The organism is Pseudoalteromonas obscura (genome assembly GCF_030135505.1).
Classification (GTDB): domain Bacteria; phylum Pseudomonadota; class Gammaproteobacteria; order Enterobacterales; family Alteromonadaceae; genus Pseudoalteromonas; species Pseudoalteromonas obscura.
The window spans coordinates 708,464-765,145 of the sequence record NZ_JASJUT010000003.1; the positions used below are offsets into that span (position 1 = coordinate 708,464).

Annotated in this window: 55 protein-coding genes (1 of these 55 running past the window's edge); 13 read left to right on the plus strand and 42 right to left on the minus strand. The window is 41.7% G+C overall.

Annotated features, from left to right (window positions below; translation table 11 throughout):
* A protein-coding gene (locus QNM18_RS11130; RefSeq protein ID WP_284137241.1) for a PKD domain-containing protein crosses the window boundary here: on the minus strand, window positions 1-277 show its 5' end (the start). The gene continues 1,355 nt to the left of window position 1, outside the view; only the first 277 of its 1,632 coding nucleotides appear in the window; it begins with the start codon at window positions 275-277; its stop codon lies off the left edge, out of view.
* Between the two features lie 291 nt (window positions 278-568).
* Here QNM18_RS11130 and QNM18_RS11135 point away from each other — a divergent pair, with 291 nt between their 5' ends.
* Window positions 569-760, plus strand: a complete 192-nt coding sequence (locus QNM18_RS11135) for a hypothetical protein (protein WP_284137242.1) — start codon at window positions 569-571, stop codon at window positions 758-760.
* A gap of 19 nt (window positions 761-779) precedes the next feature.
* Here QNM18_RS11135 and QNM18_RS11140 read toward each other — a convergent pair whose 3' ends face one another.
* Window positions 780-2,348, minus strand: coding sequence for a HEAT repeat domain-containing protein (locus tag QNM18_RS11140; RefSeq protein ID WP_284137243.1), 1,569 nt, complete (start codon window positions 2,346-2,348; stop codon window positions 780-782).
* A 45-nt stretch (window positions 2,349-2,393) separates the two neighbouring features.
* Complete coding sequence (locus tag QNM18_RS11145) at window positions 2,394-3,365, minus strand: hypothetical protein (protein WP_284137244.1); 972 nt, start codon at window positions 3,363-3,365, stop codon at window positions 2,394-2,396.
* A 422-nt stretch (window positions 3,366-3,787) separates the two neighbouring features.
* On the opposite strand from QNM18_RS11145, the gene QNM18_RS11150 reads away from it, so the two are divergent.
* Window positions 3,788-4,045, plus strand: coding sequence for a hypothetical protein (locus QNM18_RS11150; protein WP_211010608.1), 258 nt, complete (start codon window positions 3,788-3,790; stop codon window positions 4,043-4,045).
* A gap of 99 nt (window positions 4,046-4,144) precedes the next feature.
* On the opposite strand, the gene QNM18_RS11155 is transcribed toward QNM18_RS11150, so the two are convergent.
* From QNM18_RS11155 to QNM18_RS11165, 3 genes are all read right to left on the minus strand, one after another.
* Window positions 4,145-4,750, minus strand: coding sequence for a GNAT family N-acetyltransferase (locus QNM18_RS11155; RefSeq protein WP_284137245.1), 606 nt, complete (start codon window positions 4,748-4,750; stop codon window positions 4,145-4,147).
* A gap of 83 nt (window positions 4,751-4,833) precedes the next feature.
* On the minus strand, window positions 4,834-6,378 hold the full coding sequence (locus tag QNM18_RS11160; protein WP_211010606.1) for a sigma-54-dependent transcriptional regulator: 1,545 nt from the start codon (window positions 6,376-6,378) through the stop codon (window positions 4,834-4,836).
* A complete protein-coding gene (locus QNM18_RS11165) occupies window positions 6,378-8,819 on the minus strand; it encodes a response regulator (RefSeq protein WP_284137246.1) in 2,442 nt (813 codons plus the stop codon). Before QNM18_RS11165 ends, QNM18_RS11160 begins: the two co-directional genes overlap by 1 nt.
* Before the next feature lie 220 nt (window positions 8,820-9,039).
* Between QNM18_RS11165 and lnt the strand changes: the two genes are divergently transcribed.
* Window positions 9,040-10,650 carry an apolipoprotein N-acyltransferase gene (gene lnt / locus QNM18_RS11170; protein ID WP_284137247.1) on the plus strand — a complete coding sequence of 537 codons (1,611 nt, stop codon included), beginning with the start codon at window positions 9,040-9,042 and terminating at the stop codon, window positions 10,648-10,650.
* A 72-nt stretch (window positions 10,651-10,722) separates the two neighbouring features.
* Here the strand turns inward: lnt and QNM18_RS11175 are convergent, their stop codons facing one another.
* From QNM18_RS11175 to QNM18_RS11200, 6 genes are all read right to left on the minus strand, one after another.
* Complete coding sequence (locus QNM18_RS11175; protein ID WP_023401972.1) at window positions 10,723-11,091, minus strand: hypothetical protein; 369 nt, start codon at window positions 11,089-11,091, stop codon at window positions 10,723-10,725.
* Window positions 11,092-11,410: 319 nt separating this feature from the next.
* Window positions 11,411-12,586 carry an ABC transporter permease gene (locus tag QNM18_RS11180; protein ID WP_284137248.1) on the minus strand — a complete coding sequence of 392 codons (1,176 nt, stop codon included), beginning with the start codon at window positions 12,584-12,586 and terminating at the stop codon, window positions 11,411-11,413.
* 4 nt (window positions 12,587-12,590) lie between these two features.
* Window positions 12,591-13,268, minus strand: a complete 678-nt coding sequence (locus QNM18_RS11185) for an ABC transporter ATP-binding protein (protein ID WP_284137249.1) — start codon at window positions 13,266-13,268, stop codon at window positions 12,591-12,593.
* The gene (locus tag QNM18_RS11190) at window positions 13,261-15,144 is read right to left on the minus strand and encodes an efflux RND transporter periplasmic adaptor subunit (RefSeq protein WP_284137250.1); all 1,884 of its coding nucleotides are present in this window, start codon (window positions 15,142-15,144) and stop codon (window positions 13,261-13,263) included. The genes QNM18_RS11185 and QNM18_RS11190 overlap by 8 nt, the downstream gene beginning before the upstream one ends.
* Window positions 15,137-16,711, minus strand: coding sequence for a TolC family protein (locus QNM18_RS11195; RefSeq protein WP_284137251.1), 1,575 nt, complete (start codon window positions 16,709-16,711; stop codon window positions 15,137-15,139). The genes QNM18_RS11190 and QNM18_RS11195 overlap by 8 nt, the downstream gene beginning before the upstream one ends.
* Before the next feature lie 612 nt (window positions 16,712-17,323).
* Complete coding sequence (locus QNM18_RS11200; RefSeq protein WP_284137252.1) at window positions 17,324-17,830, minus strand: hypothetical protein; 507 nt, start codon at window positions 17,828-17,830, stop codon at window positions 17,324-17,326.
* 904 nt (window positions 17,831-18,734) lie between these two features.
* On the opposite strand from QNM18_RS11200, the gene QNM18_RS11205 reads away from it, so the two are divergent.
* Both QNM18_RS11205 and QNM18_RS11210 read left to right on the plus strand, forming a co-directional pair.
* Entirely contained in the window at window positions 18,735-19,109 is a 375-nt protein-coding gene (locus tag QNM18_RS11205; RefSeq protein ID WP_284137253.1) for a hypothetical protein, read from the plus strand.
* A 90-nt stretch (window positions 19,110-19,199) separates the two neighbouring features.
* Window positions 19,200-21,194, plus strand: a complete 1,995-nt coding sequence (locus tag QNM18_RS11210) for a TonB-dependent receptor plug domain-containing protein (protein ID WP_284137254.1) — start codon at window positions 19,200-19,202, stop codon at window positions 21,192-21,194.
* Between the two features lie 153 nt (window positions 21,195-21,347).
* Here the strand turns inward: QNM18_RS11210 and QNM18_RS11215 are convergent, their stop codons facing one another.
* Window positions 21,348-21,836, minus strand: coding sequence for a DUF1579 domain-containing protein (locus tag QNM18_RS11215; protein WP_211010593.1), 489 nt, complete (start codon window positions 21,834-21,836; stop codon window positions 21,348-21,350).
* Window positions 21,837-22,205: 369 nt separating this feature from the next.
* Here QNM18_RS11215 and QNM18_RS11220 point away from each other — a divergent pair, with 369 nt between their 5' ends.
* Window positions 22,206-24,377: a M3 family metallopeptidase gene (locus tag QNM18_RS11220; RefSeq protein WP_211010591.1), complete on the plus strand. Its 2,172-nt coding sequence runs from the start codon at window positions 22,206-22,208 to the stop codon at window positions 24,375-24,377.
* A gap of 130 nt (window positions 24,378-24,507) precedes the next feature.
* On the opposite strand, the gene QNM18_RS11225 is transcribed toward QNM18_RS11220, so the two are convergent.
* From QNM18_RS11225 to QNM18_RS11290, 14 genes are all read right to left on the minus strand, one after another.
* A complete protein-coding gene (locus tag QNM18_RS11225) occupies window positions 24,508-24,897 on the minus strand; it encodes a hypothetical protein (protein WP_284137255.1) in 390 nt (129 codons plus the stop codon).
* 167 nt (window positions 24,898-25,064) lie between these two features.
* Entirely contained in the window at window positions 25,065-25,349 is a 285-nt protein-coding gene (locus tag QNM18_RS11230) for a hypothetical protein (RefSeq protein WP_284137256.1), read from the minus strand.
* Window positions 25,350-25,499: 150 nt separating this feature from the next.
* Window positions 25,500-25,958, minus strand: coding sequence for an RDD family protein (locus tag QNM18_RS11235; RefSeq protein WP_284137257.1), 459 nt, complete (start codon window positions 25,956-25,958; stop codon window positions 25,500-25,502).
* A 133-nt stretch (window positions 25,959-26,091) separates the two neighbouring features.
* Entirely contained in the window at window positions 26,092-26,328 is a 237-nt protein-coding gene (locus tag QNM18_RS11240; RefSeq protein ID WP_211010583.1) for a hypothetical protein, read from the minus strand.
* Window positions 26,329-26,376: 48 nt separating this feature from the next.
* Entirely contained in the window at window positions 26,377-26,742 is a 366-nt protein-coding gene (locus QNM18_RS11245) for a Fis family transcriptional regulator (RefSeq protein ID WP_284137258.1), read from the minus strand.
* A 94-nt stretch (window positions 26,743-26,836) separates the two neighbouring features.
* Entirely contained in the window at window positions 26,837-27,193 is a 357-nt protein-coding gene (locus QNM18_RS11250) for a nuclear transport factor 2 family protein (protein WP_211010580.1), read from the minus strand.
* Between the two features lie 43 nt (window positions 27,194-27,236).
* Window positions 27,237-27,983: a hypothetical protein gene (locus QNM18_RS11255; protein WP_284137259.1), complete on the minus strand. Its 747-nt coding sequence runs from the start codon at window positions 27,981-27,983 to the stop codon at window positions 27,237-27,239.
* Window positions 27,984-28,292: 309 nt separating this feature from the next.
* On the minus strand, window positions 28,293-28,766 hold the full coding sequence (locus QNM18_RS11260; protein WP_211010577.1) for a GNAT family N-acetyltransferase: 474 nt from the start codon (window positions 28,764-28,766) through the stop codon (window positions 28,293-28,295).
* A 42-nt stretch (window positions 28,767-28,808) separates the two neighbouring features.
* Window positions 28,809-29,324, minus strand: a complete 516-nt coding sequence (locus tag QNM18_RS11265) for a hypothetical protein (protein WP_211010576.1) — start codon at window positions 29,322-29,324, stop codon at window positions 28,809-28,811.
* Window positions 29,305-29,670, minus strand: a complete 366-nt coding sequence (locus tag QNM18_RS11270) for a c-type cytochrome (RefSeq protein WP_284137260.1) — start codon at window positions 29,668-29,670, stop codon at window positions 29,305-29,307. The genes QNM18_RS11265 and QNM18_RS11270 overlap by 20 nt, the downstream gene beginning before the upstream one ends.
* A 32-nt stretch (window positions 29,671-29,702) precedes the next feature.
* Window positions 29,703-30,965, minus strand: a complete 1,263-nt coding sequence (locus QNM18_RS11275; protein ID WP_284137261.1) for an EAL and HDOD domain-containing protein — start codon at window positions 30,963-30,965, stop codon at window positions 29,703-29,705.
* A gap of 13 nt (window positions 30,966-30,978) precedes the next feature.
* Window positions 30,979-32,172, minus strand: coding sequence for an HD-GYP domain-containing protein (locus QNM18_RS11280; RefSeq protein ID WP_211010570.1), 1,194 nt, complete (start codon window positions 32,170-32,172; stop codon window positions 30,979-30,981).
* 271 nt (window positions 32,173-32,443) lie between these two features.
* Complete coding sequence (locus QNM18_RS11285) at window positions 32,444-32,581, minus strand: hypothetical protein (protein ID WP_211010569.1); 138 nt, start codon at window positions 32,579-32,581, stop codon at window positions 32,444-32,446.
* Window positions 32,582-32,756: 175 nt separating this feature from the next.
* Window positions 32,757-34,022: a serine hydrolase domain-containing protein gene (locus QNM18_RS11290; RefSeq protein ID WP_247687354.1), complete on the minus strand. Its 1,266-nt coding sequence runs from the start codon at window positions 34,020-34,022 to the stop codon at window positions 32,757-32,759.
* A 191-nt stretch (window positions 34,023-34,213) separates the two neighbouring features.
* On the opposite strand from QNM18_RS11290, the gene QNM18_RS11295 reads away from it, so the two are divergent.
* Both QNM18_RS11295 and QNM18_RS11300 read left to right on the plus strand, forming a co-directional pair.
* A complete protein-coding gene (locus tag QNM18_RS11295; RefSeq protein WP_284137262.1) occupies window positions 34,214-35,893 on the plus strand; it encodes a histidine kinase in 1,680 nt (559 codons plus the stop codon).
* An 11-nt stretch (window positions 35,894-35,904) separates the two neighbouring features.
* The gene (locus tag QNM18_RS11300) at window positions 35,905-36,618 is read left to right on the plus strand and encodes a LytR/AlgR family response regulator transcription factor (protein ID WP_211010565.1); all 714 of its coding nucleotides are present in this window, start codon (window positions 35,905-35,907) and stop codon (window positions 36,616-36,618) included.
* A 103-nt stretch (window positions 36,619-36,721) separates the two neighbouring features.
* Here the strand turns inward: QNM18_RS11300 and QNM18_RS11305 are convergent, their stop codons facing one another.
* The 5 genes from QNM18_RS11305 to QNM18_RS11325 all read right to left on the minus strand — a co-directional run bounded on the left by QNM18_RS11305 (window position 36,722) and on the right by QNM18_RS11325 (window position 41,056).
* Window positions 36,722-38,482, minus strand: coding sequence for an ATP-binding protein (locus QNM18_RS11305; protein WP_284137263.1), 1,761 nt, complete (start codon window positions 38,480-38,482; stop codon window positions 36,722-36,724).
* A 616-nt stretch (window positions 38,483-39,098) separates the two neighbouring features.
* Entirely contained in the window at window positions 39,099-39,734 is a 636-nt protein-coding gene (locus QNM18_RS11310) for a L,D-transpeptidase family protein (RefSeq protein WP_284137264.1), read from the minus strand.
* Between the two features lie 143 nt (window positions 39,735-39,877).
* Window positions 39,878-40,138, minus strand: coding sequence for a hypothetical protein (locus QNM18_RS11315; RefSeq protein ID WP_211010560.1), 261 nt, complete (start codon window positions 40,136-40,138; stop codon window positions 39,878-39,880).
* A gap of 51 nt (window positions 40,139-40,189) precedes the next feature.
* Complete coding sequence (locus QNM18_RS11320; protein ID WP_284137265.1) at window positions 40,190-40,456, minus strand: VOC family protein; 267 nt, start codon at window positions 40,454-40,456, stop codon at window positions 40,190-40,192.
* A 264-nt stretch (window positions 40,457-40,720) separates the two neighbouring features.
* Window positions 40,721-41,056: a hypothetical protein gene (locus QNM18_RS11325; protein WP_211010556.1), complete on the minus strand. Its 336-nt coding sequence runs from the start codon at window positions 41,054-41,056 to the stop codon at window positions 40,721-40,723.
* Window positions 41,057-41,537: 481 nt separating this feature from the next.
* On the opposite strand from QNM18_RS11325, the gene QNM18_RS11330 reads away from it, so the two are divergent.
* Window positions 41,538-43,550 (plus strand): protein-disulfide reductase DsbD family protein, encoded by a 2,013-nt coding sequence (locus tag QNM18_RS11330; RefSeq protein ID WP_284137266.1) that lies wholly within the window; start codon window positions 41,538-41,540, stop codon window positions 43,548-43,550.
* On the plus strand, window positions 43,534-44,142 hold the full coding sequence (locus QNM18_RS11335) for a redoxin domain-containing protein (RefSeq protein WP_284137267.1): 609 nt from the start codon (window positions 43,534-43,536) through the stop codon (window positions 44,140-44,142). Before QNM18_RS11330 ends, QNM18_RS11335 begins: the two co-directional genes overlap by 17 nt.
* Window positions 44,143-44,263: 121 nt before the next feature.
* On the opposite strand, the gene QNM18_RS11340 is transcribed toward QNM18_RS11335, so the two are convergent.
* From QNM18_RS11340 to QNM18_RS11370, 7 genes are all read right to left on the minus strand, one after another.
* Entirely contained in the window at window positions 44,264-44,488 is a 225-nt protein-coding gene (locus QNM18_RS11340) for a hypothetical protein (protein WP_284137268.1), read from the minus strand.
* A 2-nt stretch (window positions 44,489-44,490) separates the two neighbouring features.
* Window positions 44,491-45,558 (minus strand): hypothetical protein, encoded by a 1,068-nt coding sequence (locus tag QNM18_RS11345; RefSeq protein ID WP_284137269.1) that lies wholly within the window; start codon window positions 45,556-45,558, stop codon window positions 44,491-44,493.
* Between the two features lie 287 nt (window positions 45,559-45,845).
* Window positions 45,846-46,625: a hypothetical protein gene (locus QNM18_RS11350; protein ID WP_211010550.1), complete on the minus strand. Its 780-nt coding sequence runs from the start codon at window positions 46,623-46,625 to the stop codon at window positions 45,846-45,848.
* Between the two features lie 336 nt (window positions 46,626-46,961).
* Window positions 46,962-48,176 (minus strand): hypothetical protein, encoded by a 1,215-nt coding sequence (locus QNM18_RS11355; protein WP_284137270.1) that lies wholly within the window; start codon window positions 48,174-48,176, stop codon window positions 46,962-46,964.
* A 516-nt stretch (window positions 48,177-48,692) separates the two neighbouring features.
* Window positions 48,693-49,595, minus strand: coding sequence for a hypothetical protein (locus tag QNM18_RS11360; RefSeq protein ID WP_211010547.1), 903 nt, complete (start codon window positions 49,593-49,595; stop codon window positions 48,693-48,695).
* A gap of 786 nt (window positions 49,596-50,381) precedes the next feature.
* On the minus strand, window positions 50,382-51,092 hold the full coding sequence (locus QNM18_RS11365; protein WP_284137271.1) for a cupin domain-containing protein: 711 nt from the start codon (window positions 51,090-51,092) through the stop codon (window positions 50,382-50,384).
* A gap of 514 nt (window positions 51,093-51,606) precedes the next feature.
* A complete protein-coding gene (locus tag QNM18_RS11370; RefSeq protein WP_284137272.1) occupies window positions 51,607-52,326 on the minus strand; it encodes an SDR family oxidoreductase in 720 nt (239 codons plus the stop codon).
* Window positions 52,327-52,620: 294 nt separating this feature from the next.
* Between QNM18_RS11370 and QNM18_RS11375 the strand changes: the two genes are divergently transcribed.
* Complete coding sequence (locus QNM18_RS11375) at window positions 52,621-53,520, plus strand: LysR family transcriptional regulator (RefSeq protein WP_284137273.1); 900 nt, start codon at window positions 52,621-52,623, stop codon at window positions 53,518-53,520.
* Between the two features lie 99 nt (window positions 53,521-53,619).
* On the opposite strand, the gene QNM18_RS11380 is transcribed toward QNM18_RS11375, so the two are convergent.
* Complete coding sequence (locus QNM18_RS11380) at window positions 53,620-54,246, minus strand: hypothetical protein (protein WP_284137274.1); 627 nt, start codon at window positions 54,244-54,246, stop codon at window positions 53,620-53,622.
* A gap of 174 nt (window positions 54,247-54,420) precedes the next feature.
* On the opposite strand from QNM18_RS11380, the gene QNM18_RS11385 reads away from it, so the two are divergent.
* Window positions 54,421-54,972 carry a TetR/AcrR family transcriptional regulator gene (locus QNM18_RS11385; protein ID WP_284137275.1) on the plus strand — a complete coding sequence of 184 codons (552 nt, stop codon included), beginning with the start codon at window positions 54,421-54,423 and terminating at the stop codon, window positions 54,970-54,972.
* A gap of 200 nt (window positions 54,973-55,172) precedes the next feature.
* Window positions 55,173-56,069 (plus strand): hypothetical protein, encoded by an 897-nt coding sequence (locus QNM18_RS11390; RefSeq protein WP_211010539.1) that lies wholly within the window; start codon window positions 55,173-55,175, stop codon window positions 56,067-56,069.
* Window positions 56,070-56,341: 272 nt separating this feature from the next.
* Here QNM18_RS11390 and QNM18_RS11395 read toward each other — a convergent pair whose 3' ends face one another.
* Window positions 56,342-56,569, minus strand: a complete 228-nt coding sequence (locus QNM18_RS11395; protein WP_284137276.1) for a hypothetical protein — start codon at window positions 56,567-56,569, stop codon at window positions 56,342-56,344.
* Window positions 56,570-56,595: 26 nt separating this feature from the next.
* Window positions 56,596-56,682: integrase core domain-containing protein (locus tag QNM18_RS11400; protein WP_284136834.1), on the minus strand; the 87-nt coding region annotated here is incomplete at its 5' end.

Below are 56,682 nucleotides of genomic sequence, written 5' to 3' on the forward strand. Positions count from 1 at the left end.
CTTTAAGATCACTCACTTCTAGGTAAGCGCCTTTTGGTAAAGCAAACTTGGTAAAATTGATTTTAATAAAGTTGGCGTTTGGATGGTGGATGATGTGTTCAAATTCATTACTGTCTGCGCGAGACATACTGTGCAAACCTAAATTAGCTTGATAAGACACAGCATGCGCTATATCTGTTTTTTGCACAGCGCTTTCAGGTGAGCTGGCCTGCACGTTTGAAGCGAGTACAAGTGCGCATACAGGGAGTATGGTTTTGATTACTTTACATGATGTCATAAATTTAAAATCCTTTAATTGTAATTATTGTGCTTTTTTAATAAAAGACTTTTGAAATTTATGTTATATCAAAGTTAAATTCAAGCGTATTCTTTAAGCATTTTGCAAAAATCATGTCACTGACGCCCCCTATCTTGGATCGATGCAATAAAACACGATCCATACACATGGCATCACTATCACCTTGAATGTCATAAAGCAGCCAAATTATTATTGCGCGATCTCGCCCATAAACTGACTTTAGTTTTGGGAGTGATAACAAGTAAATACTAACTTCTAAGGAAAATACTTATGAAAATCAAACTGAACAAAAATCTAAATGACGACAAACTTGCATTGTCGCAGCGGCGACCAAAGAGCTCAAAGCATATCCTAATTACTGTAATTACGCAGGTGACACACAGCGTATGTGCACTGAATTATAACCTCAAACTAAATAGTGAGCCTCTTTGTAACCAAAATAGAGACCCACATGTAAATTAGCTAAACGGCGTAAAAACAACTACATATTCACAATTGAATTAAGACGCTTTTTTACTACCGGATTTGATTGTGATTGATAAAGGTGTTCAAGCCTATCTAAATTATGCGTCGACAGCTTGTAGTTTGCCTGTTGGTATACTCGAGAAAATGCATCAATTGCACCTACTTGTGGTGATGCAACTAAACTCGATACGACTTGATCTTGGTAGTCTGCCATCCGCGCCAAAGATTTGATTGCGCTTTTTCTCACTTGCATATCTGAATGTTGTAAATATACTGGCAATTTTGCAATTAACTGCGGGTTTTTGCTATTTGCCATTGCCAAAACTGCCGTTGACAATTGTTGTGGATTTGCTAACTGATCGGTCAAATAATTCGCGACTTGTCGTGATTGATCAGGAGAGAATTTACTCATAGTACCGATACTTAACAATGCCATATCAGATAAAGCTGGCGTTGATGATTGCTCTACAACATGCCGTAAACTGGCGAAACCAACCTCTGACGCATTTTCAAAACGCCCCAACGCCATCACTAGTTTTTGCTGTACTTGCTGGCTTAAATCACTATCAATTAACAGATCTGACAACATCTGCTCTGCTTGCATTGTCTGTGCTTTTTGTAGTGCATAAATGAACGCAGACGTTGCTCCCTCATGTTCTTGAAAAAGCCTTTTAAGCGCACTTTGATCAAAGTTTTCTAGCATAAATAAGCCAATTTCTTTTGCTAACATGGGATCTAAATTAGTTCTAAGTGACTGGATATGCTCTAAAAAGTTTTCGTTGGTCACTATTACCACCTCCTGCACCTGAGCTGTTGGTGGCAAAACATGTTGGTTGTGAGAAGCTAACCAATCTGTTGGTTCAAAGGGTGTATGTTTAATCGGTTTCACCGTAACAGATTGCACCACTTGGTATTGCTGACCATCGCGTCGCCAAATTTGTTTGTTGCTATAATCCAGTGCCAGTATACTCTCCGGTTTATCGCCATCTAATGTGATCAGCCACTGCTCTAGCTCTTCGTTATCAGCACTTTTTTTCTGCTCTGTAATTGAGCGTTCTATCATATTTTGACGCTGCACATACTGAAATGTTTTTACACCCAGCGCATCCTCAAATGTCAAAGGCTTGTCTAAAGAATAACTCATTAAATCCAACACTTTTGACAGCACGGATAACGGATGCTGGCTGCTCAGGCCCAACATATCTAACTCAGAAAACTGATGATTCTTATACTTCACCAAAAATGGCAACTGTTCAGGCATTGCCTGTACTTTATTGTCTGCAACAAACTGAATATTGCTGAGCATCGCAGCCGACTTGGTTGATGCCGAAGCATGGGGTTGGAAATTCATTTGCCAGCTGAATTCCGAGAAAGTCATCGCACTGCCCTGATCTGTCAGCACTGCCGAGTGTATATCTACCTGATACGCAAAAAAGTATGCATTTGCTGATATTTTGTCGCGCTGATTTGCTGTGGCGGTTGTCTGCTGCTGGGCGCTGACCTCTTTTTTATCTCCAGAGACATTAAGAAAGATGAATCCGACCAACAAAACAGCAACAACGCACATTAAAGTTATTTTTTTCATGGAATCTTCTCAAAAAGTGGTGGCAAAGCCACCACCTATAGCATTTTATAGATTTTCCCAAACTGGGCTTGCGTATTCGTATAGCACGGTTTCACGTGTATAAAGTGGATCCCACTTCATCACGTCGACATTGAATTGCAACAAACCCCACAGCTTTTTGCAGTAAGCTTGGATTTTGCCATCACCACCAGTCAACTTAGTGCTGATCTTCAGCTCCAAGAAGCCCTGCTCTACAACTTGCTCATCTTGAACAACACGGCGTATACCCGCCTCTACGTAGCCTTTTCCTTTTACTTTCAACAGGTTTAATTTACCTTTAACACCCGCTTCCGAGATACCATGGCCAAATGAACCATAGGCTGAGCTAGACACCAAGCCACCAACATAAGGTTCAACTGAGGCATACACATAATCAGGGCGTCTTACACCATCCACCTCAAACGGCTCTTCATTGCCATGACCTCCAATCACACCACCTACTGTAAATTCAGCACCTGCTTCTACACCTACACCAAATTTAACGCCCACTTTTAGCAGTCCTAAAGGATCAAGCGGCAATTCAACTTTTGGCTTAATTGGCTCAGGAATAAGATCAAAGTAGTACTCAACTGGGTAAGTGATTGACGCATTCAATAGATCATCACAATTTGGTTTAAAACTCGCGACTGTGTCATCTCCAACTGTGAAATTGAAGCTCATCCCTTGCGTACAGTCGAGCTTGCTTGGATTGAATGAAAACTCAAGCTCACCAATAGACATTTTGAAATTGCGATTATGTAATTTCACCCAGTTGCCAGCCTGATACACCCCTTGTGTTGCGCCATTGCTCACCTGATCTACATACATCCAACCTTGCTGATCGCGATACTGGTGTGACTGCCCAATCACATTATTTTTTTGAATTGAGCGAACATTTCGCTCTACATAGCCCGGATCTTTATATAAATAGGCATTGGCAGCAGGTGACAATGTGATAGCAGAGATAACGCCTAACAATGCAGCGTATTTAAATTTCATGGTTATCCTCATATATTTTTTTAGGTTTAAATTGTCTATATGTTGCGCAACACAAATAAGGTAACACACAATTTTTACACTTTGCTTTCATTTTTACCTTTTTTAGATAAAAAAATATTTGAATTCTATTACTTTTAGTCAGAATAATGCGCATTCCCACCATGACTAATACCAAAAAAAGGATAATTAATGACGCTCACTATTGTTAAATTTAAATTAAATTTATTTATTAAAAGCGCTATAGATAGAAGGTTAATTTTTATTGCTATTGGTATAGCTGCCACAGCGGGAAAATCGGACTAAGCTTTGCATTCATTTAACTCATGAAAAAAGTAAACTAATTAAATGAACATTTATAAAATTCATTTGAATTATTAGAACAGAAGAAATACTGTATATTTTTCAAACAAAAGGAGTTAAACATGCGATCTAAATTAACATTAGCCCTAACCACTGCGCTTGCAACTGCATCGCTTTTCACATCTCTAGCAACAACAGCATACAGTGAAGTTAGGTATAGCAATGCCTATACTTATGTAAGCCAAAGTGAAGCACGCCGTTTATTTATCAATGATTTTAAGAGCCAGTATCCTGGTGTAAGAATTACTTATACGCATTGCTATTACCCAACTGGCGCAGGTATGCCAGTATTTATTTGCAATGGCAAAGGTAGATTATAAAAGCAGAAACAAAAATACGCTGACCGAAAATCATGCAGTTTTTCGGTTTCAAAACTTGCTCATCTATGAGTTCGTCGTTAAGAACAAAGCACAGTTATATCAGCGTTCATCATTTTCGAAGTGGTAAACCATGGTCGTTGAGCCAGAAAAGCCAAGCAACCATTTTAGGTAAGGATAATGCTCGGTTTGCGTCGCAACAAACCCTTTAGATTCATATAGCTTTTTCGCTCTCGTGTTACCGTCTATTACGTCGAGACGCACCGATTGATAGCCATTATTTTTTGCATGTTCAATGATCGCATCCAAAAGTCGGGAACCGTAGCCACCGCCCCTAAACTGCTCGTCTACAGCAATTCCGTCCATAAGCAGCTCATTTTTTTTGACCTGCCTCTCAAGGAGGCTGAATATTAGTGCGGCTCTCACTCCTTTGATAACCCCTAAAAGCTCAATTAGCCCAGCAAAGCTCAGCCCACCTGTCAACGAGCCTTCGTTAGTATGAAACCCGGCAATTCCCGCAATTCTATCATTCACCTTAACAACGTACGAAAAAGAAGGTACGAAGCTTTTAGATAAAACGAGTACTCTGCTCTGTTGGCAATTAATTGCTTTAGCAAACTTTGCACCAAACGCCACTTCGTACAATTCGGCCACTTTACCAACATGTGACGGTTCCCATCCTCGCTCTACCTTACTGTGGTCCATCATATCCTCTATCGCTGTTGCTTGGCTATTTTCATTGTTCAGCCTTTGCTATCAATATATTTGTACCCATAAAAGGGCGTAAACTATCATGTTTCAGGGTGATTCGAAAGGCAATAGTAACTCCAACGTCTTTGTCCCTGTTTGCTTATTTTTCCTTCTTTATGTAGTTTTCTTAACAAATATGATGCGCGGTCATGGTTCACATCTATCAACTTTTGGCATTCCATGTTGGTGATTTGGTCATGTGAATTTAAATACGCTAAAATCACGTCTTCGTCTTTTCTACGCGTAACAAACGACGGCGTATGCTCCAAAGTTTTGCCGCTTTGTTGCAAATTCACCTCAGCGTCTTGAAACTGCATAATTTGTAGTTGAGCTGGCGTAATGATTTGTTGGTTACTGCGAATAAGTGCAAACTCAATCAGGTTTTTAAGCTCTCGAACATTGCCTGGAAAATGGTGTGCAGTAAGTATCTGCATTGCCTCGTCATTGATGGAAACAGGTGCTTGGCCCATTTCCTGTGAGAACAATTGAATAAAATGTGTAACTAGCAAAGCAATGTCTTCTTGACGGTCACGCAGTGCAGGTACATTGACAACATAACTCGCTAGGCGAAAGTATAAATCCTGTCGAAACTGTTGTTGCGATACCTTTTGATGAATATTGACATTGGTTGCGCAGACCACCCTCACATCGACTTTTTTAGATTGGTTTCCTCCAACGGGGGTCACAACCCCGTCTTCAAGCACCCTCAACAATTTAGCTTGCAACTCCAAGGGCATATCGCCAATTTCATCGAGAAACAGAGTGCCACCATCAGCTTCGACAAAATGCCCTTTTCTATCACTCACAGCCCCAGTAAAAGCGCCTTTAACATTGCCAAAAAACGTCGCATCCGCAAGCTCCCTTGGTATTGCTGAGCAATTTACTGCTATAAATGGCTTTTTTGATCTTGGACCACCAAAATGTATGGCCCTTGCAACCAACTCTTTACCCGATCCCGACTCACCCAGTACTAACACACTGGTTTTGTCTATTTGTTGCAATCGGTTTATGTCATCGTGCAATGCCAACATCGCAGGACTTCGGCCAATGAGGTTTGAACCGTCCCACTTTTGTGCTTCATGGCGAACCAAGGTATTCACTTTTGCATCTGCTTTTTTTCGCTCTGCGCTTTCTGTTTTTAGCTCTTGTGCCAGCTTTTCCAAAGCTTGGTTTTGCTTGGCAAGCTCATCTATTTGTCGCTGTAGCGTCAAGTGTGTGGAGATCCGAGCAACTAGCTCAACCTCACACAGTGGCTTACGGATATAATCTACAGCCCCCACAGAAAAGCAGTCTACTACTTTTTCTTCATCGTCATGGGCGGTAATGAATATCACTGGGATCTGCGCACTTTTTTCGTCAGCTTTAATTCGCTTGCATATTTGTAAACCGTCCATACCCGGCATCACCACATCTAATAATATTAAATCTGGTAGTTGCTTATTAATGGTATCAAAAGCCTGCACACCACTGGTTGCAACTATAATCTCATAGTCTCTAGATAAACTCATACCAACCGCAGTTATATTGGTTGGGTTATCATCAATTATCAGTATTCTTTGGCGTCTATCGTGTTTGTTATCGTGCACTATTCTTTTACCTCTTGCTTAATTTTCAACGCCAGTTGCAAAGCAAGTTTAAAGTCAAACTCAGTTAACGCTTTGTCTAATTCTGCGGTTAATTTGGGGGAGATTGTGGCCAGTTCATGTTTGATATTGTCGAACTCAAAAGTGGCATCAAATTGCTGCATTTCTAGCTTATTTATTAAATTAGTCAGTGTGATTGTTGATGGCTTGATTGATGTAACTTCAGGTACAACCACTTTCTCATTAAGCTGAATATATGTCTCTATGTCTATTATCAAGTGCTTTAAGCTAGATTTGATGTCGCTTAAGTGGGTACCCAGCTCTTGCTCGTTAATGCTTGATAATTCAGCCTCTAATTGCACAATTTGTCGCTCAGTTTGAGTTGCCGCTATCGTACCAAGCGACCCCCTAAGCCCATGTAATTTACTTGCTATAACAGCCTTGCTGTCATCCGTATCTAAACGATTAATCAAATCTGGCTGAGAACGTAAAAAGCTATTCAGTACCCTAATATAACTCTGCATATTGCCACCAGCTTGACGAAGCCCCTTTTGAATATTCAGGTGTTTAAATGAAGCGCTAGCTATTTCTGTGCAGACTGTTTGCATTTCATCTTCACTTTCCAACAACCACTGCGCGAGTGTCTCATATAGGGTGTTTGGCTCTATGGGCTTGGTCAAATGCGCATTCAAACCCGCACTGATGGATTTTTGTCTGTCACTTTCATAGGCATGAGCTGTCATGGCAATAATAGGTAAGTCTTTAAGGTTCAGTTGATTGCGAATTTTATCTGTGGTTTGTAATCCATCCATATCTGGCATTTGAATATCCATCAACACCAAATCAACACTGCGGCTTTCAAGATAAACTAACGCATCGCGACCTCTTGATACCACCGATGCAGCAACATGCCACATATCAAGTAATTCACGTAATACTTGTTGATTAACAGGATTGTCCTCAACGATCAGGATCTGGGCTCCCTTAAAGCCTTTAAAACAATCTGATACTTCAGCGGTAACGCCGTCTTCAATCGGTGAGTTATATGGTTCAAAAGCCAGTTCAAAACTAAAAGTACTGCCTTTATTCGGTTCGCTTTTCAGTATGATTTCTCCCCCCATGGAACGCACCAAATCTTGGCTTATAGTTAAACCAAGCCCCGTTCCTCCATATTGACGGGTAGTCGACAAGTCTGCCTGAGTAAAAGCTTCAAACAACTGGGCTTGATTTTGTGGCGCAATGCCAATGCCGGTATCACTTACCTTAAACTCATGGTTTACCTGCGCGTCCACTCGCTGTTGGGTCACTTCTAAAATAACTTGTCCAGTTTCGGTGAACTTAAAAGCATTTGAAAGTAAATTTGTCAGTACTTGTTCAAGGCGTAGGGCGTCCCCCATAAAGTGTGCTTGCTGGTATTGAGGCTGGATCACGTCAAATCGAATGGGCTTTTGAAGTTGCTGTGGCTGAAACATCTGTGCCACTTTGCTAACCAGTTCAGGTAGATTAAAAGGCACCTTTTCTAGCGGCATTTTACCTGCCGCTATTTTCGAATGGTCTAACACATCGTTAATTATCCCAAGCAAGCTGTTGGACGCCGTCCCGATCCGCTCAAATAAATGTTGATGAGGATGAGCATCCGATTGTTTTGACATTTGCGCAAGCTCTGCACTGCCGATGATAGCATTTAGAGGCGTTCGCATTTCGTGACTCATCATCGCCAAAAAATCACTTTTTGACCTATCTGCCGCTTCTGCTTGCTCTTTAGCTTGGATCAAGTTTTGTTCTGCTTTTTTACGCTCAGCAATTTCTTTTTGTAGTGCATGACGAAGGCGAAACTCATTCAGCAGCCGCCGAGAAACAATCACTGATGTGTACAAAATATTCACTGTCAGGATCAAAGTGAACAGCGCCATGGTGTAGTAAATCCAGCCACCAATAATGATAAATTTAATAAATACGGCCAGAGTCGTTGGCAAGCAATACGACAATACCGTTCTAAAACTGGTGCTAAATGTTACCCCGACAATTCCGCTTATCCCGATCACGGCGCTACAAGATAAAACATTGTATAGAGGTGGTTGGTATGGGATCAGTGTCAGAATACCTATACCAGTTAAACACCCAAGTACCAACACGCCAACAAAGTATCGACTTTCCAACCCGCGTACAACGTCATCTTCGTCCAAATCCGGTTTAATTAAATATAGGCTGCTAATACGAAACAGTGACAAAGAAATAATTACAATTAATAGAGTAACTAAGCCTTCAGGCGCATCAGCATCAATTGCAGCCAAAAGCATTAATACGTTTGCCAACATCCCCATTAGTATATTCGTTGGCGCTTTAACGGCTGTTTCACGACAACAATCTACCCATAATTCAGGCTCCTGCTGCCTGATCTTTAGTAGTCGCCGCATTTCATCTAAAAACTGTTGAACAACCATAAACTCCCCAACCAAAAAGGAATTAATTATTACTTACCATAATTACTTTATTATAAGTTATACGTAAATTTTCGCAAATTACGCATAAACAAGATATATAGGTAAAAATACGCATAGATTTATATAATCACGCATAGAGCATATGAAATTCAAAGACTTATATGTGGCTTACTACTTGCTCATAGGTAATACAGGAATGTTTTAACTTTTAATTCAGTATATGTTCGCTTTGCAATTTTTCCCATCTTCAGTATGTCGCACGCGCCTCGTCAAAAGCCAAGTGTATTTGTTGGCTGGCTCATCCGGCTGTATCAGTGCGCTCTCTTTCGCTCCATACGACCTGTCTTATTTAGCTTTTTATGGCCCGGTAATTTGCTTCTGGCTTTGGGAGCGAGTTTCAATCACAAAGGCTTTTATAACTGGCTGTTTATATACCGTAACTTTGCTGTCCACTGCCGGAACTTGGTTATATTTGTCGCCTAACCAACTCGCTGATATGCCAATGCCCTTGGCTGTTCTTTTCACGGTTTTAATTATTGCTGTTGTAAGCTTGTGTATGGGCGCTGCGGGCGCAATATATGTATTGCTCAGGGCGCGCTCTTTGCTTTCCCGAGCGTGTTTGCTTTTTCCAAGCCTATGGTGGCTTGCAGAGTGGTCACGAGAATGGTTTCTCAGCGGTTACCCATGGTTCAACATTGGCTATTCACAGCTTGATATGCCTTTGATTGGCTGGGCAAGCGTATTTGGAGTCAATGGCGTAGCTTATTTGGTAGCAATGAGTGCAGCGCTGATAAAGGTTGCGCTGTTTTATACACGCTATAGACTCATCGCAATGAGCATAACTATCATTGCTTGGACATCAGGCATGTTCTTACAGACCATTTCTTGGACTAAAGAGATTGGCAACCCAATCCAAATTGCGCTTGTGCAACCAAACCAGATTTACAGCGCCTTATCGAACAAGGACAAGTGGCAACGCGCAGTTGAGTTAAATCGGCAGCTGCTAAGTAAACACCAACTCGTTGTTTGGCCGGAAACCGAATTTTCAATGCATGCAGTAACACCGCAACCTTCGCATACAACTGAGTTAAATAAACATATATGGCAAACAGTCTCATTTAGTCTAAATAATACAATTTTACCTTTTGCCACTAGCACTGCCCAATACAGTGATTTTATCGCACAGCTTGAAACCATCACAGCTTCCCAAGACAAGTCTATTTTAATGGGAATGAACTTTCGCGATCACCTAAATAACCTCACATATAATAGTGTTCTGGCGATCAATGCCACCGACAAAGCGATTTACGATAAACGTCATTTGGTGCCCTTTGGTGAAACCATTCCACTGCGCCAATCTCTCGCACCGCTTTGGCAATTGCTGAATGTCCATGAGGACACCTTCAACCCCTCGCGCACACCCACCCCACTATTGCCAGCCTCTGAGTATTTGGCCGGGGTGTCTATTTGCTACGAAGCCGCCTTTGGTTCCGAAGTCGCAGAGGCGTTGCCTGGGGCTCATTTCCTGATAACGCTTACCAATGATGGTATGTTCGATGGAACTGCTCAGCCCGAACAGCACCTTCAGATCGCTCGAATGCGTGCAATAGAAACTGGTCGCTGGGTAGCACGCGCTGCAAGAACGGGTATCACCGCCTTTATTGCACCCAATGCGGTGGTGACAAAGCGAACATCGCAACAAAAGTTTGCGACACTAAGTGCAACCATACAACCTCTTCAAGGCATTACGCCATTTGTTTACTGGCGCAATACCCCCTTTTTACTCTTCACTCTCACCATCATTGGATGGTTTGCTTTTAATCGGCGCTAACAAATTAAAAAGCCCAGAGTAGTGTCTACTCTGGGCTTTTTTAACGCTTATATGCTCGGTTTAAACCAACCTTTACTTGGTGTGCCAACCGTTTTTATCAAAGCTCGTAAAGGTGTAAGTCGCGCCACACTTTACTAGAGGAATACTTCTAGTCCATGTAGGGACCCCATCACAGTTGCTGCCACTTTTTTTGATTTTCAATGCGCACTTGCTGCCTTTACAGGTAAAGTTTACCCCCTTGCCAAACTCAACCTTTCCTTTTGAATAAGGAACAAATAACACTTCATCTGCACCATCAAAAGCACACACATAACCATCAGGGCCGCCGCCATCGTAAACAAGGTTCTGTACTCTAATGCTACATGTTTTACTTCCTGCAAATGCAGAAGCTGACGCAAACATTGCGATTCCTATGCTTACTAATCCTAATTTTGATTTCATTATTTATCTCCACTTGGCCCAACTGGCCGTTTATAGACTACGGTCATGGAATGTGCTGCTCTCTAAACTATCAGCAAGGACCAATAGCCCAATTACTTTCATTCAGAGAAATACTCCATGTGATGAACCGGGTTTTATCACGCCGGTTTCATACTCTATTAAGAGCAATCAGTAGGCCAAAAAAAGATAAGTTTTATATTTCAAATAGTTAGAATTAAAACAGAATTACATATACGTAATTTTATCGAGAAGCCCGCATAGAATTCAAAGTTAATCCACATAGGCACTTATAAGAACGCATAAATACTCTATATGATATTTAGTCGCACTGTAAGGCGTCGATTGGGTCCAACTTGGCGGCGTGATTTGCCGGAATAAAACCAAAACATATCCCGGTTAATATAGAGACACATGAACCCAATACAATTGGGTAAATGGGCATCAGATACACCCAATGATAGAACGATGCCACTGCATAACTCGCCCCAACTCCTATCAAAACGCCCATTACTCCGCCAATAACACACAGGCAAATTGATTCAATTAAAAACTGGCTACGAATATCCTGTTGTTTCGCCCCCATCGCTCGACGGATCCCAATCTCTTGTTTTCGTTCCGTGACTGACATCAGCATGATGTTCATGATCCCCACCCCCCCTAATAACAGAGAAATACCTGCGATCATTGCCAGCATAATATCCAACAGCTCTGTTTGTTCGCGCATTTGCTCAAGTAATTGCTTGGCTGTTACCGTGTTGACGTGAACGCGGTCATTTAAGATGTAAAAATGTTGATGGATCTGCCGCTCACAAACTTCAATATCAAAATTTTCCCCTACCTTTATCAGCGCATGATGAAAACTAACTTGTTTGTCGCGTTTTTTAATATAATCCAGCGTTGTGAAAATGCTGGTGTTAATTGAGAGGTTAAGTGTGCTTATATCTGGTGATTCAGTTAAAGCACCAATTACAGTAAAGTGGTGTTGCCCTACCTTAATGCGTTGACCGATCAGCGCGTTTGTCGTTGCGCTAAGCCCCAACAATTCCGGAACATGCGCGCCTATCACGACATAAGGCTTTGCACCATCAAAATGAGAAAGCTGCCTGCCCGCTGCTAGCTTGGCTTTTGTCAGGGTAAAAAACTCAGAACTCACACTTGCCAAAGTTCCGTTCATCCCTCTATCCAATGTCACGCCTTGTGTGCTCAATGGCGCATTTAACTCAACGCAGCTCAATCTTTGATGTAACTCTGCCGTATTTCGGGTAGATCTGAAGGTCAACTGTTGTGTACTGATATCGTAAAGACTCAAAGTGATCAAATTTGAGCCCAAGCTTCTAAATTGTCGCAGCGCTTCGTTTGATACCATTTGCCCAATAGCAACCATAGATATCACCGCGCCAATACCAATACTGATCCCTATCAGCGCCAGCAGTGTTCGCTGTTTAGTAGCAATTAAACTGCGCCACGCTTCTCTAACGTAGGCTTTTAATATCATCGTTTTAAACCCTTGGTTCAGTCGACAGCTTACCACTTTGCATATATAGAGTTCGGTGGCACTGCGCTGCAACTCGCGGATCATGAGTGATGATCACCAAAGTTATCCGCTCTTCTCGATTTAAGGTCAAAAACAGTTCCATGATCTCTTGAGCGACTTGTGGATCCAATGCACCGGTTGGTTCATCAGCTAAGATTAAACTAGGCTCTCCCACCAATGCTCTTGCAATAGCCACCCTTTGACGCTGCCCTCCAGAGAGCGCATTTGGTTTATGTTCGGCTCGCTCCGCTAAGCCTACTTTTGCCAGCATAGCCAAACTGCGCCTTTTTTGTTCCTGTTCTGAGATACCTCTATATAACAAGGGAATCGCTACATTTTCCCAGGCACAGAGCCGTGGCATTAAATGAAATGACTGAAATACAAAGCCTATTGATTCATTACGCACTTGAGAAAGCTCATTATCAGGCATATGTGTAATCGAGCGACCATTAATCTCAAACTCTCCTGAGTCAGGATGATCTAACAACCCAGCAATATTCATTAACGTTGTCTTGCCACTACCAGAGCGACCCATAACGGCGAGCATTTCTCCCTTTGCAACAGACAATGACAAGTTGTTCAAAATAGGTAATTGCGTGTGACCACTACAAAACGATTTACTAATGTTAGTCAGTTTAAGCATTCGTACTTTCTCCATGCCCAATCACTATTTTGTCGGCCGCACTTAACCCCGAAGAAACTTCTAGCCCTTGAGGTAGACTAGAACGTATCTCAATGTACTTGCGGATCACTTGTCCCTGCTCAGTTTGAACCCACACAAACTTTTTATTGCCTTCGAGTTGCACTGCTGAGAAAGGAATTACCAGCGCCTCTGGGTTAGAATAAATGAGAACACGGGTATCAACAGACATGCCTATGCGGATCATATTGCGCTGTCGCTTTGTTAGTTGCTTCACTTGGATCTGAATATTAAAAACCCGACTGCGACTCCCTTTATGTGCACTGGCCCGCGCATCCACGTAGTGAATTACGCCTGACAATGACAAATCGTTGAGTGCCTCAATACGTACATCAACACTCTGTCCCGGCTTGATTTTCAACAGATCTACCTCATTCACTTGGCTATCTATTGATACCCCACTCATGTCGGCAATCATCACCAACGGCTCGTTTTTAGCAACTTGAGCCCCAGAGTATATGCCCCCTTTAGAAGGCTGTTTTTCTTGCTTTGAAGTCGCGGGTAGGATTATGCCCTGCACGGGGCTGTGGATATTTGCCTGATCTACTTGCAGTGCCAAGCTTTGCATTTTCTGCTCTGCGTTTTGCAAACTAAGTTGCGCTATTTTCAGTTGTACATCGCTAGCAACTGACCGCTGCGCAATCAGCGACTCTTGAGCCATGGCTAAGGTAACTTCTGCTTCAGACACAGTGCGCCAATCCGAGTCCAACTCAGTTCTGGCAACAATGCCTTTTTGAAACAACGAGCTGGTGGAAGCATGACGCTCTTTAGCCAATTGCAGCGCTTTGTTCGCCCTAACGACAGCTCTTTTGGCGTTTTTAACTTCTATACTATTCGACCAATTTTTTAATCTTTCTAACTCTTTCAAACTTTGAAAATAGGCGGCAGTGGCATCTCTATGAGCTAACTGAATCGAGCTCTGATCTAACTCCAATAAAAGCTGCCCCTGATGCACGGTATCACCATATTGAAAGTTGACATGCTCGATTGCTGCATCTAACGGCGCGTTCACCTTAACCCAGCTCAGAGGCTGTAAATTGCCAGACAAATGTAAAAAGTCTTCTACCCGCTCAACTTGAGGTGAAATCAGCTGACTTTGTAGTCGTTGTTGCATACCTCCTCCATACCATGTTTCAGGTGCTGTATTGAAAGAATGGGCAAAAAATAGATAGAGAAAACCAGATAGAAAAATCATGACCGCAGTAGTAACAGCACGCTTCTTTGTAATGCGCCAGCTACGGTAACTGCTTTGTAGCCGGTGATTGTCCTGACATACTTTTGCGTAAGCTGTTTGTAAGCCTTGAAATTGGCTTTTCAGTTGCACTTTTTTTACTTGCACTTTGTCTACTTGCAATGTTTGCTCGACAACCCAACCAGCCATACAAGTCAGCTTTTGCAACAGTTGCAGGTCTGGCGCTGTAAATTCCATTGGAGCATCTCCTTGGCTGGCCATTTTGTTGAGTGCTAATACAAAGCCTAGTGGTTCATTACTCGAATTGTTCATAATTGCTGATATGCTGCTTTGCACACGTAACTTAAGTTTTTCGTCAAGCTCCTTTATAAAATCAGTGCTCAAGAGTGCCTCTTGCAATGTGGAAATAGAGTTTACGAGGCAGCTATCAGTCGTGATGCGAATATCTACAACCCGCGCTTCATTTTCCAATACCCCCACAAATTGGCTTGCCCCTTGGTCCAATAAAAACACAATAGCGTGTTCTGCAGTGAGCTGCTCAGCCACTGTTTGGCTTAATTTCAAACTCATACTATTCATTGGTGACAAAGACTTGCGTGTTACTTCTATTACTTGAACCCTATTCATGACCGCTCCCCCCAGCTTGATGCCAGCCGGCCGTTAAGCGATACGCATCCATATTGTTGACCGATATACCTGATTCTGGCTCTAGTTTGATCTGCCACGCTGTCAAAGTAGTACCCAATTGCGCTTGTAACACAGTTAACAGGTTGAGGTAGCTTATCTGCGCGGAAATAAACTGATTTTCGGCATCCACTAACTGTGTTTCGAAGCTCACTACATGAAAGTTTGAAGACAACCCCGCCGCCAGTTTTTCTTGCTCGAGAGATAACTGTTCTCGGGTGAGCGTTAGATAACTTTTTGCAAGCTGCAACGCTTCCCAGCCAGTTTCAATATTTCGTTTGCTATTTAGCAGCTCAAGGCGAATTTTATTTTCGAGTTCATAGAGCGTGTTTTGCGACTGATACAAGGAGATTTGAGCATTGTATAAAGACTGCCTTTTACTCTTATCACCTATTGGAATATTAACCTGTAAACCAATGCTATAGTCCCCTTGGTTAAGATGACCTTGGTACGCTAACGAGTCATTAAAGTGTCCTTCACTGCCCATTAATTGATACGACAAATTAAGGCTTAAGTCCCAGTTTTGCTCATCTTCCGCCACGGATAAGTTGAGATTGTTAGAGCGCACACTGAGCTGAGCTTGCAAATAGTCAGGGCGGTTTTTGAGCCCTGTTGTCACCAAGCGAGCCAAGTTTAAATTAGGTGCTGACACTGCAAGCGGCTCGGTTAGATTTAAATGTGTGTGTTCTTCCATACGCAGTGTTTGCAACAGCAGTAAACGTGCTTGGTCAAGCTCATTTTCAGCTCGCTTTAATGCTAACTTTTGGTTTGCCAATGCCGCTCTGCTTTGAACATACTCTGAATGGGATAAACGACCAGCTTCAACCAACGCACTATTTGTCTGTACTTGATGTTGCGCCCTTTGAAATGAGTGCTGGCTAATTTTCATCGCGTGCAAAGCTAATTGATAGCTGCGATATTGCACAACAACTTGACCAATCACCTCAGTTAAAAACTGCTGCATATTAAGTTGTTGACTGAGTTCTTGCCACTTGGCCTGCCTTACCGATGCCCCTGCGACTTTAGAGCCGGCTCCTCGCAACAAAGGTTGTTTATAGGCCAAAGTCAACGTAGAACCATACTGAGGTTCAAACCCCTCATAGTGGCTTTTTTGCTGCACAGCATTTAACTCTAACTGCCCACCTAACTTGTTTTTTAGTCGGATAGATCCGCCAACAGACGTTTGCATGTTTTGCTCATGCTGCGCCAAGGTCGATGAGTATACTGAGTTACTTTGCTCACCCACGGTGAGCAAATATTGGGGCTCAAACTCTTGCTCTGCGGTCTCCAATGCAACTTTATCTGAGATACGAGACAAGTATTGGTTTTGCACACTGATATTGTGCGTCAGCGCCCTATCTATTGCTTGCTTGAGTGTTAAGTTGACTTCTTTGGCTATAGCTGTGGACGCCCCAAGCAAATTTGCAGCGACAAGCAAAAGTACAAAGACATTGCGACTAGAGCACAAATAAATAGCAGGGTTGTAAAAGTAAATTAAATTGAACTGCAAAATGAAAACGCATAACGATGTAATTGGATGACTTATCAATCAGCAATAAATAAACCACACTCAGGGCATTTTTTGATAGCATTGATACAATTAACGCCATCCGGTAGTACAAAGCAAAATCACGCTGTAGATAAATGATTTTATTCACTAATTTCACATGTCGCTGGCAAATTAGCGCTGTCCACCAAGTTGGTGCCTACTTGGATTACTTATCTCGCTATACATAACAATACGAAACCTATCCGTAAAAGTTACTTATATGACCGCATAGTGAATGGCACGCTATGCGTCCCTCAATATCAGTAAGGTAGAACAAAAAATTAGTTAGGTACCTCATACTTTATTTATATCAACCACTCTCCCTTGCAACACAAAGAAGAACAAACTGAGTCAGTTTTGCGAGATAACAAGATAGGGGGAGTAGTTCGCTGAGGCGCGCCAAATATGAACTTTCCTGCGGTTAAGTAATTAGCCCAAAGAGAAGTTCATCTTGATTTAAATCCAATTCAACTTATCACAGACCCTAAAGCCAAGTTTTAATCAACTAACTGCGAAGCACACAGTGATAAGTCATGTGCTTCTAGGTGGGTTATTAGTCACACGTTATCTAGGCTAGACCACATGCATAAAGTTCACGTCAAAGCGACCATCCGGATCTTCTACTCGGATCATCTCGCTAAACCGTGCTTTTTGATAGTTGTCATTTTCCTCTAAAAGCACTTCTAACAGTGGTTTTACGCGCTCACTACATAGGGCTATGGCTAGGGCTTCATGGGAAAGTTTAAATTGCAGGTCTAAGCTTTCATCAGAGTTTTCTGTGGCCTCACTCTCAGACCAACCATCAAAAATATCTCTCAAATTAGAGATTTCAGGGTGCCTGCCTTCATAATCAGATAAAATAATAAACTCTTGATTGTCATATTCAGCATGACATGTGAACTCGCAGCTCTCCTTTTGATACAAGTTCCAATACATATCGCTATGCCAAAATGCCACTGATAATGTCATATGGGAAAATGCGGGTTGCTGTATATAGAATTTTAGCTCTTTTTCTCTTTGCTCAATCAGTTTTACTAACACGTTTTCATATACATAGGAGAGCTCTTCAGCACTGACCATTTGATTTAACTCCTTTAATCGATAAATTCAGTGCCATTATTACGCCAGTTCACTTAACTGGGACAAAACACCTGTTCAATATTCAAACAGATAGATATCTATCAACTTTTCATTACTGCCTGAGCTTCCACGCCCAATGGCGTTAAGAGCTGAACAGAGCACTTTTTGATAAGTGCAACTTGGGCGCTTAGTTAAAAATAATGACTGCACTAAGTAGCGCGGAGCCTAGTGAAGCTAGTATGCATGATTTGAGTGGCCTCAGATTATTTTCAACGTCGAGTGGTTCACTTTCCAATACACTTAAAGCGCGCGAATAACCCCCAAGGTGAAAAACTAGGATTAAGCATAATGTTGCAATGAATTGAACATATATAGAGTGAATGTATCCGCCAAAATCACCAGGATTCACAATAGAAATAACTAACGCCATGACTGTTGAAAACAACACATTGACCCACAAAGCGTTGTCTTCAAAAAATTTGCCCAGTTTTAATTCATGATATTGTATCGCGCACTCCTCAAGGCGCCCCATGCATTGCAAGCAGCGATAGTGACTTTTTTTGGCTTTATCTTCTCTGTAAGCAACCTGTTCACAACAGTGAATATTTGTACACTTGTAAAAGCGCATTTTGACTAGACCTCTAGCACGTTTATAAATGTAGGATCGAATTCTAACTTGTCTGATAATCCAATGCCTAGACCCAAAGAGAGAAACTCGCTGAATTAACGGTAATGATTGTTACACCCACTTCCTCCAATCCCATTATGTATAAGCACAGTTAAAAGTAGAAGTACACAATAATTACTCTGTTCACCTTAATGACAAGGTATAAAGAGCCAGATGACTATTCACTTATTCGTGAAAATATCATAAAGTATGCACGAATTATTTTATGAGAATTATATGCTTAAGCCCATATCACAGGTATTCATTATCATCGCGATGTTAATTGCCTTCGTTGGACAAGCTATGGCGTATAATTTTACTATGTCTTTTGAGCAAGCCTCAACGTCACTTGACCTAGCACAAGCATCGCAGACTTTGGCAGATCACTCTGGAAAAACAGGCGCTTCTGAAACAGACGACTGTTGTGAAGTTGAATGTTGCGAAAATGATTGTGTCTGTCCGGGAAATGCCTGTGTCTCATTGATGTATTTAAGCACAGACATGCAATCAGCCCAAGTTGTCAAACACAGTGAACTTGTTATCAATATAGATATCGGCCGACCTATTCCAATGACCGACTCCCTGTTTCGTCCCCCCATTTTTGCCTCTTAAGGGTCAGTGCACCCTAAATTCAACCATTTTGTCAAAACGTATCAAGAGTGCGCTATTTGCGCTCAGTTTTTTGCATTCTTTGAGGTAAAAATGCTTAACAAATATTCAAAACTCGCTATTTCAGCGATATTGCTACCGTCTGTTTCTTATGCCGGCGAGCACCATCATGGTGAACATGGCCACGGCGAACACCATCATGAACACAAAAACAGTCAAGTTGAAAAAATCCAAGTCACTGCATCTCGACTTGGTCGTATTGTTACAGAGTCTGCAACTCGCACAGAAGTGATCAATGCAGAAGAAGTGCAAGAAAAAGCACTCATGAGACCGGGGAATATATCTATGTTGGTTGCTGAAACCGGCGGTGTCAGAGTTCAAAACACCTCTCCAGCTTTGGGCAGTGCAAACATCAGATTGCAAGGGCTGTATGGTCGCTATACCCAACTCCTCAGTGACGGCCTGCCTCTCTATGGCGGTCAAACTGCATCTATTGGTTTACTGCAGATCCCACCAACCGATCTTGCCAACGTTGAAATAATAAAAGGCTCGGCTTCTTCACTATATGGCGGTTCGGCACTCGGGGGGGTCATCAACCTTATTTCTCGCACACCGTCTGACGAATTTGAAGGAGAAGTGCTACTCAATGCAACATCAAAAGATGGTCAAGATATTACCGCCTATGTTGCATCTCCATTGACGGATACCGTTAGTGCATCAGTCACTGCCGGCGGCCACCACCAAGCGGCAAAAGACCTCGATAATGATGGCTGGATAGATATGGCAGCTTACGACAGAGCAACAATACGACCACGCATGTACTGGTCTAGTGAGAACGGCGCTAACCTGTATGCCACCTTTGGTGCTATGACGGAAGAGCGCATGGCAGGTACCTTAGCCGGCGCTACCATGCCCGACGGCAACCCCTATATTCAAGCACAAGATACCGTGAGACTAGATAGCGGGTTTATTTTTGAACAGCCATTAGGAGATGTTTTGAACCTGAATGTTCGGGGTTCTGCAATGCATCAAGAGCATGAGCACCAGTACGGCGAAGTATTTGAAGAAGATACCCACGAAAGCTATTTAATCGAGTCGAGCATTTCTGGTTACAACGATGATACCGCTTGGCTAGTGGGCATCGCACATCAAACTGACAAGTATGAATCAGTTGAGTACCCCGATTTTAACTACACATTCGACGTACCCGGGTTATTTTCACAACTAGACTATGATGTTGCTGACAACGTGGCATTATCACTCAGTGCCCGTGCTGATTGGCATAGCGAATACGGTTCGCAATTCAGCCCTCGAATCTCCATGCTATACAACCCAAACAATTGGACAATACGAGGTTCATATGGACAAGGGTATTTTGCGCCAACACCATTTATTGAGGATATAGACGACACCGGACTATCTCGCCTTGCAGCTCTTACCGATTTAGAAGAAGAGCAAGCGTCCACCGCATCACTCGACATCAGCTACGCATTTGACAGCATTGAAACCAGTGTGACCTTATTTGCATCTGACGTAGACAACGTTACTGAGCTTCAAATTATCGACAATGTGACAACTAATATGGATAAAACCGTACGTATTGTAAATGCGTCTGGCCAGAGTGAAATTCGCGGTGCCGAGCTATTACTTCGCTATCGATGGCATGACATCAAATTCACGGCCAGCTACTTGTACACTGATGCCAGCAAAGACAGCAGCTCAGGCTTTGGTCGCGATCAACTTGCTTTAACCCCTAGGCATTCAGCTGGTGCTGTGATTATGTGGGAGGAACATGGCAGCCATTTAGTCGGCTTTGAAGCATACTACACTGGCACACAAAAACTAGATAATAACCCCTACTTGGATAACAGTGATCCATACTGGCATTTAGGTCTACTTGGTCAAATTACCTTGAGTCATGTGAGTTGGTTTGTGAATGCCGAAAACTTGCTTAATGTGCGCCAAACTAAAGAGCACTCGATGTTATTACCTAACCAAGCACCGAGCGGACGTTGGACTACGGATATCTGGTCACGCAATGATGGGTTTACCGTCAATGCGGGAGTAAGAATCCAATTTGGTGGTTAATGCGCTAACCTAACCGATTAAGCTCAGTACCAATGCAAATAGTTTGTCGAATTGCATTGGTACACTGCAACGTTTAGTTCTGACTGAGCAAGCCTCCAATGACTCTTATCTAATCTAAACCCAACATCTGTAAAAGCAGAATTCGTAAAGAGTTTACTCTACCCGGCTAAACTCCATCTGCCAGTTCACTTCCCAGGTTTCACCATTGTCTTTGGAAAATGCTTGCTGCCATGTCGGTTTTTCGGGCGTTGTCGAATCCCAAATAAACCTGACTTTTACCGCCAGGCCATTGTAAGTTTCGTCGGCGAAAAAGTGTCCGATACCATCTACAAATCGTCCAACTACAGGTGTATCCATTGTCATTGGATTGCGCCCATCTAGCCACCAAATAGACCACTCCTTTGATTTGCCATTGTACGAGCGTATCGCTTTTGCTCTGATAGATTCACTGGGCATATGCAAAAGGTTGTCTTCTACATTGCCAAGCCCGCCCAACGTTTTTACGGTTGATGATTTTCCCTCAAACTCTATCCATTCATCTGAACCATTTAAAATGTCTTTTAAACGGCGGTGCTTAACCTGCCAATCACCAATGATGAAGTCAAAATCCTTTGGTTCATTGGGGTCTAGTTCCTGAAGCATATCTTTTCCTTTGGATTATTTTTGGTTTGGAAACACCCTACCACAACAACTGTATATTAATACAGTTAAAATTCGTATATCAACAAAAATAGTGCTGTTACAGTGGTATAACATCTAAGCTTATTCGTGAACAAAGCCAGCAAAAACGCAGCAATTCACCTCATTTTCCGCTCAGCGTTGCTAGATTATTTCCCTGTCAAGTTGGCTGCAATGAGAATTGTTTAGGCATAAATTGTACCCAATAAGTAATATTTCAGTTCAACTGTTAAATTTATGCGATAAATGCCAACAATGTAGTATTGTTATACTGTATCATTTGATAACAACAAAAAAATATTAAGATTCACTACCTTTACTAGGGGAAATCCAGTGTTAAGAAAAACCCATTTGGCTTTGGCCATTTCGGCTGCAATGTTATTGAACGGTTGTTCAGATGCACCTGAAAAACAAACAACCCAAGTAGAAGCAACTGACAAAGCGTCAGCAAAAGCGACTTCAACAAACGACATTTCGCAAAATCCATTCTTCCAAGAGTGGAATACTCCATTTGGTGCACCACCGCTTGGCGATATTAAAACAGCGCACTTCTTACCAGCATTTAAACAAGCAATTGTTGAACATAAAAAAGAAATTGATGCTATTACTGAGAATGAGCGCCCAGCTGACTTTGACAACACCATTGCGGCAATGGAGCTTGCGGGCTCTACACTGACAAAAGTAGCCCAGGTATTTGGTAACCTGGCAAATACTGAGTCAAACGACGAAATGCAGTCATTGCAACGCGAAATTTCACCTATGCTAACACGTCATCGCAGTGAAATTCGTATGAATGAAGCATTGTTCAAGCGCGTAGCAGCGGTATATGACAATCGAAAATCAGCGCTACTGAATGCAGAGCAAACACGTCTACTTGAGCGCGTTTACAATAGCTTTGTGCGTTCAGGTGCCAAGCTAACAGGTGAACAGCGTGCTGAATTTGCGAAAATCAATGAACGTATCTCTGCACTTACGACTGAGTTCGGCCAAAACGCACTGAATGATTCTCGTGCATTTACCATGGTTTTAGAAGAGTCTGATCTTGCCGGATTACCACAAACACAGCGCGATGCTGCTGCAGCTGCCGCAGCTGCTCGAGACTTACCGGGTAAATATGTCATTACCTTGAACCGTTCTAGTGTTCAGCCTTTCCTTGAGTTTTCAGACCGCCGCGATCTACGCGAAAAAGCCTTCAAAGGCTGGGCAAATCGTGGTGACAACGACAATGAGTTTGATAACAAAGCCATTATTGCTGAAATTGTCGAGCTACGTGCAAAACGCGCTCAGCTGCTTGGTTACAAACACCACTCTGAATATGTATTAACCAATTCAATGGCAAGCAAACCTGAAACGGCAATGGATCTATTGCTAAAAGTGTGGGAGCCAGCGGTTGCTAAAGCAGAACAAGAGCGCGAATGGATCCAAGAGTTGATGGCTGCTGAGGGCGTCACTCACAAGCTTGAGCCATGGGATTGGCGTTATTATGCTGAAAAAGTACGCAAAGCCAAATTTGATCTAGACCAGGGTCAAATCGCTGAGTACTTCGAGTTAAACAACATGATCGAAGCGCAATTCTATACTGCTGAGCGTCTATTCGGCCTTAAGTTTGTTGAGCGTACAGACATTCCTGTATACAACCCTGTGGTGCGTGTATGGGAAGTTCAAGATAAGTCAGGTAAAGCTATTGGCTTGTTCTACGGCGATTACTATGCACGTTCAACTAAACGTTCAGGTGCGTGGATGAGTTCTTTCCGTTCACAGCAAAAACTTGCTGGCGACGTTAAACCGCTGATCTTAAACAACATGAACTTGAACAAGCCTGCTGAAGGTGAGCCAACATTAATGAGCTACTCTGATGCAGTTACCTTGTTCCATGAGTTTGGTCACGCATTGCACGGTTTACTATCTAACGTAACTTACCCGACACTGGCTGGTACAAGTGTACCTCGTGACTGGGTTGAATTCCCAGCACAGTTGTTCGAGCACTTCATTGCGCAGCCTGAAATGCTGAAAAAGTTTGCTCTACATTACAAGACTAATGAGCCAATGCCAGCTGAGTTACTTGAACGTATCAAACAAGCAGGTACATTTAACCAAGGTTTTGCAACGGTAGAATTTACCGCCTCTGCACTTGTAGATATGGCCTACCACCAGCTGACTGATGTGAAAGACCTAGACGTTCGCGCTTTTGAAAATAAAGTCCTTGGTGACTATGGCAAACCTGAAGAAATTATCATGCGTCACCGCAGCACGCACTTTGGTCACATCTTCGCAGGTGGATATTCTTCAGCTTATTATGCGTATATGTGGTCTGAAATCTTAGATGCGGACGGCTTTGACGCATTCCTAGAGAAAAAAGATATCTTCGATAAAGAAACCGCTGAACGCCTATATCAATTTATCTATAGCCGTGGTGATACTCTAGATTACTTTGAGGCATATCAAGGCTTTAGAGGAAGAAAACCAACTACTGATGCACTATTACGCAACAGAGGCTTAGACTAAATCCCCAACCAAAAAGCCGAAGTCATCGTACTTCGGCTTTGTTTATACAGCTTATACTCTCTGAATAAGCAAATATAACTTCTACATCATTTCAATTGGTTAATATACTTTGAGAGCACAACGGGCAGCATCAACGACGCATCTCCTTAAGTTCCATAAACAGCCTAAGACAGCCATTAGCAAATGATCCCACAGTAAAAGAGACTAATAGAATATAAGGCCCCACGCCATTCCGAGTGGTTGCATATAAGTGTGTCAACTTGTTATACCCAGTAGCCAAACACTGTGAATTCTCCGATACTGAAAAGATGTTGTCATTACATCCCCATATTGATAAAAAGCCGTAGCTCAAACATAAGCCAAGTGCTGCTAACCCCATGTGAGACAGCGCATTATATCTTTTTAAAAAATAAAGCATAAATGAGGCTGCGATAACGATGCTCGGTATATAAAGCGCTAAGTTAAAAAGCGCAATTTGAAGCACAAAAACAGCAGAAAGTAGCAGCTTTAATAATGACATGTATAAACCCTATAGCAATATACCGCAAAGATTTACTAAGGTAACTCTTTCAGTCAAGATGAAGGGAATGTGAAATTAAAATTAGCCTTACTCTTTAATCGTTAAAGTAAGTTCAGTTTAAACTCGTACCAGTATATCTTTAAATATGCATAAAACTAAATAAGCTTTTACATTCTATTTAGTAGTTGCAAATAGCCGATTGCAACGAGTGCAGCTAGAAAAGACAGCCGTTTACACCAAATTAGTCCAAAATATACTTTTTTTCTGCGTTCACTTACCAGCATTGCCAAAGGTGAGCTATCTGTTAATGCCCGTCTCACCTCTGTTAACTCAGGGGGCAATATACTGTGCGCATTTTCAGACGGCAAATCTTCTGCGGTCCTCTTCACAAACTCAACTTCGTAGGCAGCTAAAAGCCCCCAAATTATCAATGTAATAATTGCATAAATCATCCAGTCCGCTCCTATTTACTGAATATTTGGTTAAAGTTTATTGTCGGCGTCAGCACAGTCTAAAAACATCTTACCGCCCAAATTATTATTCACGCTTTTAGCAAGTGTGCGAGACCACATAGCACAAAAACTAATTTATCACCGTGGTTACTAGATTTCATTATTTGGCTTTCGAATAACCACAGTGCCAGCTAATTTGTCATGCCACCCCTGTTTTTTAGGGTCCCAAGCCACCCAAAAAAAGCCCAAACCGAACGGTAACAAAGAGACATAATAGGCTATATACCTGATAATTGACTGTCGAACAGATAGCGCGCGGCCAGTCTTTGCATCCACTATTTTTGCCTTGTAGACCATTTTCCCGGGCGTAGTCGATTTGTATAGCCAGAATAAGATAATTGCCGCAATAGGCAAAACATAGTTAATCAGCAACTCCGCTGGTCCTAGTATGATCTCCCTTGAGGTCCAGTAATCACCGCCATAAATTGAATATATGAGTGGGATAGTGATAAGCAGCAACATTATGCTATCAATAATACTGGCACCAAACCTTGCCCAAAAACCTAGATAGTTTTGAGACATACTTTCACTTTTAATTTCTGAAGTCACAATACTTATATTTTCCTTTAAAGTTATTTTTAATGAACAATAATATATTTAATCAAGTTTGTGAATGTAATAAACACACACTTTGGTAAAGTTGATTTTTCGCTGTTCAAGCAAACAAGATTTTTATATATTTTCAGCTCAGATTTTTAATTTTTAGCGCAGTGTATACTGCGAGGGTAATATCAACGGCTGCACCAATAACTCCAACAATAAACGCTTGAAATGCTATCTCAGGATCTTGGAGTAAAGGAAAAACCGCATGACCTTTAAAGTGAGCGGCAGCCCCAAGCGACAAAATAAGATAAAAAGGGAAACCAATTGCGCCTATAATTGAGAGCCTTTTCTGATATTTTTCTTTTTCACTAGACATAACTTCTCCAACTTATTGTATATTCATTAAAATACTTAACGGTTATGGTTACACATGGTGTGCATTTTGTAACCCTTCCAGTCTCCGTTTCCAATTGCCGTCGTGTTCAGTATGACAAGCTTCCTCAGTATCAAATACAATGCGTTTTTTCACACCTTTTGCTTTAATACCAAACGAAAAAAGCTTAGCTTCAATCGAGGCTTTTAGTTGATCGCCTTTATCATCGGCAAGGGTTTGTACTAGGTTTTCACGAGTATCAAATACACACACGATAGATAAGCTCTCTGGAAAAGACTGAAAATTGACTGCGTGGGTAAGCCATTCAAATCCTTTATAGCGCTTAAGTGCATCGTCACAAGCCTCGGTTAAAGCTAAAACAATATTTTTTCCTAGTTTTTTATCTGACTTTCTCATGCTGCTCTCGGTGTTTGTTCCCAACTTAAACAGGAGGGTATATACATAGATCTGTATTCCCGCTCCGCTTTGTAGTATCTGGCAGGCTTGGCATCTATTGGGGAATAGGCAAGTTATTTGCTTTAAGAAAGCTCAACTTATCCCAATACCCCCGTTGAAAAGTAATTAACTCATTTTCAAACTGAAAGAAACCACAGCCACGAAGCCCAATGGGATCTTTCCACTCTAAAATAACCCATTGACCATCTTGGAATATATTTTCCACGATACAGAACATATCTGCCGTGGCAAACTCACTTGCAAACATCTGCTTAATGGCGTCTTTACCGACGATAGGATCATTTGCAACTTGGTGATTTACTGCGTTGTCACAATAAAATTCGGCAATTGCATCGGCATCACCGCGATTAAATGTCGCAACCCAGTTTTCAACAATTTGTTTTAACTCCATCAAAACACTCCTATTGACTATGGTTTATAAAAGTACTATTAATTTACTTTAACAAGGGATCTGTGCATTTAGGGTAGGCTTTGTAAATACCACTCGACATCACGGCGACTTTTTCTAAATTTTTGCTATTGTTTGCACCTCCAAGGAGCATTACCGAAAATGGCGGTAATATTTTCACAACATTAGGACATTCATCTTTATATGTCACCGCCACAGCGCTGGCTAATACTGTATTTCTATTTAACCATACTTTGGTTTTCAGTCCATTATCGTTAACTTCTGCAACGCTTTTACCAAACTTCCAATCTAGATATTCAATCACTTTTGTAGTTGGTGCTGAGCCTATAAACCGAACTTGGTCATGGCGCATTTCTATCTTTTTGGCAACATAGGCATGGCTAAAATAATCAACTTGCTGAGCACTTGATTTTTTCCAAGCGAAGTCTGTTAAAACAGACGAACCAGCCTCTTGAACATGGCATTTGATTTTACCCAACAAAATTACATCTTGAGTGCCTAAGTTTACCATTTGGCCTGCGACTGGTGATTTAACCGTGCCGCGGATCACGTCTTCAGTTTTTGACAAAGTTTCAAAACCGCTAGGACAGGTTTCATTCGCCGCTTGTAACCAACTATTCTCAACAAAACCCTTGTCTGTACCGTGGTATTCAATATGGTGAATATCGTTCTTAGGAATAACAACATAGCCGTATGTACCGGTCAAAGGTTGATAAGTTGCCGAACAGCCCACTAATGACAGTAACGCCAGCGCAATAACAGCTTTATACATATTTTCTTTACTCTTTATCGTACGAATTACACAATAAGAACGCGTGTTTCTTGCTACAAACTAGCTTTACGGATGACGTTCCCAAAAAGGCGATTCTATCACTTCCGAATCACCGATTGAATTTTTGTGCATCATTATTGATAAAAAACAAACAAAATACCTTGCTTGATCATGCGGCTAAACATGGTTGAAGATTGAATGACAAAGTAACTAACGCCCTGCTCCCTTTAGAGTTACTGTTAGTCCTTGTTATTAAAATAGATGAGTGAGTATGGGTTGTTTTGGCGTTTTCCTTTACCCATTTGGACTTTATGTAAACATTTGTCTCATTTTTCTTCCACCAACGGGTACCAAGCCATTGCGTTGATAAAAGCTCAATGTACGTTCAAATTCTGGTAAGGGTGGTGTACAAAGCTCAAGACAAGACCAGCTACGTTCGTGACCATACGCCTGTACTTGCTCTATCAACATGGACCCTACACCGTGAGACCTATACGCATCAGACACATAAAACTCTTGAACAACACCTATTTTTCCTCCCGCATACAGTGCATAAGTCTCAGTCATCGTCGCCACTGCAATCGGCTCATTTTGATAAAAACCTATGATTGCAGAGTAATGCCCTTCACCCATCAGCTTGAAACAACGCCTAGCGGTGCTTTTTAGATCTATCTCAAAATGCTGTGCACGGGTTAACTGACAAATTTCAGTAGTCAGCTGTACAACCATTTCTGCAATGATCTCGCAGTCTTCTCTTGTGGCAACTTTAAAGCTTATATCCATATTTATTCACTCAAGTTTAATGAGATAGAAAGAAATACTCAGTTAAAAACACGCCCAAGCCGTTTTTTTAACTCTGAAAAAACAATTGTACGCCTTATCGGCATCAAGCACCTCTAAATCATACGCACTGTCTAGCAGCAGATAAACCCTATCATCTTCCAATCTAATGTGGACTGGAATTTGCAGGTGTGCCTGTTCAAATTTAGGATGTCGCAAAATAGCGCGGCTGCTTTCCTCAGGTAAATTAAATAACCTCAAGACCGCCATGTTGATGACTAACTCACCATCTCCATTGTGATAACAACCTTCAAACTCGACTTTCGCCGAATAGTATGATTTGGTTTTTGATAGCATGCTGCTTTTAAAGCGAATTTTGTTCTCTTGAGGCAACTGGATACGGTATTTAACTCCAGGCCCGCCATTAACTTTCGCCAATTCTGTGATCACAAATACATCTTGTTCGGTATTTCTAAATGCCAAGAAAAACTTCCCATACTGTTCCTTCGAGTAAGCGCATAAGCCCATATTTTGTAATGGATTAGTGATGGACTCCGTCATTGTTTAACCTTTTCTCCATAGCAGTTTGATAGTTAAATTTGAGATAGTTCAAATGTTCAATTATGAGTACAGCTTCTGCATCCGTCATTGCTTCAAATGAGGGCATGGCTCTTGGTATTTGCTCACTATTTTTTAACCATGCAATCAGTTCTAATTGCGTTTTCTGGGTTTTCACGTTGGCAGGAACCCCCTTAAGAAAGTTCCCTTGCCCTCGCTCCCCGTGACACCCTTGGCAATGATGTGCAAACAACTCTTTACCAGTTTTGAATGCGGGGTGCTCATGTGATTCGTTATCTGTGCAACCAAAAAGCCAAATCAATAACACCAAAGTAAGGTAATTTTTCATTCTCTTTGCGCCTGTACCTAACTGTTATGCATTTATGTTTCGCTTGATAGCAATACACTATTCATTTGTTTGTAGGCCCAATTAACAGCTTCATAATGACACGCTTTAACCGTTTGCTCAGTTACATTACAACAGGCGTAATCAAATTGTTGCTGGCATTCAATGGCGATGGCACACTGTAGCACCTTGCCCCCATGGCCTTGCTTTTTTAATATCGCTGTTTTGACAGAGCCACATAGGGGAATATGATGAAACAACTGTTGAGCCGGTATGTCTAAACAAGTTTCCAACAAAGAAAACAGACCCGTGGTAAAATAAGCATTGCGCTGAGCTCTCGTCAGTCGCTGCTGCTCAGCCATTAATTCGCAAAACTTGGCGCGCTGCAACATCAATAAAAACAGCATAGGCGGTTTATCTGTCATACGACTGAGCGCCATAATACAAACCAAAGTACGCAACTGCTCCAAACCTAAAAAAATCAATATTGATTTAATATCATGAAAAACCTTCCCCATACCGGTGTAAGCAGAATTGATATATCTCAGCAACTTATAGTAAATAAATGGGTCTTGAGACACCAAAGTTTCCAACTCGACAAAACTGACCTGTGGATCGTTAAGTTTTATCAGCAACCTAAGTGTTGAGATTCGATTGTGTGGCGCTTTTTTACCATTTAGCATTTCCGGGGAAGCAAAAAAGTACCCTTGAAACAGCTCAAAACCCAGCTTTTTGCACATTCGATACTCTTGCCAAGTTTCAACCTTTTCGGCCAACAATTTCACAGAAAAGCGCCGTAGTAAATTGACTTGGTGGATTAATGCCTGTGTATTAAATGCTCTGATATCCACCTTAACTATATCTGCACACTCCAACAGAGGAATAGCCGCTTCACTGTATACAAAGTCATCGAGCGCTATGGTGTAGCCCCGCTCAGCCAACGCCTTGACGGAATTAACTAAATACTCATCTATTACCACATCTTCCAAGACTTCAAATACAACCGAACTTGCAGATAAGCTCAATGACTGAGCATGATTTAAAGCATCTTTTGTCATATTGATAAAACAAGGTACATCCGCACTGAGCAAGTCCATGCCTACCTCTGTCATCGCTGTGATCATCACCTGCGCCGTCGCATATTCTGGGTCAGGCTCAGTACAGCACGTTGACTGACAATGTGGACGGTATAACAGCTCGTATCCAACTAATCTTAATTCTCGGTCACAGATTGGCTGGCGGGCCAAAATGCACTCGAACTCAGATGCAGGCCCACGACAATTTTCTTCTGTTGCCATGTTTACTCCCTTTTTACAAAACTGTCTCTGCTAATTTTTCCAATATTTGAGAAATCCTAGGATCATTTGGTGACATCACCGCTTTGATCTCCATATGCATATATTGTCTGTCACTTAAATCCAGCTTGTGCCCACACTTGTTGCCGCTCAACAACTCTAATGTTGGCCTTAGACGACTTTCATTGCAGGCTTTAACAACCACAGCAATTTCACCACTGCTGGTCTCAACCACACACCCTATCGGATAAATACTTAGTGCATGAATGAACTTTTCCACCAAGCGCTCATCAAATTCCGCCGCACGCCGACTATACAGATATTGCAACGCTTCAATGGGTGAATACATTTGTTGATAGCTGCGTTGACGAGTCAAGGCTTCATATACAGATGTGATCGCCACCATGCGTGTTAGTAAACTCATTTTTCGCTCTGCAAGTCCGCTTGGATACCCTTGCCCGTCAATCCGCTCGTGGTGACACAACACAATGTCTTTTACATCTTGTGGTATGTCTGGTGCTTTATTCAGTATGTCGACGCCAAGTTGAGGATGCCTTTGCATTTTTTGTCGCTGCTCCACGGTAAATGCTCTATTTTGCGCCAATACTTCAGGCGTTACGTACAACATACCGACGTCATGCAGCAACGCCCCTAACCCAAGATGCAACATCTTTTTATTGGCAATGCCTATGTGCTTGCCAAAAGCGAGACTAAAAATGCACACGTTCACTGATTTTTGCGCTAAGCAATTGGACTTTTTCCTCATTTGTGCAAGATAAAGCATGGCATCAGTGTGACTGATTACGTGTGTAGTCAATTCAGTAACCACGTGCTTGGCTGCACCCGTATCGAGACTTTTGCCAAAACGCACATCGCTAAATATTTCGTTTAGAACCGACACACCTTTACTGTGCACAGTGCGGCAACTATGCATTGTCTTATGCTTGCTATAAGCTGTACGCTGCCTCTCTTGGCTCTTTGCTTTTATAACAATGTTGTTGTTTTTGGTCTGCTCTACTTCTTGAGCAAGCATTACTTCCCGCTCAGTATCGACCGTAACTCTACGACAGTATTTCGAGAGTTTGGCAATTTGCTCTTTAGACTCAACCAAAAACGCATGACACCAAAATGGGGTATGTAACCATTGCGCTTCTATGGCACAGACATACATGCCTATTCTTAAAGATTCGATGGGAATTTGTTTTTTCAATCCAATACTCCAGTCCCTTCGGCCAAAAAATGGCTACCTGAGTAAAATCCAATCAAGGAAAAAGATCATTGTGTAAGTACAGATTCAGGGCCTTAACAGCCGACATTAACGAAAGGACGGAATGATAGAGTGGATCAGGACATATAGCGTACGTTTGACAAAAACGTAACTAGCATAGTCACGCAAAATATTAAGGTACCTTGAATGCAGGCGCGAATACCTTAAATGATGTTCCGCCCTCTAAAATATTGCTTTAGAAGGTGTAATTAACTCAATCGGATACATCTTTTTCCTCTTGCTTTGTGCCATCCCCACTGGCTGCAATCACTTTCGAGTCCATGAAAGTGCAAGCATAATACTGCATAACATTTTTCTTTCTCAAGCCTTTGAGCAATATTTGTTCTTTCATTATGATTCAGATCAAATTGACTATGCATTTATCAATTGCGAAGGGGCTAGCTGAACATCTGCAGCTACCTAGAGTCGCCAAACCTACCTGCGTGCGCTATTCAATGTATTGCCTTTACTTTCACATAGGCACCGGAATGCGAAAAGGGGCAATCTGCCCCTGCGCACTGGTATGTTTACTGTTTCCTGGTGTAAACAAAACCAAGAACACTCAATAACAAAATGACGCCACAACCAATGGCAATCAAATTAAACATATCAACCAGCATAAAACGCAGCTGAAACATGTCTGGCGTTCCTGCTTCCCAGTTTGTCCATTTAGTTGCCATGTTAGATGCAAATGCGCGCTTGTTACCTGTTTGAAACATGATAAAGGCATTGCCAGTATGGGGGTTCATGCGCGCTGTTGCATTGAGCATTGGGGAGCGACCACCATGTCCCAAAATAAAACTACCATGATTATTATCTGCATATAACATGACTCCCGCTCCCCAGATCTCAAGTCCGCCCGATTGGCCAATTGGCTGATGCATTGCCAAAAGACTCTGATCGGTTAGTATTCTTTTTCCGGGTGTATTTAGGACTGAAACCGGAATTTGTGAACGCACAAATTTGGCAAGGTCTGACGTTGTACTATACAACCCCGTTGCAGCTAAAGACGTATAGTTTGGATAAACTAACAAGGTTTGATTTTCACCAAAATACTGAGCCGTTTGGGGTGCGCTTCTATCTACACTATATCCAGTATTTGTCATACCCAAGGGCTGAAATATCGTTTGTTGCATATATTGTGCAAAACCCTGCCCAGAAATCTCTTCAATTAACAGCTGAAGTAAGTTGTAGCTACCGCCCGAGTACTGCCATCTAGTACCCGGCTGTATGCCCACTGCAACTTTTCCCGATTTATCCGGTTCGCGATCAGCTGCCAAGGTCAAATGTTCGACCAACGGCTGAACCGGCGTACCTACAGGGAAGCCATCGTGACCTAAGCCATCGGTAATGCCGGCGGTGTGGCTCAGTAACCTTCTTACTGTGACGCCATCATTGCCAAACTCGCTCGGCGGCAATTGCCAGCGTGTTAAGTAATTAGACACTGGAGCATCGAGATCCAACTTGCCCTGCTCTGCCAATTTCATCGCAGCCACAGCAGCAACCCACTTGCCCAGAGATGCGACGCCAAATATTGAATCAGCATTCACTAAGTCGCCCTTCGACACATGATGCGTTGCAATGACCTCCCCTCGCTGCATCAATAACATCGCTGCATTGCCCTCAAAGCCTTTATCAACCTCAGTTTTAATGTTGGCCACAAACTCTTGTATATCGCCATCTGCTGCGATTTTTTCGATAAACCACCCCTGTGTTGTGGCATAAAAATTCAGTGCAGCCCACAAACTCATTACACCCAATGTCGACGCTAACCAAAGCACCCCTTTTTTCATTTCAGCTCTCCTCATATAAGGTTTGAGCCAATTATCCAAAATTGAACTCAAAATAATTGATCAAACTCACCAACTGCACCTGAGTTGCATTAAACGCATTTCATGCACTGAAAGATGGTTTACAATGTGCAATATGTTAGGGAACGGTATTAACTGTGATTAAAATAGAAATTAGAAATGGATTGATTTTAATGTGCCTACTCATTGGGGTATTGGCGCACAAATCTTTCGCCAACTCAGCGCTTCAAGGGGTAAGCAACCTTCGGCAGGCGCCTTTCTCAGAAAGTTTAGGGCAAGGTTGCCACAGCATAGAGCTAGATGATCGTCATTGGCAAACTTTTCAATTTCCCAATATCCAACCCCAACAACACCTCTGCATTAGAGGTACTCTCACTATCGTTCAGGAACAGCTGCCACCAAATCCAACACTATTGTTTTTAGCGCTCGCTGCCTATGAGATCTATCTAAATGGTGAGCTGATTGGCAAAAATGGTGTACCTGGTAGCTCTAAAACCTACGAACAAGTCGGTGCGATTAGCAGTTTGACCCAATTGGACTATAAAACAATGCCCCCCGGTGAGCACTTGATAAGCCTTGAGCTATCAAGTTTTCACACAGCAGATGCATTTGCAGCAATCGCCTATGCACTTGCAATTGTCGACCAACAAACGTTTTACCAAACAATTATTGTTGCCAGTAGCATCACAGCAATGTTAATCGGTGGCTTATTAGTGCTATTTGTGATCTTTCTTACTGTATATCTGCGCTATAGCCATCAAACTAGTCACCTCATATTTGCGTTGTTGTGTGTTTTTACGCTTGCTCTATTGGTTGCTGAGCAATGGAAGCTCTGGGTAAATTATTACTATGATGTACACCTCCTGCGAATGAATATTGTGGTTGCATTGACCCTTGTTGTGACCTCCCTGCTTCCGAGTTACTACCTTGCTCAGCACAATATCTCTCGCAAGTCTCTCTGGCTCACCGCGCTTGCTTTAACGCTACTTGCAGTGGTGTATTCTACAACCAGCTTTGATGCTCGCAGTGCATGGCTCTTTTGCTCATCACTGCTATTTGTTGGCGCAATCAATGTTATTGCTTTGAGGCACAACAAGGCTGGCAGTGTCATAGCCCTGCTGATCTGTGCCGCTTCTCTAATAGGGTTCATTTTAGCACCTCGGCTATTTTTAGAGTTTGGCTTTGCACTCAGCATTACCTTAGTACTGGCTTCAATTGGCATATCACTTTTAAATCAACTTATTAAACAGCGAAATTTGGCTTTGGAAGCAGGCAAAGTAAAGGGCGAGTTACTGCGCAGAAATCTGCAACCGCACTACCTTATGAACTGCTTGATGCAGGTTCAGGAACTTATCGACTTTGCTCCGACACAAGCCAACGAATTTGTGCAACAGCTAGCAGAAGAATTTCGTGCTCTGGTAAAAGTGAGCGAAAAAGAAGTTGTCACGCTAGAGGAAGAATTGCGCCTATGTCATAGTCACCTCAAAATAATGTCAGTACGTTACCAGCAAAACTATCAATTAGTGACACACATACTACCTGATAGCGCTACTCACATATTAGTGCCGACAGCCATTGTTCACAGTCAAATTGAAAACTGCTTTACTCATAATCGAATCACGTCAGACAGACCCATTAAACTCTCCGTTCAAGTCGGTAAAAGCCGAATCATTTTAGAGCTTACGACACCAATTGACGCCGTTACTCAACATCAGGGCATGGGAATTGGTGATGCATATATTCGCGCTAAAATGGCACAAGTTTGCGAGTCTGATTGGCAGCTAGACAGTTGCCAAGTTGCTGACCATTGGGTAACACGATACGAATACCAAATTAGACCGAAGTTTACATAGAGGAGTGTTTTATGAGAGTCGTCATAGTAGAAGATGAACCTCTATTACAACAAAGGATTGCGCGATTTACACGCAATATTTTAGGACAAAAACTCACCCACTTAGGGCAATTTTTTACCTTATCTGAAGCTGAGGACTATCTTGCAGATAACGAAGTAGATCTATTACTGCTCGACCTAAATTTACAGGGCCAAAATGGCTTTTCTTTACTTCAAAATCAACTGGCAAAGGCTTTTCATACCATTGTGATTTCTGCCTATGCCGACAAAGCAATCGAGGCATTTGAGTTTGGTGTTCTGGATTTTATCGCAAAACCATTGGAGGAACACAGACTAGCTAAGGCCCTCGCCAAGCTCACTGATAACACTTTGCGAAGCCATTATGGTTGCCGTTACTTAAGCGTAAAAAAACGCGCAGCTATCGAGTTAATCGAAGTCGCCAATATTGCTTGGCTCAAAGCCGATGGCCACTACAGTGAAATTCATCTGATAAACGGTGAAGAGGTCTATTTGCACAGCAAAAGTATTGAAAAAATTCAACTGCTTTTACCAGAGCAATTTGAACGGATCCACCGCTCATACGTCGTCAACATCAATCAGCTAGCACGCATACAGGTAGAGTCTGGCGGACGTTATTTTGCACAGTTACGCGATAACACGCAATTGCCGATTGGACGCACCAAATACCTCTCGATTAAAAGTCATATAGACACAAACAAAAGCTAGTAAATCGCTATACTGAAATTAAATGCATAGTAAGTACTTACAATCCAACTAGATATTGTTTAATGCATCGCTATGGATAAACATGTAAAACAAGAAAGGTCAATTAGCATTGGTTATTAGACAAATCATCCCCTTGTTCTAGGTTACGCGTATTTTGCTTTACTGATTGTTTAATGGTGCGGTACATCGCGTGCATAGCCACTGGCTTACCAATATGGGCTGCAAAGCCGAGACTTTTATAGTGCGCAATGTCTTGCGACATCACATTTGCGGTGAGTGCAATTACAGGTATGTTTGGATTGGCTTTTTGAATTAACAAAAATGCTTCTATACCGTCCATTTCAGGCATTTGTATGTCCATTAAAACAATGTCATAGCAAGACTGATTAAAGGCTTCTACCGCAAGTTTACCATTCTCAACGACATCCAAAGTGGCACCAGTTTTCTCTAGCATCTTTTTAATCACTATTTGGTTTATTTCATTGTCTTCAGCGATTAGAACTTTCAAAGTTGCAAAATTTGGAAAGCAGTCTTCGTCTCCCTCTTTATTTGGATCAGTTAGCTCAGCTGGTGCCAGTGGTAAGATAACATCAATCGTGGTGCCTTTACCTAGTTCACTTTTAAGATTAATTGTGCCACCCATTAAGTGAACTAAGCTCGCCGTGATGGCAAGGCCTAACCCAGTACCACCATACTTGCGTGTGGTCGACGAGTCAGCTTGTTGAAATCGGTCAAATATCGACTGCTGGGCGTTTTTATCCATTCCAATTCCGGTGTCTTTTACTGCGATATGTAGCGCCGATTCTCCTTGGAATTGAATGGCCTGCACTTCAATTTTTATTCCGCCTGAGTCAGTAAACTTGACGGCATTTGACACCAAGTTAAGCAGGATCTGCCGAACTCTGACAGAATCACCCAAGCGGCCATCAGATTTCCCCAGATCAAAACTTGCATCAAGTGAAATAAATTTTTTTTCTGCTTCAACTTTTAAATCTGACACGACGGACTCAACAGTATCTGCCATTGAAAAAGGAGCGAGCTCTAGCGCCAATTTATGCGCTTCAATTTTTGAAAAATCCAAAATATCATTAATAACCGTAAGTAAGGATTGCGCAGAATATACAGCTTTTGACATTAAACTTTTTGATTCCTTATCGAGATTTCCTTTCTCAAAAATCTGTAGTGCACCTAGAATACCATTCATCGGTGTGCGTATCTCATGGCTCATATTTGCCAAAAATTCGCTCTTAGCTATGGAAGCTTGTTCTGCCTTTACTTTAGCCTCTCTAAGTTCTTCATTTTGCTGTCGCATTTTATCTCGAGAGCGCTTTAGTTGCCCTGAGTATTTTCGATTGAAAAAACCAACATTGCAACAATACAAATAGACACTTGCAGCGGCTACAACCTGCGTGACAAGCGGTGACTGCTCAACAAACTCAAAACCGAACCACACCCCACCGGATATACAACCCAATGCCAATACGGCAGTACAGCTGTAGTACCTTTTCACACCACCTAAGATAAGGCTATTTAACGAATTAACGATTAACAACGCAAAGACCACCCAAACCTGAAACCCAACCACTGCGCACCAAATCCCATAAAATAGAGCATCTAAGTGTAAGTTAATGTATTCATGGATATTTTTGTCGGAGAAAAGTTTGCTGTGTAAGCGCGCTACGTGAGGCCAAAGTGCACAATTTAGAAAAATAAAACAACCAGTGGTAAAGCTCAGGCCTTTGTACAGTGCCCCAATGAGCATAATTGCCATTAAGACGCAGCCAATTATGCGTGGCGCATAGTTAAGTTTAGCCAAGGAAGGCTTCTGTTCAGGTGTATCGTTGCTATATTGAGCAGACGTCATGTGAAATGTTTAAGTCCAAAGCGCAGCTAATCTTTTAACTTTATACACTAAAACAAGGGTTTTTATTTAAGTTTAGGTTAAAAAGTTTGCATTTTTGCACTGGTACACGTGTACAGGAGTATTGTTTTCACCACACATCGGAACTCAATCTACCGCTATATTGCTACAAGATGTTCAAAATACACACTTTTATTAACAGCACCAAAGTGTACATGCTCACACTTAAAAGCAAAACACAGATCAACAACTTACCAAGCTTAGTGTTTGCCACCGTTTTTGTGACGACACACCATAACATCAACATGTACAAGGCTATTTCGCCAGAATGTTTAAACACCAAAGCTTGATTGTACGTGCCTGAGACCCAAAATTGCGACGAGACGTTAGAAAAATAAACTCCCCAGCACAGTTGATAAAGACAGGCGATTGGTAAAAAACAAAAGCTCACCGCCTGCCATAGCCTAAATGATTGCATAACGCCAAACACCCTATTTCTTTTATGTTCTCAATGACTGACGCCTTATAAGACGACGGTATGATCAGCATCTGCACAACCAGACATGTGTATGTCACCAGGCTCGCAATCGCGATACATAGCCCGAAAATGACAAGCAAGCTATCTATCATGTTTAAACCTCTCAAAATAGTTTGAAATGTTTAAATACAACGTCTTCACCCACTGCGGTTTATCGCTCGCTAACTTTGAAATATCATTAATTCGTGGGTCCGACGGCGCAATCGCGACGTTGACATTCGATTTGCCTACTAGCGTTGTTAAAACAAAAAGTTCTTCAGCAACTTCATCACCCATCGCTAAACAACCAATTGAAATGGCCTTTCCATGAATGAAAATATTGGTGCCGGGCTCTGCTCTACCCTCTTCTTTTGCATGCAGTAAATCAAAATCATTTGGGTAGTTGAGCTTCAAGGACAGATGAAATGCACTATTAGGGTTTAAATACTCTAGCTGGTAAATCCCTTCTGGAACTTGCTTATCACCTTCCCTTAGCTTGGGACCTAACACACCACTAGCTGCCAGCACTGGGTAGGAACGTATAAAGGTTTGCTCCTCGGCATTTTCAACCCACAGTTCAAGCTCATTTGAATCTTTGATTGCAAGCAAGGTAACTTTTTCAGGCGGAAACTGAACATTTGCAGTTTTGAAAAAAGGCAATAACCTATCTTTTGAGGCCTCACCATATAGGTCGACAACATCTGCTGTAGTGCGCTTTCCAACAATTTTATGAAACATAGGAACCCATATAGGCCTCATAAAAAAATAGACACCAGCTGTGACTACAATAAAAGAAATGAGTGCTAGAAGTTTTACAAAATGCATTGTTGATCCTTACTTGCTATAAAATACTATAGATATTAATTCCATATTAATCTTCTTTAAACTAAGCCAATTCCCAAACCAAGCACTAGGATCACAAAATACAACGGGCCGTGATTAAATCTATTTAAAAGCCAAAAATACAAAAAAGATAAACCAAACGATATCAAAGTACCGACTAAAACATACGAAAAGCTGGCGCCGCTCATCCAACCAAATACTAACACCACTGAGGAATATATACCTGCACATAAGATTGGTTTTTCGGTGATTGCCAATACTCTCAGTAAAGCGAGTAACAAAATTATTTTTATAATCATTATATTTTCCTATTTGAGCAAAATGAGTTACCTATTCTGTGCTCATTGCCACTAACCCCCACTAAAATCAGTCAAACAAAACTCAAGTATTCCCCATGCTTGTTCTACAGTTTCAGTCAACTGGACATTAAACTCTTCGCTCACCTTTACATTTAATATATGTTCATGCCAGCCAGTCGAATCTTCCACCAACAGGTGCAGCATGGCGTTTTGGCAATGACTCGGTTCGTAAAAGTCTTGGAGAAAAAAGGCACAATTACCAAGTCTAAAATAAGCAGCCCCTTCAAATTCAGAAGTTGCAGTTAATGTTAAGCTCATTGTCGACAAATACGAAGTTTTCGGATTTACAAACGTGAGAAGCATTCTCTGTTAATGCAGCTTGAAGATCCTGAGTAGTGCTGCATACGCAGTCTTATGTGGCAATTTTATACTTGTGGTCATTCAAGTTTTCTGCCGCTGAACAAGTGAAAGAACAGTCAATCAAAAATAGTCAACACAGTAGGCTATCTAATTCATAATATGCCGTTTTGCGCGTGTTTCACACGCTTACCAGTCAGCAAGCGTGCTAACCCCAAGTGCCTTTTACACAGCTGCAAAGTTATAAATGTCAGACGCCTGCAAACCGTAGAAAAGGCCAGGTATAAGAACAACACACGCTGCTATAAATGCGTAGGTGAGAGATTTATTCTTTTTACCTCTTACATACGTGAGACCAATAGTTGCCGCTATCAGAAGAGGCAGTAAAAAATGCACTCTCATGAGCGCCATTAAAACAAACAGCCGCTGCACTTCGATACTCATTGATATATCGTAAGCATAAGCCAACAAAGGAGCCCCAATAAAAGTTCCGATGATCAATGTAGTTACATATAAAAGAATTAAGAACCACCACGGCGTGTTTTCTATCAGTTTAATCATGTTTCAGTGCACTTAACGCCAACATAAACGGCGTATTAGGCTTGGCTAAAATTACCTAAGAATGGACGCCAGCCAAGCATTAAACGGCCCATTCATCATTGTGTTGCCATTTTACAACTTTCCCCGCCAATGAGGTACTTAAATCACTCATCATGAGGAGTTACGTGCCAATTAACCAAGTTATTCTGCTCAATTACGACTCTTTTCGCCAAAATATATATACGCCACCCTACTTATCTAAATCAAAGTAATTAAACTGGTTGCGTAATAGCAAGCGTGCTCGCGATAAGAAGGTAATGTTAAAAATCTGCAATGTTCACAATAACCTAAACAAGCTGGCGACTGATAATTACACGTTAGTCGCAAATCACTTCATGCCACGTAAGTACATAGTAGGCTTATTAAGTTGAGTGTTTTATGGACTAAATTATTGAGTTTTGAGACTACAATGATAAAAGACATTTTCGGAACAGATAATTGCATGGTTAAACTTATCTTCATTTTTCTGTTGGTATTTTCATGTGGGGGATTTGCACAGAATTCAGCCACAGGGCCACATATTGAAGTTTCGCTGGTATCCGAAACCAGTCAGCTTAGCATAGGGAAAACCCACTGGATCGGCATCATACTGAACCCGGAACAAGGTTGGCACACCTACTGGTTAAACCCGGGAGATTCAGGTGAAGCCCCCAAGATTGAATGGCACAGCGATGCAATAGAGTTTGGGAATATTCAGTGGCCAATCCCTAAAGCGATAGAAGTAGCGCATTTAGTGAACTATGGCTACGAGGGCAGAACTTTACTAATGGTGCCAATAACGCTTAAAGAGCAATCCCTTCCCCATGCAACCATAAAGGCCGACTTGTCTTGGCTAGTCTGCAATGAAGACTGTATACCTGGGTGGGCTAAGTTAGAACTTGATTTACCAATAGTGCCAACAGGGCAGTCTATCGACTATTCCGATCACCAAGCCTTATTTGAGCAAACTCACTTACGTTTGGCGAACAAGCCATTCATTGAGGCTAAATTTGAACTAAGCGAAAGTCATATTGCTTTGCAAATGGCATGGCCTTATCAATCGAACTGGCAGATATTTCCATTTAGGGGGGACGTGATCCAGCACAATGCTGCGCAAGATTGGACACAATCACAAGATGTAGCCCAGCTAGTGTTACCATTATCCGACTATTTCTCTTCACAACCCGACTCACTTAAATTTTTGTTGAGTGATGGAGGTTCTGGGTATTATGTCAACGCTTTGCCAAATTCTCCGGACTTTACCCGTACCGATAACACTGCATCGAAACCGTTTTGGGTTATTTTAGTTTTCGCATTTCTTGGTGGTTTAATCCTCAATATCATGCCTTGTGTACTGCCTGTATTATCGATGAAGGCCCTGGCGTTAAGTTCGGCTGAGTGTAAAAGTCACTGGGGGTACCCACTAGGGGTCATTATCAGCTTTTGGTTATTTGCTGCGGTTGTTATTTCGTTAAAGGCAGCTGGCAGCGCTGTTGGATGGGGTTTTCATTTACAAGAGCCATTGCTGATTGCTGCATTGGCCTTTTTGTTCACTTTCATTGCGATGATGCTGTGGGACTTATTACCACCAAGCGTAAACATGTCTGGGATTGGACACTCATTGACGCAAGGCAGTTCTTTTTTCAGCCAGTTCTTTACAGGTGTACTTGCGGTTATCGTTGCATCCCCCTGTACCGCACCATTTATGGCGACCGCACTGGGTGTTGCCATGCTTAGCCCTGCATTTGAAACCTGGCTAGTTTTTACAGCATTAGCGGTTGGCTTTGCGCTACCTATGACACTACTCCCTATGTCGTCACACTTTGCAAAGTTATTGCCAAAGCCCGGAACATGGATGGAAACCTTCAAACATTTTCTCGGCTTTCCTATGCTTGCGACTGTAGTGTGGTTGGTTTGGGTATTTTTATCTCAGACCAGCAGCATGGGCCAATTGTGGTTATTGTCTGGATTATTACTTTTTGCACTCTTTATCTGGCTGTCGAGTAAAATGGGTCGCCCTTTTAGCTATATTTTTATGCTCATGGCGCTCGGCATCGCGACACTTTCAAGTATGAAAGGCACACACATTACTAGCGATGATCAGCAGCTCGGATCCGACCAATTTAGTGAACAAAAACTCTCTCAACTACGTAATGAAAATCATGTTGTAGTAGTGAATATGACCGCCGATTGGTGTATTACTTGTAAGGTAAATGAGCAAGTCGCCTTTAAGGATGATGCGCTAAAAGCGCTCTTTGAAGAAGGTGATATCGACTACCTAGTCGGAGATTGGACAAACAAGAATACAACTATTTTAAACTATTTGAAGCAATATCAACGCTCAGGTGTACCCTTATATATAGTGTATGCAGGAAACCACAGTAAGCAGATTTTGCCTCAAGTGCTAACACCTGAGATAGTAATCGATGCTATCTATGAAGCTAGGAAGGAAATTAACAATGCAACGTCTAATTAAATGGTTTGTAATTACAACCTTTTTTGCCCCAGCCATGAGTATGGCGGCAGCAAAAATAGATGCCATCGCTCCTGATTTTACACTGCAAGATTCCTATGGAAAAACGGTGACTCTATCAGATTTCAAAGGCAAATATGTGGTACTGGAGTGGACAAACCACCTCTGTCCATATGTCAAAAAGCATTACGGGAGTGACAATATGCAATCGCTGCAACGCAAATACACGCAGCAGGATATAGTTTGGTTGTCTGTCATTTCCTCTGCAAAAGGTAAACAAGGGCACGTTGATGCCAACAAAGCAAATGATTTGACCAAAACTCGAAACGCATCCCCTTCTCATGTGTTATTCGACGAATCAGGGGCTGTTGGTCGCCTTTACAAAGCCAAAACGACACCTCATATGTACATCATCAATCCTGAAGGTAAATTGAGTTATGCTGGTGCCATCGACAGTATAAAATCGGCAAACCCCGCAGACATTCCAAAAGCGACCAACTATGTCGTCAGCAGCCTAACCAACTTATTGGCAGGTAAAGCCATCAACAAGAAAATTACTAAACCGTATGGCTGCTCAATCAAATACAAGAGTTAGTCGACGCAGTTCAGTTAGAGAAAGAAACAAGCTGGTCATACAGAAGGCTTGGCAAACCTATTTCACCAGCTTATTTCAACGCCTTAACAGTGAAATCTAACTTCCCCCAAAACACCGTTGATTAGTTTTCAGCGCTGGGATCGCGAGACTTTCTCTCTACTTTGCTCGTAAGCGCAGTCGTCAATGTGCCAAAGAAAAACCCTAAAATAATGCCACCCCAATTAACCAATACTTCCGGTAGCTCATTTTCAGGGTACATCACGGTCACAATTGCGACGGGAAGGATCACCATGACCGCCAATATGGAAGCCACAACAACCAAAACGCTAATGTGCCAATTAGACATATTTATCTCCTTTCTACGATGTTTTTGAGTAGAGTTGTTGCGTCACGTATCCGTTTCGAGCTAGGTTTATTATCATGCTTAAAAATCGATTCGTACTGCTGTATCGTCACTAATAACCTTTTAGCCATGTCATAGTACAAAGTGTCTTTTGCTATATCCTCCCGTGAGGTATAAGGAAACCCTGTCACTTTTTCAAAGCTCGTTAACCAGTCCCCCAAAAAAGTACGTATTGTTGATCCTTTTTTTATCACCGCGTTATTGTCGAAATAGCTTTGGATCACCATAGCAGCGTCAAAATGATTACCCGTCTTTTGATACAACTTGTATTCGCCCTGATAGGGCCTTGCGTTTGCTGGATTTGCCTTTTTAGCAACGGCATAAGCCGACACCGCCACATCAAAATAAGATGTTGTTGCGTCAATCTCTTTTTCAGGATCTGGTACATTCGTATATACGTGGCCTAGCTGTAAAAATAGCTTATATCTTTCAAGATCACTGAGGCCTTTTGTGTAATTCAAAAAGTCACCATCAGTAGTTAGATCCATATGCCTGATTGGCAACGTGCTTTGGGTCTTTAACGCATCGCCAATCAGTCTTACTTTGTAAGAGTAAATGTCAAAGCTTTGATAGATGGCACTTGCAGAATCTAGCTGATCCAACGCCTTGATATAATCACCTGTTAAGGCTGATTTTTTTGCAGAAAGCACTAAAGTATCTGCGAGATGCTCCTTAGTCCTAACATTGATATGGTGTTCTGTTTTGCCACTAAAGCCTGTTCTTACCCTATCCCGCTCAGGATCAACCTGCACAAAATCAGTATGTAGGACCAAAAACGCGATGTGCTCCTTGGCATATTTATTTGGCTCTAGCCGCTTACTAAATGTGCCTTTCGACGGTAAATACTTCGCTTCGATACGCTCTTCATTGACTAACAGGATCACTTTAGCGTTTTCAACATGTTGACTTGGTGGGGTTTGATTTATAACCGAACCGACGACAAAAATATTCTTGCTAAAGCAGCCAGCTGAGAAAAAAACAATTTGTATGGCTAAGATAAATTTCAGCATCATACGCCCTCCTCTGGCCCGCTTTTTATTCAATTATTCAATGACACTACTAGCATAGCAGCAGGTACCACCTTTTGCGTTCATTTGATACATCATAAAAAAGGAGCAACAACCCTATTAGCAACAACACATTCACATTCAAATTCACATCTATTTAATAAAGCGTATTAATTTAAATAAACAGACCAGCCAAAAGCAAACCACAAGAATCGTTTTACCACATAAATTTAAAACAGAGATTTTTATACCTTCAATATGAAAACAAGGAGTAAATATGCAATATAAGCCAATTACTTGTTATTTTTCTTAGCAGCTCGTTTTTGCCTTATCCGTTTCTCCATATTATTATAGTCTTGCACTCCGTCTTCAACAACGTAGTAAGTCACTAGAATCTCTTCAGCTGGTAGCTTCATTGCGGCTTCTTTTAGATCTTTTAAAGATTCTAACTTATCAACTACTTCTAGTGGATTGTCATTAATATTCAAAAATTTCTCTTCGCCAAGTTGTTTTGAAGCTTGATTACCATCCATTTCTGTGTTTACTTCCCGCAAATACAATGGCAAATTACGTATATTTTCTACTTGTCGTTTAGCACTTATATATTCTCCTAAATTTTGCAAGCGATCGTTTGTTTTTGTTACAAAGTCATGCTTGAATTTCCATGGCATTTTATATAAATTTATCCTTGTTTTAGAAATTGCTGTTTCTAATGATTTTCTCTCTGCCCACCCCGATTCGAAAAACTGTTTAATTCGGCTTTTTTCTATTCCTAGCTCCGTAAACCTCCCTGTTTTACGTATGGAATCTAAATTTCTAGCGGCCCAAATTGCATTATTGTATTTATTGACACTCTCCTTCTCCAACTCTGTTAACGCTTCAATTTGCAATGGTGTAATTTGTTCTTCAGACTCTTTGTTTTGTGCAATTACTTGAGAACCCGTAATATCAGTCGTTGGTTTACTTGGTCCTTTTTGCATTAGAATCATTTCTGACTCTTTGTTTTGTGGCTTAATCTGATTACCCGTAATTCCTGTTGCTGGTTTAATCGGTCCTTTTTGACTTTGCATCACTTTCTGACTCCTTATTATTTAAAAACAAACCTTAAAATCAACTCTAAACATATAAATTTAATATATAATTTAAAATCACCCACCAACAACAAAAAACACAACACATAAAAAATAAAAATTAGAAAAACAATATTATAATTAAGTTTATTTTAAATGTGCCCCCGAAAAATGAGGTTTTCACGCTAAGAAATGAATGGCATTCATGACCCTCGCATGACAAATAAAAAACTAGATTAACTATAAACTAAAATCATGGCGCAATTACCTTAGCCAATTAAGGTAAAGATAAACTAATTTAAACATGAAAAAGCAAGAAGCTTAACTACTTACAGGTTACTATTTTTTTTGAGTGTTCCACTTATACACGTTATCCTCATACCCATCTTCAAAAGCACTTTGATCTATAGAGGTCCCCATTCCTGTTTCAATCGCTCCTTTTCGTTCAGGATTGTTCAGCCCTTTAACAGCTGTATACAAATCAACTAACGATTTGGCCCTGTCGCCCGGAGCGGAAGTGAGTTTTTGGTCGTGCAAAAACTTAAACATTTTTTTCCAATTGGTAACTGACACATCGGTCGCGTTCGTGCCATCCTTCGTGGTGTCGTCAGTCACTGTTTGCACAACGGTTTCAACTATACTGGTAATTTTAGCCGCGCCTTCGAGCACACTATCTCCTTTAGAAGGGTGAATATCAGCAGCTGCCCGAGTAAAGTAAGTTGTCGGCTCTGGATAATAAATTTTTAGTGGATGTTTATCATATAGCGCTTTTCTTTTATCCACTTCATAGCCATTAAGTTCATCTAAAAAGGTTTGGTATTTATAATCTTCAGACTCTTGTAAATCGCTCGCCCCTGTCGAGCTCCAGTGGTAAGGCGTTGTAAGAACTAAAGGCATATTGAGCGTATCAGGTGCAATACTCTTGGCCCCTTTTGAATCACCAATTGCTTTGGCAGCAGCGTCAAGGCCATTCTCTATTTCAGACTCCGACCAGTCTTGATCATCATCCGCAGTTTTGTATATCAAATCTCGTCGTTCATCTCCCGCAAGCCACTTTTTAGCGCCCCAGTGCCCTAAAGCGGTTGTATGAGCAAGCTCTCGCCACGCGCGAAAAGGGAAATTAGTTCTTATTGGCCGCCCTATTTTATTTTGCTTTCTCGCGAGATCTGATGAATTTAAATTTGCCCAAATCCAAGTCGCAGATCCCCAACGCAAGAAGTTTTCGATGTAACCAAAGGTGTCATCTGATTTTTTTTCATAATCTCGCTTTTGTACTTTGTCATACTTGTATTTGGTACCATTTATTTTTGTACTGCCTTTTTTAACTACCCCTTGGTTTAAATCAGGCTCCCCATCAGCATTTCCTTCTCTTTTGTTAAAGCCAATGGCGTAGAAAATTCTATTTTTCAAACTCGGTTTTAAGCCACTGTGTTTTGCAACGACACTGTTTATTAGTTTCCGATCTGTGTGCAAGCCTTTTTCAGCAGGCGCTATCATTTCAACAATGACACCTGTCTCCTTCTTTGACTGCTCACTTTGATCTGCATTCAGCATAACGCATCCTTAGTTTTGTTTATGAATTGAAAAGCGCATTTGTGCTGGGCAAAAACAACCGCAGTAAGCCGTCAAACTCTGATCTCATAGGCCGACTCACACGCAGCACAAAGCTAATTTATGATTTAAAATAATTAAGTTAGAGATTTAAATTTAGAAAAAGGGGGCGAGGAGCTTGTTCTACAACATAATCAAATTGTGGATCCGCTGATTTGAATTCTCACTTGTGTCACCTTGCTGCAATTATGATTGATGCATTACCACAGCTAGCTGAGTCACCGTAAACAAGGGTAACTCTGTTGTAAAACCCCTCTCATTTTCAAGCACTGTAGAATTAAAAGCTTATACGGCTACAACAAGTGGGAATACTGATGATGCAAGCCGCTCGGCCCCTTCACATGATTCCGAGATTACGTCATTTAATTTAGATACCTACATGAACAGTCTTTAGATATCGAGAATAAAATGCGCAGTTACTTTTTAATACAAAACTGAAAAGTCATATGGTAGTAGCAGTTATACCCACTTTTTGAATGTCAAATCAGGCGTTGTAGTGACGACCTCATAAGCGTCAGAAGTATGGTTGCCCTTTCCGGCCCCCGAATGATAACCGTTAGCCGTGACACTTTTACCTATCTTCGTAAACCAGAACTTCCAACGCCCCTTCACTCGCTCCAGTGAGTCTGTCAGTTCGTAACCTGAATTGGGAACCACCTTGTCTTTCACATCGGTGCGACCACATTTAAAGATACAGGTTTGTGTGATATGTCCATCATAACGAGTGCCATCTTTGTCCGGTTTTAGCTTATTCTTGTCGATAGAACCATACGAGATGCGCGTGTGGGAGTCACTTCCCGGTGAGTCGCCATCCAGATAATCTGAGTTATCTCCTGGACCAACTGTTAACGGACCAACAGGCGCGCCCCCTTGCACTTGCTCTGAGATCATTACTTCATCCAGCCAACTATAATCGTTTGGCACACCATCGCTCTCATAGGCATCAGAGACTTCCATAATGGCTTCATCATCATCGACAAGACTATTTTTTGCGCTAGGAAGATCCCAGTTTTGCGGGTATGAGGCAATCGCAAAACGATTGGTGATTGCTGAATCATCTATTTCTTTGTTCTCAGATTTTACCGTCAGCTCTTCACCCAGCTTGGTTTGCTGCTTTGGACTAACGGTGATTTCTATTTCTTTGCTTAATTTAACATCTCCGAGTACGGAGACGTCGCCTTTGGTTTTGGATTGGTTACCTTTTGCATCATACAATGCCAGTTTCAACTCCTCTTGCTTTATCGTCCCTTCAACTTTTGCCGCCACTTTGGCCGACGCGCCCCCCGGACGAAGACGCTCATAGGTCCCCAACTTTGTCGCTTCCTTTATATCTTCTGAAGCTGTGATTTTTGGTTTCATCATAATAAAGATCCTTAATATTGATGGTGCCACTTACATAGTTTTACTACTACTTACATGTAAAAAGGGTTGTTCCACTTTCCAAAGAAAGTGCTTAACCCCCTTGTTTACTCGGTTCTTTAAAATCTGCTTTCAACCAAAATTCATCTTGGTTAGATTTGGAAGTCACTCTCCATCTGGTCTAATAGACTGGAAACTAGAAACCAAAAAATAATTTCTCTCTATTAATGCGCCAGATATATACCTTGAAAGTGAATTAGTCTGCTTGTGTGCCAACAGCCGTGGGAGCAATTACTTCAGCACATCATTACCCTTAATAGTGGCGCTGTAGAAATGTCATTTTAGAACGTGTCAAAGAAACTTTAAGTACCAACTACGCTCATTAAAACGGACTCTATGCAGAGATATGCAGTGCTCGCAATAGTTGGTAATCATCACTGTGTTTAAAGCGATTCGAATCAGTAAAAGTGCACTGCTCTTAGGTTTTTTATCGAATTTAGATAGCAAAACAGCATTGCCGCTTAACGCGTAATACGCTAAAACGGCTTCGCCGCATCACCTACATTTAGGTAATCGTATTTTAAAATACTGCCGTTATTATTGAAAAACGCAATGTACGCTACGCTTTATTAATACTAATAACGCAGCCGATGCGATTTTGTGAACAATATTTATGGTTTTAATATGCAGGTTAATCCTCCCCAAACTTATGTAACGAATTCGACTTGGAGCAATCGCATTGCGCACAAGGACATCCAATCAGCAGTTGTTTGAGGTAACTCACTCAACCTAACGTTCAATAGCACAAACGCGCTCTGTTGTTTCATAACCGCCTAAAGCATCAATAAATTCATCTCCCCACTCCATCACCTGATGTTCACTCAACTCCACTAGCCCTTGCGCTTGTAACGCTACGACTCTATTGGCGACTTGCTCTAGTTCATCGACATGACAGGGCCTAAATAGATCCGGATAGTCTTGTGCTATGACTTTCGCTTTTTTAGGGCAAACAGTATGTAACGGGTGTTCAAAGGGCACATAGGGTCCGAGCATTACTTCAACAACCATAGGGGCATCTTCTGCTCCCCAAAAGCAGTGTGGCGTCGCGTGCGGAAACAATATCACATCACCTGGTCCCACTTCTTTTTTTGCCATTTTCCCCTTACAAGTTTGCACTATGGCAGTACCGTAACCTTCTAACACGGTGATTAAGCGGCTACTTAGTGGGTGTACATGCATATCCCCTTTGGCCGCTGATTTTGGCGGGAACATATCAAAGCCAAACGAAAGCCCATCCTCTTGTTTTCTAACAATTTTGGTCAGCATGCAATCAATTTTTTCCCAAGGAAAAGCATCAAACTTTTTGTAGTCTGGCAATGCGTTTGAAGGCAAGCGATCAAAGTGCTTCCCCTGCTGCCATTGAACGAGTACAAATTGATCAAGCTGTGCTTTGGAGAGTTTTTGCCTGTTATTAAATAGGCTCAGTAAATTATCTGTCATTTTCATACTCCTTTTTGAAAAACTGTTTCAGACTTAAGAATCTAATACGTCTATATTGGAGGCTATCATCAGGCTAAAAGCAGACAGCTTAGCTCTGTCTCTTAAAGTAATTCCCCAATGTTTGCTTTTAACGAGCATTTCCAGCGACACAAGTCACCGCCCAAACTTCTTTGTATAAATTAGGTATACCTTCAACTTCATAAATTATCGGCCCGCGAAAAGGTTAACCCAAGGTTGCAAAAATGCAAAAACAAATCTTCGAATTCATGGTTGAGGCGAAAAAGCATTCAATTCATTCAGTGCATGCAAAGAAAATACAAAATAGTAAGTTGGACATGGGTGCCAAACATGAGGTTGCTTGATTACACAACAAAGGCCGGAGTTATTCAGGCTATTTCGCGTACGTGCCCACTGTGTTGGGCTGCTCAATCACCAATTCATGCGCAACAGCCATGGCAGAGTGAATAACTCTGCCATGAAGAGCTCAATGCCAGTGTGGCTTTTGTTCTCTGTTCTAAGGTTGCTGACGTGTTGCAGCAATTACCAGCTCTCGAATGCACACGTATTGCGGCTGCTCTTGAATAAATAGTGCGGCTCTGGCAATGTCATCGGCAATTAACGCGCCCCCCATGGTCTGCTTCCAGTCTTCATAACCGGCTTTAATCTCTGTTGAGGTTGTATGACTTAACAATTCTGTTTCCACCGCGCCTGGACAGATGCTTGTCACCCTAACACCAAACTCTGCAACTTCTTCACGGATATTTTCGCTGATAGCAGACACCGCAAACTTAGTACCACAGTACGCTGCATGGTTAGGGAATGTTTTCTTTCCGGCAATAGAGCTAACGTTGATGATCGTCCCGCTTTGTCTGGTTTTCATAGGCTCAAGCACTGCTTGCATACTTCCTAATAAAGCCAGTACGTTGACGTCAAACATCTTTGACCATTCACCGCTGTCTTGAGAGTCAATTTGCCCAAGCAACATGACGCCAGCATTGTTAATGAGGCACTCAACGGGACCAAATTGAGCTTCAGCTTTTGAAATCGCTTGTTCAAAAGCGTGTCTATCCGTCACATCGACTTGTTCACACAAACAGTTTGGTAGGTCAAGCGCTGCCAATTTCTCAATACGTCTAGCAACTAATAAAAGTGGGTAACCAGCTTCACTAAAACGCCTCGCTATAGCTTTTCCAATACCCGAACTTGCCCCGGTGATAACAACCAATTTTTTCATACTTTTTTCTCCAATATCTGATGCGTTCGTCTTGCCTATGCAGCTCTGTTATTGCCCATAAGTGCGCTGCAGTATCAGCAGCTGATTATTCGACCTACTTTTTAGGAAACAGAACACTTTGTCGTAAGTGTTCGGAACACCTTTTTCGTGCCACATCGTACTTTTCAAGTAAATTAAGCTACGAGCAACTTAGAACGCCATTGTATGAGATTGACTATTGGTGATATATACTTATCAATTCACAACAATGTTTACTTATAGTTACCAATAAAATCACTTTATGGACCAAGCAGTATGAATAAAAGCGTGAGCTATTCAGATATAAAAAGCTTTTTAGTGTTAGTCGAGTCTGGCAGTTTCACCAATGCAGCAGAAACGCTACGTTGCTCTCGGTCCCACATTTCCAAACAATTGACTCAACTTGAGTCTGATTTAGGTGTGAGCTTGCTGGTTAGAACAACACGAACACAACACCTCACTGATGCCGGTGAGATCTTCTATGACAAATGCAAACAGTCATTTTTAGGAATTGAATCGGCCATTGATCGCGCCAAAGAGCAAGCTTCTAGCTTATCTGGGAAACTTAAAATTAATAGTGTTGGTGGCTATATCGGCGAAAACATCATCGGCCCTTTGGTGTCAGACTTTATGAAAGCACATCCAGAGGTAAGCGTTGTACTTGATTTCAGTAGTCAAAGAGTTGACCTAGTCTCGGGTGAGTTTGACTTTGTGTTTCGAATGGGAGAGCTATTCGACTCATCCCTGATCGCGCGAAAGTTGACAGATATCGAAGTTGGTACTTTTGCCAGCCCTGCATATATTGAAAAATACGGTCGCCCTGCTGAGCCTAAAAGCTTAGTTAGTCACAAGTGCATCGCTGGCAGCATGAACCAATGGAGCTTTGTACATGCGTCGTCAAAAGCAAGGCAAAATGTCAGTGTCAATGCAGATTTGTCTTGCAAGAATGGCCGAGTGATGCTCCACAGCGCACTACTTGGCAACGGCATAATTCGCGTACCAAATGTTTACTGCTCCGATGAAGTCCAGCAGGGGCTCCTTGTTCCAATATTTAAAAATTGGCAACCGGAGCCTACACCGTTTTATTTGCTCTACCTAAAGGATAAACATCAACCTGCACGGGTCATCGCTTTTAAAGATTTTGTTTCAATGCACTTTGCTAAATACTTTAAATAAGCCCATCAATTTATTGTTGCCGTGTTGCAAATAGCTGCGCACACCTCGCTAGCTTGGCCTGTATTGCAACGCCTACACAGGCCAAGTCCTCAAAAGGCTCTACTTGCTTGCTTCTACATTCGGCCTGTAGGGCTCCTCACGCACACCATGAGATAAAACCAGCTTAATAATGTAGATTGACGCCAACCATTCAAGCCCCGGCGGGCCGACAAAAACCAATTGGCTCAACATAATCGAGAGCATAACGATAAGAAGTGCAACAGGGCGATGAATGTACTGTGGTAGACAATGGATCAAAACAACTGACAACATCATTAAACCGTACCAGAAAAATGCGTATGACCAACTGACATCAAAACACAGTGGTGCTGCAAAAATTTGAAAATGTATCGCCGGGAATAAGAACTTACTGCCAACGAGTTTACCTAAAAAGTTCAGCTCTAGGGTTTGATTTGTATGTAAAAACCGTTTCATCGACCCTAAAGAATTAGTCAGCACACCCCCTACCATATCCAATGCTAAAAAACTGGCAACGACATACTGCAACACCGACCAATCGAGCATACGCCACAGCGCAAAATATAGAATGACCGGCGCTAAAAACGCAGCATAATTGGCGATTGCACTTTCCGCCTTAGTCGGACTAAACCCCGCTGTAAAATTAAACTTGCCTGCACAGTGCCAATCAATATTTGCCCCATTAATAATGTGTTTATTTTGTGACATTCTTACCTCTACTTACAAAAGCCCAAATTAGCCGCACACCTTTATCGACCACATGGACTATATAATAATCACAAGCGCAAAGTTTGATCAACCTTTTTAGTCCACTTGGTCTAAATAATGTTTGTGCGTTATACTGGGCTGAGTAAAATTACCAAATAGATCATGAGTTAAACGATGCCAAAAGTTATTGATCGAGATGCATACCGGATTGAGCTGGCCACAAAAGCCATAGATATCTTTACAGAACATGGATACAACGGCCTAGGGATGCGCGGTATTGCAGAGGCATTAGGTGTTTCTAAAAGCGCTTTGTATCACTACTTTCCAAGTAAAAAAGACTTATTTGAAGCAAGTACGGAGATCGTCACGCAAAAGCACAGCTTATATGGCACAGAAGATGAGCAGAGCATACCCACATCAAAAGCAGATGCATTGCACGCGATAATCTCTACCTTAGACAGCAGATTTCAAGGCGAAATGGTACTGCTTTTAGAATATATAAAAAACCGCGATCCACAGGATATTGCCGATGATAAATTACTGCAAAAAGCAGACTCACGCTTTATGGATGAGCTCGCAACCATAGTCGGTAATGAACAATCAGAGCAAGCCTATGCATTGGTGATGGGCGGCTTATTACTTAGGCTATTAAATGGCCAGCAAACTTCAATTGACGTGATCAGTGATTGGATAAAAAATATGGCAAAAACTGACCTTGCTCCATAAACTACAAATTCATAAACCTGCTTCCTATCAACCCGATGGGAAGTGGCCACGTTAACAAGCAAGTTGACGCGCTTTCCTTGCCAAGCGATTTATGCACAAAACCCTCGACATCACATTTATTTAACCAAAAACACAACATTGATTCACAAACAAAGATTAAATATAATAATTCTCATTTTTATTAAAAGGATTATAACCAAATGAAATTACTCTCTGTACTCTTGTTGTTGCTGTTTTCTCTACCCGCACTAGCAAAAAAACCAGTACGTGTGGTGGATATAGGCGTGATGGGCTTAGCTTCCCATGACTTATTTCAATGGAATGCGCAGACACGTGAAAACGAGGAAAATGGACGTTTTGATTTAAGTACCATTTTTGACTATGCCAATGGCACAAAAATATACCAAGGTGGCAACCCCAAAAACTCTTCAAATGCCGCAGTCTATTCAATTACACAAAACCTAGTGAGTTTCTATGCTGGTAAAAAAGCTACACTGCTTATGTCTAGACAAGTGACTGAAGAACAGGCACATATCATCGCTCGACAGCAAACTGTAGCGTTTTTTATGGGTATGGTCATTGAGTCTTACGAACGCTTTACCAACGCTAGGTTTCCTAACTATGCACTCGCGCAAAGTGTTACCGACGATGAGCAAGGCGTAATGCGCGCACTGCATGATATTTTACCCGGCAAAATTTATGTCAATCGTAATTTCTCTCATCAGCAGCTAGAAGTAACCGATTTTAAACTCGCGATGAACCAACTGTCTCCAACAGAAATGATGCAATTCGTGAAGTTCTTTGATGGTGCATACGACGAAGAATACCTGCATGTTGTGATCCCAGGCTTCCCAGATTCTCGGGTAATCAATTTAAAAGAAATAGATCAAAGCTTTATTGCAGAGCAAACCAATTACAATTTGGACAATATGCTCAGGGAGTTGCATTTTTACGGCAAATTTCCTTTCTTCGGTAACCTTGTTGAATTTACCAGTTTTGGCTATCACCTAGAGAACCTGTTCGCAAAAGGTATATGCAATAAATATGTTGATGGAAGCCCAAACCCTTGGAACTCAATTTCCATAGAGTGTTACTAATCGACAATCTGACTTAAACATATGGCTGGTTCTTACCTGCCAGCTATATTTTACTGCCCTCAAGTGGAGTAATTTAACAAGGTACTTACTCTCCAACTTAATAATTCGTCGAGGCCAATGTCATATACAAACCAGGTTTTTATTAATCCAAAGAGTGAGAGATCAGCATAGAGTAAGTAGGCATATACAAAACTGTGCGTTTATTATGTGGAACTATCGTAGCACGCCAACTCTACGACATTTTGTTCTGGGTCTTTTCTATAAAGAGGTTTTCAATGACACCATTCATGTTCTGCAGTAACGACTTCGCATCCCGCCTTTTCTAACAGAGACTTCTCAACCAAATAGTCATCTGATGATATTTCCAATGCGAAGTGATGTAAGCTTGAGCAAGTCGGCTCAATAAAACTAAGGTTATCTTTAGAGAATGCGCTGGGTAACTCGTGAGCAAATGAACCTAATACTTGCGTATGTCCTCCATATCCTTCTGTGTGACCCATCCTAGTATGGGTTGACACTTTTTATGTCAAAACGCTCGATGAATTTCATCGGGCGTTTTGTACTTTAAGGCTGTGTGTGGCCTTTTCTGATTATAGGTTTCAACAGACTGCTT

Coding starts and splice junctions, on each gene's coding strand:
- QNM18_RS11290 (WP_247687354.1), bottom strand. CDS start 34,022: ATGAAAAAAGGGGTGCTTTGGTTAGCGTCGACATTGGGTGTAATGAGT.
- QNM18_RS11215 (WP_211010593.1), bottom strand. CDS start 21,836: ATGCTTCAGGAACTAGACCCCAATGAACCAAAGGATTTTGACTTCATC.
- QNM18_RS11265 (WP_211010576.1), bottom strand. CDS start 29,324: ATGACGGAGTCCATCACTAATCCATTACAAAATATGGGCTTATGCGCT.
- QNM18_RS11185 (WP_284137249.1), bottom strand. CDS start 13,268: ATGCTTAAACTGACTAACATTAGTAAATCGTTTTGTAGTGGTCACACG.
- QNM18_RS11200 (WP_284137252.1), bottom strand. CDS start 17,830: ATGGTCAGTGCTGAAGAGCTCTCCTATGTATATGAAAACGTGTTAGTA.
- QNM18_RS11270 (WP_284137260.1), bottom strand. CDS start 29,670: ATGAAAAATTACCTTACTTTGGTGTTATTGATTTGGCTTTTTGGTTGC.
- QNM18_RS11190 (WP_284137250.1), bottom strand. CDS start 15,144: ATGAATAGGGTTCAAGTAATAGAAGTAACACGCAAGTCTTTGTCACCA.
- QNM18_RS11155 (WP_284137245.1), bottom strand. CDS start 4,750: ATGATGGACCACAGTAAGGTAGAGCGAGGATGGGAACCGTCACATGTT.
- QNM18_RS11360 (WP_211010547.1), bottom strand. CDS start 49,595: ATGATGAAACCAAAAATCACAGCTTCAGAAGATATAAAGGAAGCGACA.
- QNM18_RS11180 (WP_284137248.1), bottom strand. CDS start 12,586: ATGATATTAAAAGCCTACGTTAGAGAAGCGTGGCGCAGTTTAATTGCT.
- QNM18_RS11210 (WP_284137254.1), top strand. CDS start 19,200: ATGCTTAACAAATATTCAAAACTCGCTATTTCAGCGATATTGCTACCG.
- QNM18_RS11325 (WP_211010556.1), bottom strand. CDS start 41,056: ATGATTAAACTGATAGAAAACACGCCGTGGTGGTTCTTAATTCTTTTA.
- QNM18_RS11335 (WP_284137267.1), top strand. CDS start 43,534: ATGCAACGTCTAATTAAATGGTTTGTAATTACAACCTTTTTTGCCCCA.
- QNM18_RS11225 (WP_284137255.1), bottom strand. CDS start 24,897: ATGTCATTATTAAAGCTGCTACTTTCTGCTGTTTTTGTGCTTCAAATT.
- QNM18_RS11135 (WP_284137242.1), top strand. CDS start 569: ATGAAAATCAAACTGAACAAAAATCTAAATGACGACAAACTTGCATTG.
- QNM18_RS11390 (WP_211010539.1), top strand. CDS start 55,173: ATGAAATTACTCTCTGTACTCTTGTTGTTGCTGTTTTCTCTACCCGCA.
- QNM18_RS11165 (WP_284137246.1), bottom strand. CDS start 8,819: ATGGTTGTTCAACAGTTTTTAGATGAAATGCGGCGACTACTAAAGATC.
- QNM18_RS11300 (WP_211010565.1), top strand. CDS start 35,905: ATGAGAGTCGTCATAGTAGAAGATGAACCTCTATTACAACAAAGGATT.
- QNM18_RS11315 (WP_211010560.1), bottom strand. CDS start 40,138: ATGATTATAAAAATAATTTTGTTACTCGCTTTACTGAGAGTATTGGCA.
- QNM18_RS11310 (WP_284137264.1), bottom strand. CDS start 39,734: ATGTTTCATAAAATTGTTGGAAAGCGCACTACAGCAGATGTTGTCGAC.
- QNM18_RS11260 (WP_211010577.1), bottom strand. CDS start 28,766: ATGGATATAAGCTTTAAAGTTGCCACAAGAGAAGACTGCGAGATCATT.
- QNM18_RS11250 (WP_211010580.1), bottom strand. CDS start 27,193: ATGGAGTTAAAACAAATTGTTGAAAACTGGGTTGCGACATTTAATCGC.
- lnt (WP_284137247.1), top strand. CDS start 9,040: ATGTTCGCTTTGCAATTTTTCCCATCTTCAGTATGTCGCACGCGCCTC.
- QNM18_RS11245 (WP_284137258.1), bottom strand. CDS start 26,742: ATGAGAAAGTCAGATAAAAAACTAGGAAAAAATATTGTTTTAGCTTTA.
- QNM18_RS11275 (WP_284137261.1), bottom strand. CDS start 30,965: ATGGCAACAGAAGAAAATTGTCGTGGGCCTGCATCTGAGTTCGAGTGC.
- QNM18_RS11205 (WP_284137253.1), top strand. CDS start 18,735: ATGCTTAAGCCCATATCACAGGTATTCATTATCATCGCGATGTTAATT.
- QNM18_RS11150 (WP_211010608.1), top strand. CDS start 3,788: ATGCGATCTAAATTAACATTAGCCCTAACCACTGCGCTTGCAACTGCA.
- QNM18_RS11285 (WP_211010569.1), bottom strand. CDS start 32,581: ATGAAAGAACAAATATTGCTCAAAGGCTTGAGAAAGAAAAATGTTATG.
- QNM18_RS11395 (WP_284137276.1), bottom strand. CDS start 56,569: ATGGGTCACACAGAAGGATATGGAGGACATACGCAAGTATTAGGTTCA.
- QNM18_RS11380 (WP_284137274.1), bottom strand. CDS start 54,246: ATGTCACAAAATAAACACATTATTAATGGGGCAAATATTGATTGGCAC.
- QNM18_RS11340 (WP_284137268.1), bottom strand. CDS start 44,488: ATGTCTAATTGGCACATTAGCGTTTTGGTTGTTGTGGCTTCCATATTG.
- QNM18_RS11230 (WP_284137256.1), bottom strand. CDS start 25,349: ATGATTTATGCAATTATTACATTGATAATTTGGGGGCTTTTAGCTGCC.
- QNM18_RS11330 (WP_284137266.1), top strand. CDS start 41,538: ATGGTTAAACTTATCTTCATTTTTCTGTTGGTATTTTCATGTGGGGGA.
- QNM18_RS11305 (WP_284137263.1), bottom strand. CDS start 38,482: ATGACGTCTGCTCAATATAGCAACGATACACCTGAACAGAAGCCTTCC.
- QNM18_RS11365 (WP_284137271.1), bottom strand. CDS start 51,092: ATGACAGATAATTTACTGAGCCTATTTAATAACAGGCAAAAACTCTCC.
- QNM18_RS11370 (WP_284137272.1), bottom strand. CDS start 52,326: ATGAAAAAATTGGTTGTTATCACCGGGGCAAGTTCGGGTATTGGAAAA.
- QNM18_RS11145 (WP_284137244.1), bottom strand. CDS start 3,365: ATGAAATTTAAATACGCTGCATTGTTAGGCGTTATCTCTGCTATCACA.
- QNM18_RS11375 (WP_284137273.1), top strand. CDS start 52,621: ATGAATAAAAGCGTGAGCTATTCAGATATAAAAAGCTTTTTAGTGTTA.
- QNM18_RS11345 (WP_284137269.1), bottom strand. CDS start 45,558: ATGATGCTGAAATTTATCTTAGCCATACAAATTGTTTTTTTCTCAGCT.
- QNM18_RS11355 (WP_284137270.1), bottom strand. CDS start 48,176: ATGCTGAATGCAGATCAAAGTGAGCAGTCAAAGAAGGAGACAGGTGTC.
- QNM18_RS11385 (WP_284137275.1), top strand. CDS start 54,421: ATGCCAAAAGTTATTGATCGAGATGCATACCGGATTGAGCTGGCCACA.
- QNM18_RS11175 (WP_023401972.1), bottom strand. CDS start 11,091: ATGAAATCAAAATTAGGATTAGTAAGCATAGGAATCGCAATGTTTGCG.
- QNM18_RS11240 (WP_211010583.1), bottom strand. CDS start 26,328: ATGTCTAGTGAAAAAGAAAAATATCAGAAAAGGCTCTCAATTATAGGC.
- QNM18_RS11255 (WP_284137259.1), bottom strand. CDS start 27,983: ATGTATAAAGCTGTTATTGCGCTGGCGTTACTGTCATTAGTGGGCTGT.
- QNM18_RS11140 (WP_284137243.1), bottom strand. CDS start 2,348: ATGAAAAAAATAACTTTAATGTGCGTTGTTGCTGTTTTGTTGGTCGGA.
- QNM18_RS11295 (WP_284137262.1), top strand. CDS start 34,214: ATGTGCCTACTCATTGGGGTATTGGCGCACAAATCTTTCGCCAACTCA.
- QNM18_RS11320 (WP_284137265.1), bottom strand. CDS start 40,456: ATGAGCTTAACATTAACTGCAACTTCTGAATTTGAAGGGGCTGCTTAT.